Genomic DNA, 57,671 nt, shown 5'->3' with positions numbered 1-57,671 from the left:
CGATTGGTACGATTGTTCAGCGCATTTCGTCTGGATTGGTGAAAGAACAAGGCAGCTAGACCACGCACATATCGAGTTTTTCAGAGGTATTAAGAATCCGATTGGTGTCAAGGTAGGCCCAGGTATGAAACCAGACGAGCTTATCCAACTTATCGACGCGCTCAACCCTGAGAATATCCCAGGTCGATTGACCTTAATAACTCGAATGGGTGCAGACATCTTGCCCGAAAAACTACCTGCACTAGTCAGAAAAGTTCAGGAAGAAGGCCGTAAAGTCGTCTGGAGTTCAGATCCGATGCATGGCAATACAGAAAAAGCCAGTACTGGATACAAAACTCGCAGCTTCAATAATATACTACGCGAAATCAGTCAGTTCTTCGCTGTACACAAAGCAGAGGGCTCTTATCCAGGTGGTGTACACCTTGAGATGACAGGTCAACACGTTACCGAGTGTATTGGTGGTGCTTACGGTCTTTCAGACGAAGACTTAGCCCAACGCTACCGTACTCAGTGTGACCCGCGCTTAAATGCAGATCAAGTTCTGGAGCTAGGCTTCCTGGTTGCAGACTTACTTAAAGACGCTAGAAATCGAGTCTAAAACACTAAAAAGGCCCTGCGGGGCCTTTTGTCTTAGTATTTACGTCTCTCCAGGTTTGTTTCTGACATGATCTTTGCAGAAATTTCTTCAACAGAGAATTTTGTTGAATTTAGGTAGGGGATCCTGTTTTTCTTAAACAGCATTTCAACTTCCCGCACTTCAATTCTGCATTGTCTAATGGATGCATACCGTGAATTGGCCATGCGCTCTTGTCTAATCGCTGACAGTCGCTCTGGGTCGATAGTTAAACCAAAAATCTTGTGCTTAAAGGCTGTCAGACATTTAGGCAGGGTACCTTTTTCCAAATCGTCTTCTGTCATAGGGTAATTAGCCGCTTTGATACCGTACTGTAAAGCAAGATAAAGGCTGGTTGGAGTCTTTCCGCTGCGGCTCACACCGACCAAAATGATATCCGCCTTTTCATAATCCTTAACATTTGCACCGTCATCATTGGCCAGAGCATAATTGACTGCATCAATCCTGAAGTCATAGGTAGCCTCATGAATGCTGTGTGTGCGATGTACTTTTGGAACAGGTGCAACTTTCAGTTCTCTTTTTACAATTTCACTAGAATAAGATAGGAAGTCATAGCACACGCCATCGGATGCCAAAATGATATCTGACAAAACGGGATTTACAAAAGTGAAAAATACCAGCGGTTTTTCGCCACTCGTTACCGCAGTCTCATTGATTAAATCTTTGATTTTTTCTGCTTTATCGACCGTTTCAACAAATGGAATGGTTTTATGATTAAAGTCCACAGGAAACATGGATAGGGTAGCATGGCCGAACACTTCTGATGTAATCGCCGTCCCGTCTGATATATAAAATGCAGTTCTCATTTTAACCTTTAAATTACTTTTTTAGTATTTTTTCGCGTCGCGGTTTACGTCGCTATGCTTTAAGTTGTAGAATGCCTTCGACCTATAGGAAGGTCAATTTTTCTCTCACATTTAATACAATTTGTTTTGGAGACAGTTCCGTGCAAGACTACGTTCTCTGGTATCAAGAATTAGGTATGCAAGACGTACCTAGAGTTGGTGGTAAAAATGCTTCTCTGGGTGAAATGATATCTAACCTTGCCAATGCAGGTGTACAAGTACCCGGTGGATTCGCGACAACGGCAGATGCCTTTAATGAATTCCTTGAGCAATCAGGCCTCAACGAAAAGATCCACACCATTCTAGATACTCTCGATGTTGACGACGTCAACGAACTTGCCAAAGTCGGCGCCCAAATCCGACAATGGGTAATCGACACACCATTCCAGCCAGAATTAGACCAAGCTATTCGTGAAGCTTACGCGTCGCTCCACGGTGATGAAAACAACGATGTCTCCTTCGCAGTGCGTTCATCAGCCACCGCAGAAGATATGCCAGACGCATCTTTTGCCGGACAGCAAGAAACTTTCCTGAACGTGAAAGGCATAGACGCAGTGATGGTTGCCATCAAACACGTATTTGCATCACTGTTTAACGATCGCGCTATTTCTTATCGAGTTCACCAAGGATACGACCACCGCGGCGTTGCGCTTTCTGCCGGTATCCAACGCATGGTCCGTTCTGACAAGGCATCATCAGGTGTTATGTTCACCATTGATACAGAATCAGGTTTTGAAGATGTGGTATTTGTCACTTCCAGCTATGGCCTTGGTGAAATGGTCGTACAAGGTGCTGTGAACCCAGATGAATTTTATGTCCATAAGCCAACCTTGGCTAAAGGCCTACCAGCGGTTGTCAGACGTAATATTGGTTCCAAAGCAATTCAAATGGTGTATTCAAACGATGAATCTCACGGTAAGCAAGTTGAGATCGTTGATATGGAACCAGAACTATCTAACAGATTCTCCATCACAGATAGCGAAGTAGAAGAACTTGCCAAGCAAGCTGTGATCATCGAAAAGCACTACGGCCGTCCAATGGACATTGAATGGGCTAAAGATGGCAACGATGGCAAACTTTATATTGTACAGGCTCGTCCAGAAACAGTGCGTTCTAATGAAGACGCCAACGTTATGGAACGCTATCAGCTTAAAGAAAAGTCAAACGTAGTTTGCGAAGGTCGCGCAATTGGCCATAAAATTGGTAGCGGTGTAGTACGTGTACTTAACTCTATCGATGAAATGGATAAAGTTGAGCAAGGCGACATCCTTGTGACAGATATGACAGACCCTGATTGGGAACCTATCATGAAGCGCGCTGCTGCGATCGTTACGAATCGTGGTGGACGTACTTGTCATGCTGCAATTATAGCTCGTGAGTTGGGTATTCCCGCTGTAGTTGGTTGTGGTAACGCAACGGATACCATCAAACATGGCGACGAAGTAACCGTTTCCTGTGCAGAGGGTGATACAGGTTACATCTACCAGGGTAAACTAGACTTTGAAGTTATTTCATCACGTATTGACTCCATGCCTGAAATTCCGATGAAGATAATGATGAACGTGGGCAACCCAGACCGCGCATTCGACTTCGCTAAACTGCCGCATGCAGGTATTGGTCTTGCTCGTCTAGAATTCATTATTAACCGTATGATTGGTGTGCACCCCAAAGCACTTATTAACTTTGATGCGCAGCCGGCAGATCTTCAAGCCGAGATTAAAGATATCATTGCAGGCTATGAGTCTCCAGTCGAGTTCTATATCGCAAAACTAGTTGAAGGTATTTCAACGCTTGGAGCTGCGTTTGCGCCAGAACGAGTTATTGTTCGTATGTCTGACTTCAAGTCAAACGAGTACGCAAACTTAGTTGGCGGTCAACAATACGAGCCGGAAGAAGAGAACCCAATGATTGGCTTCCGCGGTGCATCACGCTACATTTCGGAAGATTTCCGTGAATGTTTCGCGCTTGAATGTGAAGCAATCAAGCGCGTTCGCAACGGAATGGGTCTGGACAACGTCGAGATTATGATTCCTTTCGTTCGTACACTTGAAGAAGCGGCTCAGGTTATTCAGCTTCTTGAAGAGCACGGCCTTAAGCGTGGCGAAAATGGCCTGAAAGTAATCATGATGTGTGAATTACCTTCAAATGCACTTTTGGCTGAAGAATTTCTTGAATATTTTGATGGATTCTCAATCGGTTCAAATGACCTTACTCAGCTAACTTTGGGCCTAGACCGAGATTCAGGTCTGATTGCACACTTGTTCGACGAGCGTAACCCGGCTATCAAAAAGCTGCTTTCTATGGCTATTCAGACTGCCAAAGCAAAAGGCAAATACGTTGGTATTTGTGGCCAGGGTCCGTCGGATCATGAAGACTTTGCAGCTTGGTTGGTCGACCAGGGTATTGACTCTGTATCACTTAACCCTGACACAGTGCTTGAAACCTGGCTATATCTTGCAGAGCAAAATAAAGCTTAATAGAATTAGCTAGTTAAGAGGCCTGTTTTTGCAGGCCTTTTTTATTTTCAGATTATCTCAATCTTTTATCAAGTTGCATGCAAATTCTCTTAAATCCAGTCTGCGTTTTTTTCAAGTAACCCCTGGCCCATGAATAATTAAAGGACAAACAAAGTAGGCCGGCTAACAAAAAAACAATGGAAGGGCCTGGTACAACGATAAAAAGTAAAGCTAATAAGGCACAAACTGCAGCTAACACATTCAAAAGTAACTTTTTCATACCAACCTCGTGGGTTTTATAGTTACCTATAAGCGTACTTCATATCCCAAATACAATCTTTTTCTAAATGTAACAAAACGAAAAATTCCGGATTTGTAATGGCACTCAACATGATACAATGCTACTAAAGCAATAATTTATTACCGTCATGATTGCCGAAATTACCCAGCAGGATTCTGCCAATACATTACTAACTGACTACATCAAAAAGATCACAGGCCAGGGCTTTAGCGGAGATACCGATACAAGTTACGCAACCAGGATCGTAACCGCCACTGATAACAGCATTTATCAGGAAATTCCCCAGGCTGTTATCTATCCTCGTAACTCAAAAGATGTACAGGTCGCGATGCAAGTTGCATCACTGGACCCATTTCTTTCGTTAAGTTTCGGCCCTCGAGGTGGTGGTACCGGTACCAATGGCCAGTCACTTACACCTGGTATCGTTGTTGATTTATCTCGTTACATGCGCGAGATTCTTGAGATCAACGAAGAAGAAGGCTGGGTAAAAGTTCAAACCGGCGTAATCAAAGATCAGCTCAATGATTTTCTAAGACCATATGGCTTCTTTTTTGCACCCGATCTATCCACCAGTAACCGCGCCACTATAGGTGGAATGATAAATACAGATGCCTCTGGACAGGGTTCGCTTGTTTACGGAAAAACGAGTGATCACGTGCTTGAACTGAAGACAATCCTTGTCGACGGTACGGAGCTAAACACCAGCAAGCTTGAACTTGAAAAAGCACAGATACTCGCTAAACAAACCAATCGGGTTGGTGAAATCTATAATACTGTTCTAAATAGCTGTAAGGAAAATCGAGACCTCGTACTAGAGAAATTTCCCAGACTCAATCGCTTTTTAACCGGCTACGATCTGGAAAACGTTTTCGACGAACAAATGACAACCTTCGATCTGAGTCGAGTGATCACAGGTTCAGAGGGATCACTTGGTATTGTCACTGAAGCCAAGTTAAATGTAACTCGTATTCAGCCGTTTAAAACACTTATCAATATTAAATACGATTCGTTCGAGTCCGCACTCAGAAATTCACCATTTTTGGTCGCTGCGAATGCCACTTCAGTTGAAACTGTTGACAGTAAGGTCCTTAATCTTGCGAAGCAGGATATCATCTGGCATTCAGTATCGGACTTAATATCCGATGTACCTGGTGTTGACGTTCAGGGACTCAACATGGTTGAGTTCAACGGAGAAACACCCGAAGAAATCGAACATAAAGTATCTTCACTGTGTAAACAACTAGACCTCCTCATTAATAATAAAGAAGCAGGGGTTGTCGGTTATCAGCTCACCAATGATAAGTCCGATATTCTTAAAATTTACGCGATGCGCAAAAAGGCGGTTGGTTTACTTGGTAATACTAAAGGTAAACAAAAGCCGCTGGCGTTTGCGGAAGATACTGCCGTACCACCAGAAAACCTCGCTGATTTTATATTGGAATTTCGAGCGCTATTGGATAGCAAGGGTTTACACTATGGTATGTTTGGCCACGTTGATGCTGGTGTACTCCATGTTCGTCCGGCTCTGGATATGTGTGATCCGGAACAAGAGAAATTACTTCGAGAAATTTCAGATCAAGTAGTTGCCCTGACCGCCAAATATCGCGGGCTTATGTGGGGTGAACATGGTAAAGGATATAGAAGTGAATACGGCCCGGAGTTTTTTGGCGATACACTGTTTAATGAGCTGAGAAAAATTAAAACAGCATTCGACAAAAATAACCGCCTGAACCCCGGCAAGATCTGTACGCCTATTGATAGTAGCGAACGCCTAGTTAGTGTAGACGATCAAAAACGTGCATGGTTTGATAAATCTATCAATATCGAAGTCAGAGAAAGTTTTGAAAATGCGATGAACTGTAATGGTAACGGGCTCTGCTTCAACTATGACGAAACGTCGCCAATGTGTCCATCATATAAAGTAACTAAAGATCGTCGTCATTCACCTAAAGGTCGAGCGTCTCTGATCCGTGAATGGTTCCGACTGCAAGAAGAGCAGGGGGTTGATCTACTAGCTGTCGAGAATACCTTAATTACAAAGGAAAATGATACAACCTGGTGGGAACGTTTTCGTAATAATCAGAAAAAACAAAAAGGCTTTTATGATTTCTCGCATGAAGTAAAAGAGTCAATGGATGAGTGCTTAGCTTGTAAAGCATGCACAACTGCCTGCCCAATAAAAGTAGACGTGCCTAGTTTTCGTGCAAGGTTTCTGAACCTTTACCACAGCAAATACAATCGACCGTTCAAAGATCACTTGGTTGCTAACGTTGAAAAAACCACACCTTTGATGGCAAAATTACCAAGAACGACAAACCTTTTTGTCAATTTCCCTCCAGTAAAGTTGGCTTTGAAAAAGATCATTGGTTATGTCGATACGCCTAAGCTAAGTGTTCCTACCTTAGCTTCGAGAGTAAAAAGCGCACAGTTATACGATGAAAATAAATTGGCCGCTTTATCAAAAGATGCAATGTCCGATATTGTGTTTATCGTGCAAGACCCTTTTACCAGCTATTACGAAGCAGAACTGGTAGAAGCACTCATTAAGTTAGTTGGTAAACTTGGCAAACAAGCGATCCTCTTGCCTTTCGTACCAAACGGTAAAGCGCAACACGTAAAAGGATTTCTAAAAGAATTCAAGTCAACCGCATCTTCCGCAAACGAGTTTCTTTCTCGCGTCGCGGAATTTGGAAGACCAATGATTGGGTTAGATGCTTCGTTAGTTCTTTGCTATCGGGATGAGTATCTTAAGATCCTTGAGAAGGATAAACTAGCATTTCAAGTGCAGCTGGCGCACGAATGGCTCGCAACTCAGAACTGGGGTGCACTAGGCCAACAAGCAAAAACTAACTCGAGCAAAGTGAAGTTGTTAAGTCATTGTACTGAAACCAGCGCGATGCCAGACAGTAAGAATGTTTGGAAAACGATATTCAGCCACCTGGGTATTGACCTGGATACTCCAGCAACAGGTTGCTGTGGTATGGCTGGTACCTATGGACATGAAACAGATCATCAGGAAAACTCAAGAAACCTGTATGAAATGTCCTGGCAGCATCATACGAAAGAGATAAATTCAGAAACGATTTTGGCAACCGGGTTCTCTTGCCGCTGCCAGGTTAAACGGTTCGAAAATCAAAAGCCCATGCATCCGATTGAGTTTATCGCTAATAACCTCTAACTTTATCAGCATAGTAACAGTCTCACTTCTGTTGCTATGCTGTTTTCTTTCAATCTATTCCCTTTGCTTACCCGGCAACACCTTTATTTAACATAATATAAAAACCGCATGATGTTTGCTTTTTGATTACCATTTTCTCGAAATTTATAAGTTGCTGAGTTAAATTCGAATCAATATACAGTATGATGTGTTCTTTATTCCGCTTTTCTACTTCCGTTCAAATTGCCAAGTGAGTTAGGGGCTAGGTAATCGAAAGAAAATTAAACACGAAAGTGGCGTGATTATTGTAGCGACCTTCAAGACAAAAACCATCTAAAAGTAGGACCCAAATCATACGAGGGAGGTAGGGTAACATGCTGGAAAAACCTTTCTGGTATTTTTTAAATATTTATACCGGGCATATTATTTGAAACTCTAATTTGAGGAAAACCGAGGTTTAATCCAGTTTTAGTGAAGTAAATCTCATATTGTAATGAGATACTTTTATTAAAAATCACTGAAAAACCATATGTTTTAAATGGAAGAAATAAAAAAATTTTTTAGCATTAAATAAGAATAATGTTCACATAGGCTGATGGAAAATATTTAATAAAACTATCAATCCTGACATGTGCCCGCCGTTATCATAGCAAAATATGAAAATTAACATCCCTCAATTATAAAGCAAGCTTAAAAATGAGAATAATTAGATACCTATTTAAAATACATTTTACTTAAAGAATTGCCGTTAAACATCGATAGATTCAGTTATAGTTTGCGCTTTACACCCGACTTAGCTCGCTCTTTGATATTGGTTTGGATATAAATCTGGTCAGTTGTAGCGATTTTAGAGTGGCCCAAGTCTTCAGACAAGTGTTTCAAAGGTCTGTGCTGCGCATCATGAGTTGCACCTGTATGCCTTAACCAATGGGAGGTCGCAGCTTGTAGATTTTCTGACTCTTCCTGAAAGCCATCTTCATTTAGTTTTTTTATCGCAAGATCAAAGCTCTCCTGAACGATGCGACGAATTTGTCTGACATTCATCCCCCCGCTTCCTCTCAGCTTATGAATAATGGGATGTGGCTCATCGACACGGGGGAGAGAGCTCAAACCACGGCTCAGACGATAACGTTTAAGGTAATCAATAAAGTCCTCGCTCAAAGTAACATCCCTGAGTTTGTTGCCTTTTCCCATAATACGTAAAAACCAAAACCCGTCCTGATCTTGCCAAAAATGACTCATTACCGGTGCCCATTGCGGTCGATCAGACAGCTCGGATATACGCAGGTATAATCCCTTTAAACAGGCGAGGGTAAACAGGTTACGTTCAAGTTTGGGATCCTTTTCGCAACGATCTTTTGTAACGCCGAACACATATTCCCATTGTAAATCACTAAGCGTATCAGGCAGCTTAATCTGCGACTGAACCACCAGATAAGGACAGTTCTTTTTAACGACAGGAACGAAATTTGTAAAAGTTCTCTCTTCCAAAATTGCAAATTTATAAAACACATTGAGCGCTGTGAACATAGATGCAAGTGTTTGCTGACTAACCCCATTAGCCTTGTAAACAAAGGGACGCCAGTTTGGATTAACTCGTCTAAAGCCTTCAATATCCTTAAATCGCCATTGTACTGAATCCGCTACCCACTCATCTTTTGTTTCAACAACAAATTCTACATAGCCCTCAATGTGCTCTCGCTTTAAATCGAATACCGAAGTCTGTTGAATACACCAGGACCACAGATAAAAGCGCTCAATCTCATTGCGAAAACGATTAAAAGTGGCTTCTGATTTACGACCATATACGTACAAAAACTGATAAAGGAATGCTAGATCACCTTTACACCGCTCGGGATCGAACACGTCATTTTTCAAAAAGTGGTCAATATCAGGGTACTCAGTTGCCAGTGTATTATCTTCAAGATGCGCAACTAAATATCTAAGCTGTCTGAGTGTGTCAACGAGAGGCGTCATAAGGTGTGCATAACACTGATTATTTAAACAGTAGTTTATTCTGACCTAAGCATTTGGAGATTGCAACGGTCTTATCCCACTAAAATGAAAATTACACACCCATTGACAGGTCTGCGCGGGCAGTTACACCGCGACCTTTCTATCCGACTGCTTAACGTACTCGAGAATGATGAAAAGATTACAGATGAACCATAAATCTTTGATAATGAACAAGCCCAGCCCATCAATCACTGTTGCATCGGAAAATCCACCGTCAGCAGTAAACAAGAATGTCTGAGTCATAACGAATACCGCACCGGTCCCGGCCAGACCAGCGAGTATCACAACGCGCTTGTTAAACCATACCCCTAAACCGAGAACAATGGCAAAAACCAGGTCATAAATACCTATTAAATCAGATGCCTGCTGTACACTAAACAGAGTATATAACCAGCCCATGAAAGGCGAAGTTTCGACCAGGGGCACGATTGCTTTTGCTTCAAGCTCTAAGAACTTCATACCTCCAATCCAGAATAAAACAATCGCAACAGGAATATAGTTCATTAATGCATGGGCACGGATATCTATACGTGTGCTAAAACACAAATAGAAAGCCAAAGGCAAAAGCGCAAAATACTTAATAATACCCTGACCCGATCCGATTACAGGAAAACCACCGTGTTCAGCTATCCAGCGGCTTGAATCGAATAAGGTTAATAGCATAATAACACTTACGATAATGAGTAAGAAAAATTGAGGTCTGCGAAGAGAAGGCAATATTGTCGATGAAGCCAGGGCGATCCCCGTGACTAAAAACAAACCGCCTAAAAATAGCCCAAGATTTGACGAAGAATAAATATCAGTGAGCGAATAGAAACCTAACGCCTTTTCTACATATCCAGAATGACCGCCGAGCATAAAAGAACTGCCTATCACAACCAGACTGGACGCAATGACAAAAGCGATTAGCTTGAAATTAATTGAGTGAGACATAGTGTTCCTGAAATATTGATTGTCCTTAGGAGACCGGTAAAGACAATATTTATTTCACGAGCTCTCGAATTTGTCTTTTAGACTACTGAGATGACTAAAATACAAGTCGAAATTCTTTTGGCTCTCTGAGTTCACATAAACACAAAGCGGGCAACCGTCTGAGTACCAACAGCTCACCCACACTTACCTTAACAAGAAAGCAGGGCAACTTATTGCCCTGCTTAAAAGCAAACCGCTGTAAGGTATCTGTTAGTTTGTTTGTGCTTCCAGGCTAACACCATTGTATGATGAATAGCCGCGCAGCATGATATGATAGGTACCTGCAGAAGGGTTATTCACAGTACACACTTCATTATTACCATTTTTGTAAGGGCGACAATCATAGGTCGTGCGAGTAGGTTGCGCGTTTGCACGTACATACAAATCAGCGTCACCTGAACCACCGCTCATGGTAAAGGTTACTTTGCTCACGCCATTACCTACGTTAAACGTATAGAAAGTTTCACTGCCAGATCCACCACTCAGGCTGGTTTTCGCAACGCCATCTTGTAGTTCATTGCCACCGCTACCATTGAGCGCTGCATCTACGGCTGCAGAAGCATCAATGATACCCGTACCACAACTGCTACATGTAGATGGGAAACTGCGTGTCGTACTCTTCAGAATACTTTCAACTTCGTCCGGCGTTGCTGACGGTTTGGCTTGCTTGATAAGCGCGGCGACACCAGCAACATGCGGTGCGGCCATGGATGTACCCTGGGAGTATGCATAGCTGTCACTGGAAGGTGTATTGCTGCCGGTGTTATAAGTTGACAGAATACCTTCTGGATCATTAGCAAAACTCTGCGCGCCACCTGGTGCTGCTACATCGATATTTGACCCATAGTTAGAGTAATAAGCACGACCGCCATTACGACCTACAGAAGCCACATTGATAATGCCTGAACAGTTACCCGGGTTGAAGTTAGCAGAATTTGCATTGCTGTTACCCGCTGCGATAACGATAGTTGCACCATTCGCACGCGCAGTATTAATCGCACTCTGTGTGGTTGAGCTACAAGAACCCTGACCACCCAAACTCATGTTTATGACATCCGCCGGGTTTGCATTTGTCGGTACGCCAGATACTGAGCCACCTGATGCCCAGATGATACCATCAGCAATATCTGAGGTCAGACCGCCACATTTACCAAGTACTCGAACGGGTACTACTTTTGCATCGTATGCTACGCCGGCAACACCTTCACCGTTATTTGACACAGCCGCAACGGTGCCTGCTACGTGTGTGCCATGCCAGCTTGAGCTGCGCGCGCTGTGAGTATAACCACACTCATTTGCAGAAACGGCATCACCAGGATCGCGTGCATCACTATCACGACCGCCGCCATCATTTGCCACAGACAAATTAGAGATCATGTCGTAGCCTTGCAGAATATTTGGATTCAGGTCAGAGTGAGGACGATAGCCCGTATCCAGCACCGCGACTACCACGCCATTACCAGTTGATTTGTCCCAAGCAGCTGGTGCATTAATGCCACCAGCAGATTCGAAGTAGTGCCATTGATCTGAATAGCGCGGATCGTTCGGCGTTGCGAACGGCTGAAGCATTTGATCGATTTCAATATATTCGATATTCCCTGTTGATGCCATTTCCTGCATCAGGCTTTGTGCTTCTGCCGCTGTCAATGTCTTATCGACGCGCATAACGTGGTGGTTGCTTAAAGCCATCTTACGAACATACTTGGTTTGCAGTGAAGCTTTCTTTTTACTTTTAAAATTCTTCACAAAACTCTGAGCTCTCGCGTTCATCATTGCTGGCGACATATCCGCACCAGAAATAGACATGAGTTGGTTGCTGTTATCTTTATACTTGATGATAAATTGCGTACCAACTGTATTCTGACCTTCAATTTTCTGGCTCAGTTGCGTCATACTTGCAACGGAGTGGAGTGTTTCAACGTCGTTTGCGAACGCATGGGTTGTAGCGAACATACCTGAAACAGCCAGCGCGATGGCTCCAATTTTTAAATTATTAGTTGTCATAATAGTTTTTCCCTAGATTAGTTGTTGTTCCTTCTGTCCAGGATTAAGTACAGAAGATTCACAACTGTAAACACAGGGTTACCACATCTTTAAATTCCTTTTGGCTATATAAAGTACAATTCGAGTTATAAGACATGACTTTATTTCACTTATTTCATTGTTTTGTAATATTTTATCAGCCAAGAGACGATTGGTTATGATATATTCTTCATGTAAATGAATGTAAACAAATAGTAATATATTATTAGCATTTCAAACGTTTTAATGTCGATAGTTTCAGCGCGATACAGGTGAGATTGCCTTTTTAAGCAGCGATCCAAATTTCACAGTCAAGCGGATTTCACTCTTGTCATAAACCAAGATCTTGAGTCGCACGCGCTTCCCACTGATGCGAGTTATCGCCTGTAACAAGCAGAGATCCGAGCATAAAATGACCAGGAGTTTGTAAAAATGCGCACCCCTAAAATAGTTACAGAGTTATATTAAATACATAGATATACGTATATTTTTGCTCTGTTTAAAGAAGCCAGGGTAAAGATTAACTGATACTTATCAGGGGAGGGGAAGTTTCACTGCGCTTGGGTAAGGCTCACTTTCACTAAGCCCCATTACTTAATGGTTTTTAAAACAAGGCAGCATCAAGCTTCGATGCCGCCTCAAAATCAAAAAAGATTAAGATCTCTTTATAATCCGCGGCACTGCTGAGCATCAAAGTCGACTATGATGCTGGTATTAGCAGTGTCACCGGTGATCTTAAGATAAGACCAGTACTCACTGCCTGCTGCAATTTGAATACACTCAGTTGTGGTACCTGAGTTCGACTCTGCATCTTTATCATTATCACTTGGCCAGCCGCCATTTTTATACAGTATATGTAAGTTACTCGTGCCATGCGCCGTTGTGATTGCCACATTTTGTGCAGATGACACATCGCCTATCGATAACCACACGGTGCCATCTCCGCCCAGGCATTCAGCTTTACCAGCTTCCAGACGACCTCCACTTATCGGTTGCTGCGTCGAACATGCATCAGGTACCATGCCACTCGTATCTTTAGGCATTATCTCAACGGTATAATCCTCTACTTCCCCGTCGCCAATAGTGCCGCAAGCACTTTGAGCCGCGCCATTATACTTCATGGCAATACGTAACCTCGCTTTTGTGCCTACCATGTTTGCGGGAACATTAATGGTTCCTGTTACTTCACCTTTGCCAGAAACATCAGTTAATACTTGTTCAGATTGTTCGAACTGACCGTTATTGTTGAAATCTATCCAGGCCACCCAGTGTTCAGTGTAGTTACCACCCGGTGTGAAGGTAAACTGGTTGTCTCCCTCTGTCAGTTTGATGGTCTGTGCTGAAAAATCGCTATATCCGTTCGCCTGTGAAGGGTTACTAAATGTGCCACTTTGAACATTTGCAATCCACTCATAGCGGGTATTACCACTGGCAGAGCAATATTCGATACCTGCAATGTCGACTACAGCTTGTGAACTATGGCTTAGTCCATCGTTATCTGTCACTTTTAACGTCGCAGTATAATTTCCTGCCTGAGCATAGGTATGCGTTGGATTGGCATCACTGCTTGAATTACCATCTCCAAACTGCCACAGGTAGCTAACAATATTACCGTCTGTATCTTCTGAACCTGCACTACTGAATGTAACAGGTTGACCATTCATAGCAGAGTAGGGACCATTGGCCTGAGCAGTAGGTGCAACGCGCTCTGATTTAACTTCAGCCGTGGTGGTGTCCGTTGAGGTATTTCCGTCATTATCTGTGACGGTTAACTTAACTGTATACACGTCTGTGTTTTGATAAGTGTGTAACGGACTCGGCGAAGTCGATGTATTACCGTCACCAAATTCCCATAAATAACTAACTATGCTGCCATTCGCATCATTTGAGCCTGAGGCGCTAAATTGAATAGCTTCGCCAATGATGGCACTGTAGGGTCCATTTGCTTCGGCGATTGGTAACTCGGAGTTTGCTGCTCGCTCATAATAAACAACCAATGATGCATCGCTATATTCGAGAAACGGGTCAATCATAATATTCAGCTGACCGCCACCTGCCTCAAATTCACAGTACTCACTGTGCCTGGGTGCACTAAAAGGACCGCAGTCATGATTATCCGCAGTCGGCACAGAATTTAAACTAACGTATGCATCCGGATCTCCCTGGTAGCCACCCGGCATGACCGCAACAGTGCGCACAGCGTCTGAAGGAATATCAAATTGATACGTTTTTGGTTCCGCGCCTTTAGCAGAGCTTAGACCTGTTACTTCAGCCAAAAACACACGCTCACACCCATTACACAGTGTGTCGTCCGTACCAGAAATTACGCTAAGCGTCGCATTGGAGTATGCGCTAAATGCATCGATCGCCGTATGGTAAGAGTCTGTACTTGAAGGGGCAGAGATTGTAACCAGCTCAGGTGAGCCAGCACTTCTGAATGAAATAAAATCAGCGTCCCAGTTATCTCCATTTTTTACCGGTGCTTTACCTTTGGAGACATACATATCCGGATCTTCATCGTAACCGTCCAGGTAAAAAGCGACAGCCTGAGTGCCTGCCGGAACCGTGATCTCGTAATTATCTACATCGCCTTTTTGACCGGACAGATTAGAAAATGACTGGATAACATCGCCCTTTGGCGGTAACACTGCGCCAGAAGTACCATCCCATGGGTGGTCTGCATTACTGGTATATTCTTCAAGGCCTGTTGCAATCAGGTTTGCATTAGACCACAACGTTGCCCTTGCCGGGCCATGAAGTGCAGCGGTCATTCTGTCCACTTGATCCTGTGTGAACATGGCATAGTTATCCGAATAATGCATAAAGTTTTCGGTATTTGTTGGCTGATTCAGGCAGTTCTTTGCATTATTTTGTAATATGCTGCTGCTCATCTGTGGTGTATCACATGATCCGTCACCGGTCGCGTTACAAAATGCCTCAGAATGGATAGTACATACATTGCCATCAAAAGTATGGGGCAAGTTAAGCCAGTGGCCAAACTCGTGAGTTAGCACAGAGCGGAAGTTTTCATTGGTATTTGCGCCAACATAGTCGCCATTATAAACAACACGAGAAAGCCCATTTTGCGACATGCTTAACTGAGGGTACCAGGCAACACCTGAGTTGTTGGTTGAACCATCATCATATAAGTCTTGCTGAATATAAATATTCATGTACTTAAAGTTATCCCAGGCATCGGCGGCAATCTGGTCGTCAACACCGCTACCTTTACCGTAGCCTGCTTTTTGCGGATGGCGCACGATACCATTGGTAGGCTGACCATTTGGATCTTTTTTAGCGAGCACAAATTCAATATTCAGATTTTCGCGTATCGCCTGAAATTCTGGCGCGATAGGACCGTCATCTGTGATCAGACCCAGGAAATCCTGATTGGATTTATTCAGTCCATCAATCACTTTTTGCTCAGTTAAACAATAAGTACCTGACTCACAGTTATACCTGTCACCATAGATATGCACGACCACGGGAATGTAATAGCGCCCGGGAATACCATTGCCGTTTTCTGCCGCCAAGTCTTCCTGATTAGCCAAAGATGACATAATTTGCGTCGCGAAACTGGAGCTAATCGACTGCTGTCTGACATTTTCTTTTTGGATAGATGACCAATCCTGTGAATTGTGGTCCGTACCGCAAATCTGGCCTTCATGTGTATGACCTTTGGTCGAGGTTGTACTTAAAAGCAGCGAGTTGTTAGATGCAGCCAAGCCTGGCTCTAAAGATTGACCTGCCAGAGCCGATCCACACGTCAGCGTCGACAGCGCTATTAACATAGCATGACTAAGTTTATTTCTGGCCGGTGTCTTTGCCAATACCTGTTTAGCAAAAGGCATAGTATTCTCCTGTTGTTGATGTATTTGTTAACAAGGTGATGCTCAATGCGTGTTCTCTTAGTCACCATGCAACTTGTAGTGTTATTATTTTTACCGTATTCAGTACTCTGTTTTTTTCTTAAACTACCTAAAAGTGCATTCATATCAGTCACCTGGCTATCACATTTCAACAGCTGGTGGATTTCTGTACGTCATGAAAGCTTTTTTAACTTACATGAATGAAATTATATTGTATACAGTATAATTTAACATTTTGCATAATTGTTATTTTGGTGAGGCAGGGTAGGTATGCACTAAAGGGGGCTAATGGGTTGTTTTTAGTGCTTATGTTGGTGAGTCGTATGATTGGTTCGCTTTACATTCAAGGTGTTCAACATTTCAAGCTTTTCTAGACAACCTAGCGATAGAGTGAAACAAGAAACACATCGAGACCTTATTTTACGAACTCACCATAATGTAAGCTGACTAAAGCTCAATTTCTTTTTTCTCCAAGCTGTCAAACACTTTCAATAGGATCTCCATACCTTGACGATCATGAAAGCTAAAACTGAATTTGAACTCTGTTTCTAATAGTTGTGCAAGTGCTTTGTCTTCTATATTTTTTTCTTCACTCAAACGCTTAATTCTGTTCACAAAATCATTTTCGAAACTGATAGCATTCTGTGGGTTATGAATTGTCAGGGCTTGTAGCATTGATATTGCTAACATTTGACATAAGTAGCTTTTAAGCATGTTAAAAGCTTCTTCATCCGTATATGACTCGCGAGCAAAAGTAGATGCGATGAACCGGCGTTCTGTTAAACCTATGAACTCTCTATATGTGAGTCTCTCGAACAGTACAGAAGTCACTATGTGGCTAACGATGGTCTTGATATGCTTCTCCTCTATGGTAAGTATCCCATTGAGAGCATTTTCACTTAAGAGTTTTTTAACAACGTCAAGGCTTTTATTTGCAGTTAAAAGCCGATAGAGAACAGAGTTTGCCTCTGCATCTTTCTTAAGGAGAGATGCTAGTGCGACTCTAAAATGAAATTCAAGATTTAGCGACACTTTGCTATTCATGTCATTTTTTACTGATTGCATATGAGACGCAAATTGCTTTAAAGAAGCTTCTCGATTTTGGTATTTAGATAGCTCACCAAACTCCCTTTTACTATCGAACCAAGTTAAGAATATGAGTATTGAAGTTATAGCAAGGAGAGGTGGTGTTAGCAAATTATTGAAATATGTCACTGTACCAACCCAGTTATCGTGACTAGCACCGAGTTTAAAACCAAAACGATTAAAATAAAATCCAGCAAAGATACCGAAAATCATTATCATTGAGAATACATAGAGCGATAGATACTTGTATTCTTTCCAAACTTTTCTAACCCACTGATTTACTCGACTCAAACTGAACCGAGTTATGCTGAGGATAACTCTCAAACCGAACCAAACACTGCTGGAGACAACTAATCCCAAAGGGGATAACAGAGTGTAGAGAAGTATATGTGTATACAAATCACCCATAAAATATTCTTATTCCTTGGTTTTACCAAAATATATCATACCCTTAACCGTGATTTATTGCATATAGTAGTGATTGAGGCAGAGCAACGATAAATTCACTGTATATAAAAACAGTCATCCACTACAAACACAACTATGGTCATTCGGAGGTTAGCAAGTGGGCTGCGGGCTTATAGAAAGTATTGGCCGTGCTAAAAAAAAGACGGCGTAGCATTTGCTCGGATTTATCTTTTTTCAAGTACTTATTTTGGCTGGTTTACTTCACAAAACAATAAAGACCGATACTGGTTAGTATCGGTCTTTATTTTACTAAGAGTCACCATTACCATAGCGACAACCGACAACCGACAACCGACAACCGACAACCGACAGCATTGTTGATAATTGACGGCAGAAAGGTATTACGAAAGGTTATTCGAGCGCCGGTAAAAAGTTTAATAACTATAATCATCAGAGATGGCGAATCACGGATAAACGTCGTGAGCAAAATTGAACGAAAATCTATACCTTTGAGTAAGAGGCTAGCCATTGTCGATATAGGCTAAAAAACACAGATGCTCGTAGGGGATAAAACTTGGAAATAACTCATTTAACATAATATAAATTATAGGATGTTAAATTTAGGCGTTAGAGTGTGTGCGAATGCATGGTTAAGAGGCTTTTAAGGTTCTTGTACTGTTATGCCCCCAATGAATGGCGTTATCTGATTTAGTCTTAAGTTAATCAGTTCCGATAAATTGGATTGCTTGTATAAGCCGAGAAATGCTAAGAGTTTAAATATCAGATACAGATACTGGCTTGATGACTTCAACACGTACTTTTCAGATCACTCAATACATTGATACCAGACAAAATCACTCGTATGCGATTTTATCTGGTGTCTTTGAAGTTCTAGTATGCTTTATTGCTCAACAATAATTCTAAGCATACGCCGTAATGGCTCTGCGGCACCCCATAACAACTGGTCACCCACAGTGAATGCACTGATATATTGCGGACCCATGGTTAGTTTACGAATTCTTCCGACCGGAATGCTCAACGTACCGGTCACTTTTACAGGGGTAAGTTCCTGCTCCGTAATCTTGCGATCATTCGGGATCACCTTTACCCATTCGTTATGTGATGCCAGAATTTCTTCGATTCTTTCGACGGGGATATCTTCGCGAAGTTTAATCGTCATCGCCTGAGCATGGCAGCGCATTGCGCCAATTCGCACACAGATCCCATCAACAGGGATCGGTTGTTTACTCGATCCTAAAATCTTATTCGCTTCGACCTGAGCTTTCCATTCTTCTTTACTTTGCCCACTTTCCATTGGTACATCAATCCAGGGAATTAAGCTGCCGGCAAGCGGGACACCAAACTGATCAGTTGGCAGGCTGTCAGATTTTAACTTTTCGGCGACCAATTTATCTATTTCCAGTATTGCCGCACCTGGGTTTTCTAATTGTGTCTTAACTGAATCATGTATGTCACCCATCTGGGCAATCAGCTCTTTCATGTTACGCGCGCCGGCACCCGATGCCGCCTGATAGGTCATCGGGCTCACCCATTCTATCAAGTCTTGCTCGAACAAGCCGCCCAGTGCCAGCAACATCAAAGAAACGGTACAGTTTCCGCCAACAAAGGTCTTAACGCCCTGCTCCAGGCCTTGCTTAATAACGTCTTTGTTAACCGGATCCAGCACTATAATACTGTCGGATGACATTCTTAATGCGGATGCTGCATCTATCCAGTAGCCATTCCAGTCTTTGCCTTTTAAGTCACTGTATACCGACTTGGTATAATCACCGCCTTGGCAGGACAAAATAATGTCCATTTGGGAAAGGCTGTCGAGATCATAGGCATCTAAGAGCGCTTTAGCCTCGCCGTTAACCTCCGGTCCAGGCTGGCCGGCTTGAGATGTGGTGAAGAAATAAGGTTCGATATCAGAAAAGTCATTTTCTTCGTGCATACGTTGCATCAATACAGAGCCGACCATTCCACGCCAACCAATTAGTCCTACTTTTTTCATGGTATTACCTTTTTTTGAATCATTGAGTACTTTGCGTGAGAGGTATGTCTAGACGTCTAAAAATAGCAAACATTATCCGAAGAAACTATACTTTTAACGTTAAACTTGTACATAAATTATAAAAAACCCCGCATAAGCGGGGTTTGGATACAACATGTAAAGGTTGTGTCCCATACTGCCGCCTAAGCAACAGTTTAGAACTAGGTTGTTAGCAATCAGAAACTCATTCTAATTGCCAAAATTCTGATTTTGTATGTGAGAACAAAGTATGGCTTAATTCTAACAAGGGTTCAAGAAATTTTGATTACAACGATCTGAAAAGTAAGAAAATATTTTCCCACTTTAGCAAAACCACAAATGTCACATAAGTTTAACCTTATCACCATCTTAACCTATAGAAATTGACTTAGAGCGAATTTGCGAACACCACGAAAGAATCAAACAGGCATCATTTTCATTTGTACCCACCTTTTGGTGAGCATACTCTTCTGATATTCAGTTTTATGCAAAAGTACTGGCGAGTTTCCTAGGGGGAAATTGAATAAAAAAAGCCTTCGGGACTCAACAGACCGAAGGCTTTTGGATTTCTAAAAAACTAACTTAGAATTCGTACTTGTAGCTCAGACTTACACTAGTGCCCACCTCTTTTTGGCGCACTATAAAGTCAGACTGAGTCACTTCCTGTTCTTCATCAAGTAAGTTCTGAACCTTGAACTTAACCTGTGAATTGAAGTCCGGGTACCAAGTGTAAACTAGGTCTAGAGAATGGAATGGCTGCTCAAACGCGTCTTCACGACCACCGATACCAGATGCCAGAATACGTTCACCGAACACATTATACACAAGTGAACTACTGTGCTGACCATCTGCAGAATCATAGTTAAGCTGCAAGTTTACTACATACTTAGAATGTCCCGTCATACGCTTGGTTGGATTCGTCAGGTTACCTGCTCTTGCCGGATCAATTTCAACTTCGGAGTCACTCAATGTTACGTTACCCGATGTAAAGAACCCACTGACTACGCCTGATAAATCGTAAAGCCACTCGGCTTCAACACCGTACACTTCACCAGTGTCGCCGTTTACAAATGTGGCTGTATAATCTTCATCGCCAACTTGCAATATCGACTCTATCGGCGCTGTAATATCTTTATAGAACGCGCCTACCGAGAAGTTGTCGCCATTATCCATATAGTATTCAAATCGTGCATCATAATTATTCAGTTCGCTGCTCTTGAGTCCCGAAACACCGATTGTCCGAATATCGGTTAATGGATCAAAATATGCGACCGGAACTAATTCACGTAAATCAGGGCGAACAACTGTTTCACCATAACCAAATCGTATCTGATACTTCTCACCGCCGAGATAAGTCATCGACAGGGCGTTAAAGAAATCATCTTCGTTAACCGTACCAGCAAGGATCCGCTCTTCCGAATAGATAGTGCTGTGCGTGACACGATCAAAAACCAAGCTTGAGGTACCAATCGACACCTGTTTGAAGTCTTCATAGCGAATACCGCCACTTAAACGCCAGGTGTTATTGAAAATTGCGTCAAACTCAAAGTAGCCAGCATCTATTTTCTGTGCTGCGATGTAGTCATCAGCGCTTGGAGCCGTAGGTTCATTGAACGCGATCAAAAAATCGTTATTAGAAACAAAGTCATCACTCAAGTAAGAAGTAATACCATTGATTCCCTCTAAATCGGAATTTACCGGAATTGCAATGTTTGTCTCATTGTGGATCGCAAAGCCTGAAGTCGAGTAAACACGTGCACGGTCTACGAAATCATAACCAGCTTTAAAAGTCAGTTCGATGTTCTCGAGATACAAGGGTAACGTCAGGTTTCCGCCGTACGACTTAACGTTATCTTCCATTTCAGTATATGAATAGAGGATACGGTTATCGTCGCCCGTTACTATTGAGTCTTGATAAGTTTCAGCTTCATCAAAATTGTCAATGAAGTTATAACCAATATTGGTAGGGATCTTTGTTTCAGCCTTTGACTCTGTATACTGCCAATCGACTCCGATACCCATGTAGTCCATGAATGTGTGTTGGCCAACAACCTGATCGATATCCAAAATACGCTCTTCATAGTTAAAGTCGTAATTGCGATACGCCTGGCCCGTTGCAGCTTTCGTTCTTACTGTACTACCATTAGGACTCTCTGATGTGGAGAGTTCTGACTCCTCCTCAGTATCCTCCAGGTAAATTTTTGAATAAGAAATATTGTGCTGCTCATATTTATAGCCCAGATTGAATACACCACTGATGCGCTCTGTTTGCGTCGTCTCTTTTGAGTCCTTTACCGTCACATAACAAGAATTAGTTGCGTCTTCTGCTGTCTCTAATGTTGTTTTACATCCTTCCTGAAATGACTGATCTAGGACTGCTGTCATTCGTTCCGAATATTTCCAGTCGTTGTCATAAGATGCCGCAGCCAGAAAACCGATCGTTCCGCCAAGCCAACTTTCATCAAAGCTGTTACCAATGCTCGCTTTTATATCATAGTTAGGATCCAGAGACTCTTCCTTGACACGAATATCTCGAGGTAATTCGAGTACCAAAGACTTATTAACTGCGAGTGCCTGGTCTGCGGGAGTCAGATCTCCATCACCGGTAAACCCTTCACGCTCAACGATGCCTCGCAGGGAAAGATCACCACGATACCTAACTATTGCTGTCTGAACCGCGACGGGAATACCACTATCATTTCTGTTAAACGTGTATCCATCCTGAGAGTTAAGATTCTGACCAACTCCTACCTCAATATTGGCTACAAACTCGCTCGGAACTGACTTAGTTCGAATGTCTATGTTACCCCCGCCAAATGCAGCTGGCATAGAAGGAGAATAGGCTTTTTGAACAGCCAGGCTCTCTATAATACTCGATGGGAATATGTCCAGAGGAATAACGTTGCGGGTCAGATCCGGGCTGGGTACCGCTGCACCATTTAATCGAGCACTTGAGTAACGCTCACCCAGGCCACGTACGTAGATGAATTTACCATCAACGAGCGTAAGACCCGTTACACGTCGTAGCGCAGATGCTACGTCGCTATCACCGGTACGAGAGAGTTGCTCTGCACCAAGGATATCGGCTACGAAAGCCTGATTTTTACGCTCTTCAATAACAGCCGCAGCACTACCTTGTAGACGTGAGCCGACTGCAACAACTTCTTCAATTTCCTGCGCTTCTTCAGCAAATACAGGCGCAGTCATACCGACGGACAAAGAAGCACCTACTGCCAAAGCGACTTTTCTTAATTTTATCTGCGTATTCATTTGCAATCCTGATAAAACTCGTAAAAAAGGCGCAATCAATGCGCCTAGTTCGAAATACTTATTGAGCTAAAAACAAAGTAATCTTAGAGATTAGTCTTTGTCAGCTAGCTCAAGAGCTTCTTTAACCCACTTGTACCAAGGGCTTGACGTATCTGCGTTAGAAACTGCGCCTACATAGTCAACTTCTTCGAAGAAATCGTCATTTAGAGATTTCAGGTCATTTGCTTCAACGGTGATATCATCAGAATCTGGGTTAGTTGAGAAGCCATCCTCTGCTAGTACGTCACCCTTTTTATCAAGAATGATGCTCTTACCGTCATTATCCCACCAAGTTGTGTATTCCTGACCTTCAGGAAGTGGCTTGCCAGAATCTGTAAAGTTAGCAACACAAGCAAGTACAGAGCTGTGGAAGTTCAGGTTATTGTCAACTGCGTTTTTAGCTGCATCACTGTCTTTAAAGTGAAGACACGCTGTACCATTCGTAGCGTTATCTTCTTTAATGAACATTGTGTTGTAATACTGACCACGGATTGCGTCGTCAAATGTTGCAGCCTGAGAAGGATCATTGTCACGGATTGACCTGCCGTCTGTGGTAACAACTGTTACATTTGCAATGGTAGGGTTAGATGGAGATACATCATCGTACTCTGGGCCGGTCTCTTTTTCTCCATCGGTTTCAAAACCGTTGTTACCCATGAAACCATTAGTGCCGGCGTTAATAGTCTGGACGATCTTGTTTCCTTCGTCATCTTTGACAGTGTAGTTCACATCTTTTTTGGTTTTGATAGTACCGTGCTTAATATAAATGAACTGAGCCTTACCCTGCCAGCCAGCATCAATATCAATGGAATCGTCTTGGGTATCAGTCACGACAATATTTTTGATGTTTGCAGCGCCACCGAAGAACTCAATACCATCATCAAAACCCTGGTGAATGTGAAGGAATTCAAAGCTAGAGCCAGAGCCTACTGCATTCAATGTCAGTGAGTTAAGGTCGTTACCGATGCCGCCTTCACGTGGACCAGAGCCAGCATAGAATATTTTAGCGTACTTGATGTTACCACTGTCGTCTGCATTGTTATCTCCGCCGAAATGGCTCACGATACCTTCTGCCGGAACATTACATAAATCGTCAGCACGAGCAGCATTAGTACACTGGTTGGTTAATCCCTTACCGTTGATCATGATACCGCCCCAGTCAGCAAACTGAGGACCAGTACCAGTGATGTCAAATTCTTCGATGTCGTTTGCTGATGTAAACGTAATAGGCGCCTCAGCAGTACCTTCAGCCATGATTTTAGCGCTACGAGAGATACGAATAATCGCTTCACCTGAAGCAAATGCCATAGTTGCACCAGGCTTAATTGTAAGAGTAGGACCAGCGTCTGGTACTGCACAACCTGTACTAGTATCACAGTTTTCACCAATTAGCAGTGCGCCAGCGAATACGTGTGCGCCACCATCTGGTAATGCATCAAATGTAATGTTTTCTGTGATTTCTAATGCTTTACTTGCGAATGAAGTATCATAGTAACAATGTTTGTCGTTACGGAAGTCACCCTGAACTTCTACGCCAGCAACGGTACGAGTTACACATGGGTTAGTAACACCAGGCTCTTTATCGCCACCAGTGTTTCCACCATTATCACCACCGGAATTATCGCCGCCTGTGTTAGTATTATTATTTGTTGTTGTGTTATTTGAATCTGTAACGCTTGTATCATTTACAGTCGGTGTTACTTCGATGTCACCGCCACAACCAGCTAGTACAAGTGCAGATGTAACAAGGCTTACTTTGAATAACCCAGTAAGTTTCATTTTATTCTCCGTTGAGTGTTTATTTGAGCTGGCGTTATCATATAAACCATATATTTCATTTGTGTGTCTGTTTATTTTCAAAAAAATGAAAGTATCCATTTAGGGTAAGAACTTCTATTTTTCAGGCATAAAAAAACCGCCCGAAGGCGGCTTTGGTGTTGCGATTATAAAATCATAACAGAGCTTGCTTTAACGTTTCGGCGTGAATTTTTTCTCGCTTAACGTATTTTATCCATTGCTTCGCAAGGTTAGCCGACTTTTTGTGCTTCTCTGCCTGCTCAAATGCCAGTATAGATGCATCAAAGTTTTTCAAATTATACTGCGCCATTCCCAGTGCAACATAGGCGTTCGATTCAAAGGTCAAGTCGCCTTTGTCAAGTGCGCTACGGGCTGCATCTGCTGCTTCGTCAAACTTTTCCAGGTTGATGTACACTTCTGCTATACGCTGCAGATAGTTGCCATGGCTAACATCTTTGTCTGCCTTAACAAAATAGTCTATCGATTTGCTCTCGTCTTTAGACTGTACGTAAGCCTCAGCAATAAATGCATAGTTTTTAGCATTGCCTTCAACTACGCCTTTTTTAATGCCGTCGTCCAAAGCTAGCGCGGCTTTGTATGGTAAACCGTTAAACAGATAAACCTGAGCAAGCTGAATAATGTCACTGCGTTTTTGAATAAAGCCTCTCTGCTTAGCTGTTTCCAGCAAAGCCAATTGCTTTTTCTCCTCGCCTAATTCGCCATACATACCAGCTAACTGAACCCAGTATTCAGGCTTATCAAACAGCTTTATCATTTTCTCGAGTACTTCAGCTACCTTTTCTGGCTGGCTTAATGAGTAATATAGTGCCCTTTGTAAAACTAACCAGTTTTCCTTAGGTACATTTCCCTCACTCTCTGTTAACGATACAGCTATATTAATATTCTCTACTGCTGATTGATAATCTTTATCCTGGTATAAAGCCTGTGCTTTTAATACATAATAATTACTTTTAATTGGTTGAGTATTTATTTTCTTCCATCTGTCTAAATAATCAACCGTTGCCTTGTAATCACCATTTGCCATCGCCAGCTGCGCCAGACTGAAGGTTGTCGATAATCTCAATGATTCCGGGATCGCTTCCTCGGCGACAACCAGCTCAAATGAACCGATAGCTTTATCAAGCTGGTTTTCGTTGTAGTAGATGAACCCATAGAAATTGTGCATCATGGCAATTTCGTAAGAGTTCATACTTCCTGAACGTTCCTTGATGGAGTCGAGTACCTCAAGGCCAGCTTTGACATCACCGTCATCAGCCAATTTTTGTGCACGTGCAAGCTGGCTGTATACCTTCTCGCGCAGTGCCGGAACTCGCTTAGTTTTAGTTTCAGCATGAGCTACAGCCAGGTCTACGCCGGGTAACACCGAGACAAGGCTTGGCGCCATCAGACCAGCACAACTTAGTGCACTTACCAACAAGGCTTTTTTAAATAGTTTCATAATCGCACCTTTGTCTGTTAGCCGTTGATCTGGAATGAGATCTTGTTCTGAACTCCGGCCACTTCCACCGCTTCACCGTTCACAACACGAGGCTTGTACTTAAACTTCAACGCTGCATCCATTGCCGCACGTTCAAAAATGTTCTCGGGCTCGGCTTTGACGACAACCGGATCTCTCACTGTGCCTTGTTTAGTTACAATGAACTCAACAATGACATAGCCTTCAATTCCGCGAGACAGTGCACGCCTTGGATAAACAGGTGCCACTTTAACGATAGGCAAATATTCACCATCGCTGGATTCAAGTGCTAAACCCCCTGCGAGATCAACATCGGCCGCCACATCTGCGCTGAAATTGAAGTCAGCACCAGCTGCATCGAGATTATTACTTTGCATCTGCGGTGCATCCATTGGCGGAGGCGGCTCTTTTGGTGTTGGCGGCTTTTGTGGTTTGCGTTCTTTTTTCTGAACTGTTTCTTCTTTTTTCAGGCGTACAAAGTCAAGAACGTTGCCTTTAACCGGCTCGTCCATCTTGCCTTCGCCGCCTGTGATCAGTGCTTGCATACCGAGAAACAAGAAAAAAGTCACAATACCTGCAATAACGAGTGCTAGTAAGTAACGCATTTTCTAATCCTATGATTCCTGTGCAGCAATCGAGACATCAAACGCGCCCGCGGCACGAGATGCATCCATTACCTTGATTAAGGTGTCGGTCGTTGCTTTTTTATCAGCCTGAATAACAACGCTGCCCTGTGGATTTTCAGCTTTCAGACGTTCGATATTTGCCTGAACAGCACGAATATCAACCTGACGTTTGTTAATCCAAATCTCACCTTTGTCAGAAATCGCAACCAGGATATTGGCACGCTGCTTTTTAACCGCTGTTGCAGCTTCCGGGCGGTTCACATCGATACCCGCTTCTTTAACGAATGACGCCGTTACGATGAAGAAGATAAGCATGATAAATACAACGTCCAGCATGGGTGTCATGTTAATTTCTTCGGCTTCTTCTTCCTGAAAAACCTTAGCTAATGGAGCTCTCATTATGTTTCCTCAAAATCTTTTCTAGTGGTCAAGCAACAGCTTGTCTTCCAACAGTTCTACTTCGCGCTTGGCCTTACGTTGTAAGAAAGTCGAGGCAAACACCCCGGAAAGCGCGCCAACCATTCCCGCCATTGTTGGGATAGTGGCTTTAGACACACCGGCTGCCATCGAACGTGCACTGCCGGAACCTGTGATTGCCATCACATTAAATACTTCAATCATACCTGTGACCGTACCTAGCAGGCCCAGTAGCGGACACAAGGCAACCATCACGTTGATGTAAGGCAGATTACTGTTAAGCTGAATACCGGCTCGTGAGATCATGGCCTGGCGTATCTGCTCTGCATTCCAGCTGTTTCTCTCCTCTCGGCTGCTCCAGCTATTCAGCAGATCTTTGCGATAAGTTCTGAATTTGCCGAAAACAAACATAAAACGTTCGAGGATTAACAGCCACATCAGAAAAGTGACCAGTCCGATGACCAGGAGAACCTGGCCACCTGTATCTAGGAACTCACGTAGCGCATTAATTGCATCTACTAAAAGAACCACAATTACGCTCCTTTCTCGCTACGTTCAGCGATGATACCAGCGCTTTGCTCTTGCAAGATAAGCAGCAGATTACGAGAGCGAGTGTTAAGCAGGGTGTAAAGGAATACCGTTGGGATAGCCACTACCAGACCCAGTACCGTTGTTACTAGCGCCGTAGAGATACCACCCGCCATCAGTTTCGGGTCACCTGTACCGAACAGTGTGATTGCCTGGAAGGTGTTAATCATACCGGTTACGGTACCTAACAGACCCAACAGTGGCGCAACGACTGAAATGATTTTGATCAGTGTCAGGTTGCGGGTAATTTTTGGCATTTCTCGCAAAATTGCTTCGCTTAATTTCAGCTCAAGCGTGTCGTATGCAACATCAGGATACTGCTCTTTAACTTTCATCACACGACCTAGCGGGTTGTCTTCACGTGCAACAGAGTCTTTCAGCTGGCGATTGATCTTAGCACCCATAATCATCAGTGAAATGAAACGCTCTAGCGCAATCAATAATGCCAACAGACCAACACCCAGGATGACATAACCTACTGCACCACCTTGCTCAACCTGCTCTTTGGTGTTTGGTGCCTGAACTAACAGACCCAGGATTGAACCACCAGTCGGGTCAAGGGCAAAATCAACAATGCCAGATTGCGCACTCTGAAGCTCAGCAGCGCTTTGTGTGAAACGAGCCGTTGGCTGACGCGTTAGTTCTGACAATGTGTTAGTTTCAGGGTTGTAAGACAGGTATTTACCGTCTGCAATCAGGTTAAATGCACCAACACGAAGTACTTCTTTTTGCGTTTTAGTACCACCAGCAACAATAACGTCAGAGGTGTAACGAGATACTTTACCCTGCTCTGTCATTTCACGCTGCAGTTCTACCCACACCTTCTCGATATCTTCGATTGAAGCGAGCTTTGTGCTCGAGCCCATACGTTTTGCCATATCGTCCATAAAGGCGCTACGGTTAGGAATTTCTGCAGATACAACTGAAGTACGGAACTTGTTGCTTGAGTCGCCAGCAACCTGCTGTAGAACACCAAACAACTCTTTTAGTGAACCCATGCGCTTTGAAAGCGTATCGCTCAGGTTACCAAGTTTAATTTCGTTTTCTTCAAACTGAGTTTCGAGACGCTCTGAACGATTTAGCTCACCATCGCGGTTAGACGTTAACTCGCGAAGCATTCTTACCTGCTCACTCTGCTGTGCTTTAAACTGAGCTTCACGTTGGGCGTTTTGTGCATTTTGTGCGCTCTGGCCTTGCTCAAGTTGCTTCAACAGTGTATCCAGATCCATTGCCTGCTCGGCTGCAAATGCGGAGCTCGACAACGCCAGTGTTGCTGCCATAACGGTTTTTAGGCTGAAAGATTTAAAAAAGTTCATCATATACCTCTTATTCTGCAGCCTGAATTGGCAGAGTTAACATATCCGGGGCAAGTTGCTTACGTGCAATGCGGATACCTTTGTTGATTTGACTGATATTGGTGTCTGGCAGTGCTGTGAATGACTTACTGTCTTTGTTCCAGCTACCAGCTTTGCTGCCGTCTTTCGTGACATAAAGAAGTTCAAGACGTCCGATGCGCAGCATATCAACTTCGCGTTCCTGACCATCAACAGTTAACAGAGCTGAATACGCTTCAATCGTACGACCGTATTCAACTTCTACCTGGTAGGCTTCTAAAACACGACGGAACTTTTCACTGGAAGACACGTCCGCGCGGTCCATCATTGCCTGTAGCTTAGCAATACGCTCTGCACGCTCTTCTTTCAAAAACGGCACATCCAGAGAAACAAATTGATCAAGACCGGTGATCATACGCATCATCAGGGGGGTGATTTGACGCTCGATCACGGATACCTGATCCATTGACTCATTGATAGCAGCCATTTCTTCTAATTGATTTTTTATCTGCTTATCGAGTTGGCCGTTATACACTACCAGGCCATCGATCTCTTTATTCAGCGTTCTGAATTTTTGTAATCTTGACTGCATATCGTCTGCAATCGAGTTGATTTTATTTTGAGACTTTAGAGCGGACTGATTGATTGCCGAACTTGAGTCAATGACTTTGTTCAGATCATTTGCCTGAGCATTGGCCGCAACAGCGACCATACCTGCTAATAGCAAGTGGTTAACGCACTTCATCGCATACACCTTTTAATATTTGCTTGTTGCTATATTGGAATTGCGTGCAGTCTAATGTGCCTAAATGACATCCATGTTGCGCTAACAATACAGTTAGGTTACAGATGTCATATATAGTTCATGGAGGGAATTGTTTATTTTGATGCAACAAATAAAAAAGGCTGCAATCATGCAGCCTTTGAAAGGATTATACTTTAAATTTGGCGAGCATATTTTCGAGTTCATCAAATTGCAATTTTAGCGTCTGGCATTCTTGCAATGTTTTTGTCAGGCTGTCGCTGCCCTCAACACATAAATCACTGATCCCGTGAATGTCACTGTCAAGGGACTGGATCACCGCATTCTGCTCTTGTGTTGCGCTCGCAACGGCATGGTTCACGCCATCAATAGAGTCAATAGCGTGAGTGACTTCCTGCATCTTAGTCCCTGCAGACTGGGCCTGTTCGGCACTGTTACTGGAATCATCAATACTTGATTTCATCACGGCAACGGCCGATGCTGAACCCTGTTGCAGCTCGCCAATGGTATTTTCAATTTCCTGTGTTGACTCCTGAGTACGCTGTGCAAGCTGTCTGACTTCGTCTGCAACCACGGCAAAGCCTCGGCCGGCCTCTCCCGCACGTGCCGCTTCTATTGCTGCATTGAGTGCCAGCAGATTAGTTTGCTCACTGACCCCTTTGATGACTTCTAAGACCTGACCTATGCTTGCAGTCAACTTATCCAGGCCATCGATTGTTGATTGTGCCTTTTGCATTTTAGCGCTGAGTGAACCAATTTCTTCAATATTGGCATTGAGCGCAACCTGCCCCTGACTCGACAAGCTGTTTGCTTCAGTGGCAAGTTCAGACGCATGCTTGGCATTATTAGAAATCTCAACCGCACTGGATGACAGTTGGTTAATTGCAGTAGCGACACTGTCGGTACGCTTGGTTTGCTCAGTATAAATGTCCAGGGCACCCTGAGTTTGGGATTGTAACCCAGCCATAACCTGTTCCAGTGCCAGTGTGGTTTCTTTGACCTTAGAGATACTCTCGTGAATTTTGTCTACAAACAGATTGAAATAATTCGATAGCTCACCAAATTCATCGTTGTTTTCTACATCCAGCCGACGCGTCAGATCACCCTCACCCTGCGCAATGTCTTTAATAGCTTCATTCAGGTGAACCATAGGTCGCATCAGGTATTTGAGCAGCAGTTGTAACATCACCACTATCACCACTACGCCCACCAGCATATAGATTAATGCCATATTGCGAAATGACGCGACTGAGCTGTAGGCAATCTCTTTGTCTATCACTACGCCTAAATACCAATCGACATTTTTGATGCCGCGCATTGCCACAAAGGAAACGAGCTTTTCTTTTCCATCGATTTCTAACTCTGCGAACGCTTCAGTGAGGGGTAATTTAGTGCCGAATAAGTCCACCATTGGTTTATCATTCAGCTGCGTGTCCGGGTGGCTCAGGATACGCCCTTCGGCGTCCAGCAAAAAGCCATATCCATAACCAAGAAAATCTATTTCATTGACGATATCAGTGATGGTGGCCATATCTATGTCGCCACCAGCAACACCAGAGAAGCGACCATTGTTCATAATAGGCACCACTGCCGTAATGGTTAGCTCATTACTGGTTACATCTATATAAGGGGTCGTAAATGCGGTATCCCTTTTACGTTCTGCCAATTTATACCAGGGCCTTTGTGTGGCATCAAAGTCGCTTGGTAAAACCACCGTCGTATCGTTCAGGACGAACTGGCCGTCTGGCGTACCAATAAAGGTATTTTTAAAGTGTCCGGCTTCGTGCGCAGTTTGTACCCGGCGCAATATATCTGCGGTTGCATCATCACGACGATGACCGCTGGCTACTGAACTGACAATATCCAGCCTGTCATTCAGCCAGTTTGCAATGTTTTGCGACACGGACTCGGAGATTTCCTGCAATACCAGAGTCAGCTGAGCCTGAGTTTGCGAGCGCATCAGAATAAAGTTGTTCACGGTAAAAAGGGAGAGCACGATCACCAGCACCAATGAAGCGGCCAGTGTTATTTTAGTTGTAAATTTAAGCGCACTAAACATGGGGATCCTGTCTTAATTCTGCTAATACAAATTTGTTTTACCAAATCTTAACGAGTTTGTCTTACCTTATCGGCGAAACTTTTGCTGCCTTAAGTCAATTATACACTTGTTTTCACGATTTATTTTTCAATTGACTGGTTATTAGACAAGTGTCAACGTCAGGAACGAAAAAAGGTGAGATATTTCTCACCTTTGTATGACACACAATAATTAGCAATAAGTGCTAAAGCTGTGACTGATAAGCCTTCCAGCTAAGCGATAAATCAATCCCTGAATGCTCAGAGAAAGTCTGCCAGCTCCACTGTTTGTCATCATTTGGGTCTAGCTGTCCATTCAAATCAACCAGCAGATGCGGATAGCCGGTTGTTTCTAGCCAGTGAATAAAAAACGCGGTGGTTTTGTATCCTGAATCATAGTTGCCGCCTGCTTTACGAAAGCCCGGATCAACGTATCCTGCCTTCATACGGACCACATCCGCAATCCCCTCTATCACGGGACCTATTTCTTTGTAGTTGTTATCATCAAATTGATAAGCATGGGCTATTTCATGGTACAACTCATCATACAGTGCTTGTTGCGACTTACCTTCAGCAAATTTCGCAAGGTATTGAGCGCTGATGTGTATTTTCGCACCATTAAAATCCCCCTCTTTGTATGCAACCCCTTTCATGTCTTCTAGAATGATTTCAATTTTAGGCAGCTGAGGTGCCACAGACATATCCTTGTAGAGCAGCCTTGCAACATTATATGAAATCTGCCTTACCAGCCTGATATCAACATACTGCCAAACCGCGGGGCTTGATTCGCTGAAATTTCTGATTGTCACATTTGGCAGCGCAAACTGCTGCCATGCAATATCAGCATCAAAAGCAAGCGGCTTTAGCTGAGTGTTTATCTCAGCAGCAGAGAGTGACGCCGACATGAATAGTACACAGGCTACCTGACATATCCTAAACGCTTTCATTATTTATACTCTGATAAAGAAGGTGGTCTGGCAGTAACAGTCTTGCCCCATTGTTTATTTGGTTTGTCGCTCATCACATATTTCAGCTCTCCGCCAGCCATGATGTCTTCATGAGTCAGGTAACTGCGTTGCAGCGCTTTACCATTGAGGGTGACTGACTGAATGTACTTATTGGTATCGCTCAAACCCACGGCCGTGGTTGTGAATCGTTTACCGTTTGCCAGCTTCAGGGTGACCTTAGGCGTCTGAGGCGCACCAATCGCGTAAGCCAGATCGCCCGGTGCTACAGGATAGAAGCCCATTGCAGAGAAGATATACCAGGCAGACATTTGGCCAACGTCATCATTACCAGCAAGTCCGTCAGGCTTGTCTGAACTCAATGTATCCATAATCTGGCGAATACGTTCCTGTGTTTTCCATGGCTTGCCCGCATAGTTATATAAATAAGCGATGTGATGGCTAGGTTCATTGCCGTGCGCATAATTACCGATGAGGCCCGCAATGTCCTCGTGCTCTTTAATCATGTCATGTGACAGCGGCGTATCGAACAATTCATCCAGTCGCTGCGTGAATGCCTCATCCCCGCCCATTAACTCAATAAGACCAGCAACGTCCTGGGGCACATAAAAGCTGTACTGCATTGCGTTACCTTCTGTAAATGGTCCCATGTACTTTGCTTTAAATGCATTAAACTCGGGATCCCAACGGCCCTGGCTATCACGACCACGCATAAAGCCACTTTGTGGGTCAAACACATTCTTATAGCTCATCGCCCTGGCATAGTAGTGTTTAGCCTGCTCGCTTTTACCCATTGCCTCGAACATTCTGGCAATAGCAAAATCGTCATAGGCGTATTCCAGCGTAATCGAAACGGATTCAGGCAAAACATCCATAGGCACATAGCCATACTTTTTATATTCCGGGATCGCATCGTAAACCGGGTTGTTTGCCGTGTTAATGATGGCCTCTACAGCCAAATCAACATCGTAATCGCGGATCCCCTTAAGATAAGCATCAGCAATAACAGAGACTGCGTGATAACCAATCATGGTCCAGGTTTCGTGTGCATGGAAAGACCAGATAGGTAACATTTTTTCGTAGCTTTGCTGATAGTGCACCAGCATAGACTGGATCATACCCGAGACTCTGTCTGGATCTATGTAGGTCAGCAGCGGATGTAACGCGCGATAGGTATCCCACAGCGAGTAAAGCGTGTAATGTTCAAAATCCTTACCATCATGTATTTCGCCATCTACACCGCGATATTGCCCGTTCACGTCCTGATAGAGACTGGGTGCCTGTAATGCATGGTAAAGTGCGGTGTAAAATTGACGCTTTTCAGAGCGAGTGCCTTCAACATCGACTTTATCTAAATACGATGCCCATTGCGCACTGGCGGCTTTGCGAACTTTGTTGAAGTCCCAGTGCGGGATTTCCGCCGTCAGGTTTTCGAGTGCATTACTACGACTGACAGCAGATAGCGCCACTTTTATTTGTAGCGGTTTGCTCTCTACATTGTCAAAACTGGCTACGAATTTAACCGCTTTGCCCGCTGTCATTTTGACTGCTTTGTTTTCTATCGTTGAGTGCTTTTCCTTACCAAGGCAACCCATACAACGATAGCGCATGTTGTCTTCATTGATGAAACGGTAACTATCTATTGGCTGAGAAAACTCAATGGCAAAGTACATCTGGCGATTACGCGCCCACCCGTTAGTTGCCCGATAAGCAACCAAAGTGGTGTCATTGATCTTGCGAATATCACTCCAAATCACTTTGTTTTCAAAATTATAAATTGCACTGGTCAGGTCGAACAGAACATGACCCTCGCCGCCATTTTTAAACGTGTACTGGTGCATCCCTACACGGGGACTGGCCGTTAACTCTGCCTTGATATTATAATCTTGCAGTTCTACCCCATAATAACCGGCCTCAGCCCATTCCTGATCATGCGAAAATCGCGAGCGATAGCCCGCATCTGGGTTTTCTGCGGTGCCGGGGTCGGTTTTAACCTCCCCGCTAATAGGCATAACCAGCAAATCACCAAGATCCGAGTGGCCCGTGCCAGAAAAGTGCGTATGAGAAAAACCAACTATGGTGGTGTCATCATAATGGTAACCTGCGCACCGCTTGTAAATTTCAGGCTGCGGTGATACCCCACGCATTGGGTTATCCGTATCCGGGCTGAGCTGAACCATACCAAAAGGGACAACCGCACCAGGAAACGTATGACCGTCTCCTCCGGTGCCTATAAATGGATCTACCCACTGGGTGTTAGACTCTTTTGCCATCCCCTGTGATGAGACAGATATCAAAGTAGCCAAAGTCGCTACTGATACGATGCGATACATGCACCTCTCCTTAATACCTAATTGTTATTATTTGGACCGTTCCAATTATCACTATCTTACACCGCAAATGAATACGTATTCAATAGAAACAGGATAAGAAATAAATGCAAAGATAAAAAGTGGGAAGTTAAAAATGATGTACTGAGAAGGTGAAAAGCCGGCACAGAGGCCGGCTTAACAATGTGACGGTTAGCTATCGACTTTTTGCTGCCACTGTTTGTACAGAGACACCACGTTCAGGCCATACCATGCGATAAATACGTAGCAAACCATAGGGACAACAAAGCTGATCTGTATACCAGCGCTGTCTGCAACCAGACCCTGAGCCAGAGGAACCAGCGCTCCACCTACAATCGCCAGACACAACCAACCTGAACCTTTGCTGGTTAATGACCCGAGTCCCTCGATGGCAATTGAGAAAATTGTCGGGAACATGATTGAGTTGAACAAACCCACCGCAAGTACTGCAAACATAGCCAGTTTACCATCCGTTGACATAGTGAGCAGCAACAGCGCAATGATTGCAATGGCATTAAACATCAGCGCTTTAGAAGGAGAGATTTTTTGCAAAGCGGCAGAGCCAATAAAGCGGCCGACCATAGCACCACCCCAGTAATAAGATATATATTTTGCAGCGGTATGCTCTTCCATGCCGGCAATCGAAGGCTCTGCAAAATAGTTAACCAGGAAACTACCAATCGCGACTTCTGCGCCAACATAACAAAATATGGCAGCCACACCCATAACCAGATGTGGGGCTTCTGTTAACTTGTGACCACGTGCCTTACAATCTCCCTCTTCTGTGTGCGCTTCGATTGTTGGCAGTTTAAGAAATGCAAATACAGCTGCTATCAGCAACAAGGCACCTGCAAGTATCAGATAAGGGACTTTAACAGAATCAGCACTCGCATCTGTCGCCATGCTTGCGCCAGCACCAAACAACAGCATGCCACCAACAGCCGGACCGACCGTAGTACCCAGAGAGTTCAGCGCTTGCGCCAGATTTAATCGACTGGACGCGGTTTTTTCCGGGCCTAATGCTGCAACATAGGGGTTAGCAGACACCTGCAACACTGTAATACCTGAAGCCAATACAAATAATGCAGTCAGGAATAACCAGTATTCATGTACGACAACCGCTGGATAAAACAAAAGACAGCCAGCCGCTGCAACAACAAGGCCGGTTAATACACCATTTTTGTAGCCATACCGTTTTAGAAAAGCACCAGCTGGTAAAGAGACAATAAAATAGGCGCTAAAGAAGCAAAACTGAACCAGCATGGCTTCGGTGTAACTCAGGTCAAACACCGCTTTGAGACGCGGGATCAGTACATCATTAAGTACGGTTATGAATCCCCATAGAAAAAACAGGGTGGTCATTGCGGTCAGTGGCAACAAATAGTTGTTGTTCTTTGCATCTCCACTGGCAACATAACTTTGGTTAGTGTTGATTTCGCTCACTTGGAATACTCCGTGTTATAGGATTCAGTGATTCTACACACTGTTACAGAAAAATCACAAATGTTTTATTGGACCGTTCCAATTTATTTTTGATGGTGCTACAGTACGACTAAAAGAGAGTACCGCCTGGTCACAAGACTCAGGCCGAATAACCACAGACTGGAAAGGTTATGTCTATAAACTTCAAAAACGACGACTTCTTACTTAAGCATATTAATCGAACAATGGGCTTTTACCACCCAAGATGTATCGACCCCAATGGTGGCTTCTTCCACTATTTTCTGGACGATGGTACCGTTTACAACCAGCATGTACGTCACCTGGTTTCCAGTACCCGGTTTGTCTTCAATTATGCGATGGCCTATTTGCATACCCAAGAACCTGAATATTTAGAACAAGTACAACACGGTCTGGACTTTCTGGAGACGGTGCATAAGCAAAATAATGGTGGATATGCGTGGGTAATCAATAAAAATCAGGCAGAAGACACCACCAATCATTGTTACGGCCTTGCCTTTGTTCTTCTCGCTAATGCCGTTGCACTTAAGGCGGGAATTGAGTCAGCCGCAGACACCATTGAGTCCGTCTGGTGTTTGTTAGAAGAGAAATACTTTCAAAGCGATTACCAGCTATACCTTGACGAGTATAATGGCGACTTCAGTATCGCAGACCCTTATCGTGGTCAAAATGCCAATATGCACATGTGCGAAGCGCTATTAATGTGTTTTGAAGCCACTAATGACAACAAGTTTCTCGAACGCGCTCACACCCTGGCATCCACAATGACAGTAAAACAGGCAGAGCTGGCTGATGGCCTTATTTGGGAACACTACTCTGAGAACTGGCAGATCGACTGGGAATATAACCTGGATAATCCCAAACACCTTTTCCGCCCCTGGGGGTTTCAACCTGGCCACCAGACCGAGTGGAGCAAGTTACTCCTAATCCTGCATAGGCACATGCCACAAGACTGGATGATAGAGCGTGCACGCTACCTGTTTGACACCGCACTGGAAACAGCCTGGGACAAAGAGCATGGCGGAATATTCTATGGATTTGCGCCAGACAACAGTATTTGCGACGCTGACAAGTATTTTTGGGTTCAGGCAGAAAGCTTTGCTGCCGCCGCTCTGCTTGCTCAGGCTACGGGCGAAGACCGCTACTGGCAGTGGTACGACAAAATATGGCAGTATTGCTGGGACAATATGATAGACCATGAACATGGTGCCTGGTACAGGATACTGGACAGTCGTAACGAGAAGTACAGCAACGAGAAAAGTCCTGCTGGTAAAACCGACTATCACACTATGGGGGCCTGTTACGAAGTACTGAGAGCTAAGCAACTTGGGCAGGAGAAATAATGAGTTTAGTCTGTTTTGGTGAAGCCCTGATAGATTTTCTGTCTGATGGTAAAGAGCCTGAATCTTTTACTAAATATGCAGGCGGCGCGCCTGCAAATGTTGCAGTGGCCGTAGCCCGTCAGGGGGTTGCAGCGAGCTTTTGTGGTATGGTTGGTGATGATATGTTTGGCCAGTTTATCAAACGTGAATTGCAACATCATCAGGTAAATTGTGATTACCTAGTCAGCACAGACAAAGCAAAAACCGCGCTTGCGTTTGTTTCTTTGGATAATTCCGGAGAAAGGAGCTTCAGCTTCTATCGCCCGCCAGCGGCTGATCTGCTATTTCGCGCGGATGACTTTGACAGCAAGATGTTTGACATCCATTCTGTGTTACATGTCTGTAGTAATAGCCTGACTGAAAGCAACATCTACAAAACAACCCTATCTGCATTGACTCAGGCACACGCAAAGGGAATGACCACCAGCTTTGACATGAACCTGAGAGAAAACCTGTGGGCTTCCCTGACACATTGCTCAAAGCGTGTTTGGCATGTTATTTCCAACGCAGATATTGTGAAACTGTCACTCGAAGAGCTCGAGTTTTTAAATACCCAAAGTCATCCGAGCCTGCCACAGTCACATACCATCGACGCGATTATGGCTGCGAACGTAAAACTGCTCATCATTACAGATGGCGGCAATCCGGTTCGATTTTATGGACGCTCATTTGAAGGAAGTGTCAATGTCCCTGATGTCGCAGCGGTCGACACCACGGCAGCTGGAGATGCATTCGTAGGAGGGTTACTGGCAACGCTCATTCGCCAGCAAGAAAACCAGGCCATCGATTCATTGCTGGGCGATCCGGATATCGTAAACTCAGCGGTGGAATATGCCAGCCGCTGCGGTGCTTATGCAGTGACCCGTTACGGGGCGTTCGATTCTTTACCCGGGCATAAAGATGTTACATAAAGATTTGTGAGAGTAGGTGCATGGAAGCACCTTTATTTATATGTACTAGCCGGATCGCTGAGGCTTCAAATATGGATCAGATATTCGATATAAACATAATAGAAAAGTGGTGAGCAAATTATAAGGCCAACCAGATAAAGTCTGAAAAATCCATCGCGCTGTGCACTTAGCTGAGCAACCACAGACACAGAATTTTGATCCTGCATTGATGGTGTTTTTGGGCGGTATCGGCGATATACCTTCATAACACCCCAGCCGATAATAAAAGGTCCCAAAATAAGCGAAAAAAATAACACTACCGCATACCAGGTTTCTGGCGCAACTCTGTCCATTCTCTACTCTCGTCGACAAAAAAACACAAGTACATTCATACCTGCTTACATCTAAGCGTTTGATTTAGTGCTGATCAATTATGCTATGCTAGGCGCAAGCGTATCACAGTAAAAAAATAAGAAAAGAACCGATTCATGAACAAAACCTATGTAGTGCTTCCTTTGACTATCTGCCTGAGCGCCTGTATCGCAAATCAAGTTGAGATCACGCAATCAGAACACACTGTGGTCAAATTTAAAACCACGGAAGGGTATACAGACTGATTTGCCAATCTCTATAAACAGCCAGAAAACTACCCCTATACTTGTGAAGAATCCTGTTACCCGGACACCCCATTCATTGAATGCCAGGACAATATGGAGCAATGTGCCTACGTAGGGGAGCAACCTAATGTCGAAAGTAAGTACGGCTTTCAGGTAAAATGGCTGGGACATGCGAGTTTTTTGCTAACTATGCCTGATGGACAGCAAATGCTCGTAGACCCGGTTAGTGAACAGTTCGATTGGCCAATTGACCTGGGGTTTAAGTTAACCGGGGGATTTTATCGCACTGAGCCAGAGTGGCCCGTGAGCTCTGAGTTAGACAATCTAACAGGTGTGGTATATTCCCACATACATTACGATCACTTCAATAAAGCAGATATAGCAGCCTTAGGAACTCAGCCAACCTACTATACCCCACTCGGATTTGCCGATTACTTTGCTGATGGCGGATACAAGATTAACGAGATGGCATGGTATGCAAGTGCTCAGCAAAATGCGCTCACCGTGCACTTTGTGCCTGCACACCATTTTAGCAGCCGGGTGATTGTCCCCTACCTAACCGAAGACAACGACGCAACATTGTGGGGTGGCTGGATATTCGAGTATCAGGGAAAAACATTGTTCTACGCAGGAGATACTGGCTACTCTGCTCACTTCAAAGACATACAAAAGAAATACGGGGATATTGATGTTTGTCTGCTGCCAATCGCGTCGTATCACCATGAGGAATATGGTAATTGGTATAGAAATGTTCACCTTACGCCAGAAGATATGTTAGCAGCCGCCGATGATCTTAACTGTGAGCAGGTGGTGCCCTGGGGATATGGCAATATGAGCTGGAAAATGGGAGATTTAACCTCCCACTCTGCGCTGTTTCGGCTACTTCACGTAAAACAAACGCTGGCACCGACGCGCCCTATCTACATACTCAATGAAGGAGAGAGTGTGACTTTCTAGCCAAAGTCACAAACAGGCATTAATCTGTATCCTGTTCAGGCCAGGTAACGATGTGATCTTCGAAGTCATTTTCAAGATCTACGTCATTCTCACTAATGGCTTTGCCCAGGATACTAATCCCGGCGTCATGCATTGCCTGTTTTGAGCCATTGTGAAGCAACGGATGCCAGCTTGCGAGACCACGTCCTTCGTGCAACCTACGGTAGCTACAGGATTGTGGCATAAAAAAGATGTCTTTGAGGTTATCTTTGGTTAACTGCACGCAAGATGGTACCAGTGTCTGACGCTCAGTATATCGCGTACAGGCGCACGTATTTGCATCACTGTATTGACACACCACATCGGTGTAAAGTAGCTCTTCCCCTTCCCTAAGTACGTCAGTGCTACTAAATTGTTCTTCCTCTTCTTCGTCTGAATCTATAAATGAATGCAAACAGCACTTACCACAACCATCACAAATGGCTTCCCACTCCTGCTGGTTCATTTCTTCAAGTGATTTTTCTATCCAAAAAGGAGTTGTATTCATAACGCTGAACTTGCCACATATTTAAGGGCCGCAAATTGTACTAGAAGAAACAGGCCAGCGCAAAACTGCCCTGCTTCTGCCCGGAAGGACTACTTCTGGGATTCAACCCAGCGCTGAATTTTGACCTCTAAAACAGGCATAGGGACAGCGCCATCAATCAGAACCTGATTATGAAAGGCACGAATATCAAACCGTTCACCTAACTCTTGCTCAGCGTACTCTCTGAGCTGCCTGATCTTAAACTGGCCTACTTTATAAGACACAGCCTGCCCGGGCCAGGCGATATAACGCTCTACCTCTGCTTCTACATCACTTTTCGCCATCGAAGAGTTATCAAGCATGAAATCAATGGCCTGAGCACGTGTCCAGCCTTTGGCATGCAAACCTGTATCCACCACCAGCCTCATCGCTCTTAACTGTTCGTCAGACAATCGTCCATACCACTGGTACGGGTCGGTAAACAACCCCAACTCTTTACCCAGACTTTCAGCATACAATGCCCAGCCTTCGACAAACACCGTTGAGCCTCCGAATTTACGAAACTCTGGCAAATCATCAATTTCCTGCTGCAACGCCAATTGAAAATGGTGACCCGGTGCCGCTTCGTGGATGGATAACGTCTCAACTATAAACTTAGGCTGTGCCTTAAGGTTATGGCTATTTATATAGAACACACCCGGTCTTGAGCCATCCGGTGCGGGACTCTCATACGATGCCCCTGGGGCGGACGCTGCACGGAAGGCTTCAACAGGCTTAACGACATAATCAGCCTTTGGTTTAATATCGAACAATAAAGGAACGCGCGCATCTATTTTCTTTTTCACGTCTTCATAGGCCTTTATTAACTCGGCCTCAGACTGAAAATAGAACTCGTCGCTGTTCCGCAGATGCTCAAAAAATGCCTGAAGGTCTCCCTCGAAACCCACTTGCTCTTTAACACTGCTCATCTCGTCGCGAATACGCTTCACTTCGCTCAGACCCAGCTGGTGGATTTCGGTTGCGGTCATGTCAAGCGTGGTGTTTTCTTTAATATAGTGCTGATACCAGGCCTGCCCATTGGGTAACGCACTATAACCCACCGACGCTCTGGATGCGGGCAAATAAGTTGTTTCTAAAAAGCTGACCATGTCGCGATATGCTGGTACCAGAGTACGCTCGATGTAATGTTTGTAAGACTGCGTAATTTGGCGTTTTTCTTCGTCAGAAAATGAATCAGGTAAATTCTGGATTGGCCCCCAGAAAACCGAGTCTTCCGCTCTATCAACAACATGTGTGCTAAACTGGGGGATCACTTTGGCCGTGATGGCACGTGGTAATACGACCTTACGCTCAATACCCTGAGTCATCATAGCCTGCACAGACTGCAACCAGATAACAAAGCCGTCTGCGCGTTTAAGGAAGTTACTGTAATCATCAACCGTTTTAAAAGGCTGCGCACTTTCACCAGATCCCATGGCTGCAAATACATGATGTGGACCGTACATTTGGTCAATAGGCATGAACTGATCATCAAACTGTTCAGCTGCTTTGTTTTGCACCAGCTCATAATAGAGAATATCGTAGGATAGTTTTGCCTGGCCGCTGAGTTCACTTCGGTCAAGCGACTCCAGACGAGCGAGATATCGAGCCGTGAATGCGCGTGACTGCGCTAGACTATCAGGCCCAAGTGGTAGCTCAAACTTATCGTTGTACTCAGACATACCAAAAAAAGTGGCTGATAACGGGCTGTGCGTAATGCTTTCATCGAAGTAGGTCTGTGCAAGCGTCATCATCTGCGTATTCGCATCCGCTTGCTCAACACTGTGTTGTTGAGACTGCACATTGATGGATGTTGCTTCACATCCAGTCAGTGCAAAACCAACGATGAGCGCTACCAGGGTTTTTCTTATCATGTCTGTAACCTTACTCTTAGTCTATATCGCAGCGCAGTCTGCCAGACATCAAGCAGATTACAACTATTTTCTATGCCAAAGCCATGTCTGTCTCTGCGGTAGGCAGGATAATTTCAATACACAATCCGCCCAGCAGGCTATTGTGCGAATCAATTTTACCACCATGACATTCGACAATTTTTTTGCACACCGCCAGGCCCATGCCTTTACCCCCACTCAGCGAGCTTCGCGACGCCTCTTCCCGGAACAAAGGCTGAAACAACTGCCTGTGTGCATCATAGGACAAGGGCATACCCGAATCTTCAATTCTCAGTACCAGATTTTGCTCTGTGACCAGCGCGCTCATTTTAATGTCTACGCCTTCACCGCCATACTTCAGCGCATTTTTCACGACTTCCAAAATCGCGTTGCCAATAGAACGTTTATCAAACTGCATCGTAAAGTGTGGGTCGAGCCGATTGATCACTTCAAGTCGCGCTTTTTTGGGATCCACATAGGTCATACAGGTTTGGAAGGTTTCATTGATAAAGTGCGCCACTTTTACTTGTTCTTTATTGAGAATACTCGCAACGTCTTTATCGCCCGTCACCAGCATCAACTGATCGATAAACTTGTGAAGCTCGTCTATTTTTGTCATTAATTTGGCATAAGAGTCTTCGACATTTTCGACAATATTGTATTGCAAAGACTCGACCTGGATTTTCATCACTGTTAGTGGTGTACGTAATTCATGCGACAAGTCGGTGAAAAGTTGTTCTTCTTTGGCTTTGAGCTGATTCACCTGCTCATTCACAACCTGCCTTTCACTATCAACGGTACGATTGAGGGCATTAACCTGTTGCTCCAGATGTTTGACTAACTGTCCCTGAAGTGATTTATGTTGCAATGCCAGAGCGACAGTAAATAACAGCACTTCTATTAGATAGCCGACTTTAATGAAGGACGTGATCTCAAACACGTCAATCAGGTTTCCGTAACTCGCCCCAACTATGGTAAGCACATTTAGAAATAGCAGATGATTTATAAGACTATATGTAAAGGTGCGCATTCCGGGCCCTTTCTGTCTGAAACTCCATATGCAGGTATACACAAACAGTGGGATAACAAAGGTACTGGCGAGTAAGTTGTAGTACACGCTTTCAAGATACAACGCGGTGGGTACTAGAATAATATAAAGCCAGGTTCCAAAGACGTAAACAGTATTAAGCGTCGGGTGATAGTGTTTTAGCTGTAAAAAGCCACGTACGAACAACAGGTGAAATATGGGAACTATTGCCATCAGTGCTATTGAAAACTGGCCACTGAAAAAACCATGATTGGGCCAAAAATACTGAAATGAGAAGCCCGCCATATCAATCACAATAAGCAAAAATAACAAGGTCCACATGGCATAGAAGACATTGGTGGTATTGCGGTTGAAGGCCAGGTTAACAATGACGATGAGCAAAATGGCAGCAACGACTCCGGCCAGGCTGGCATTGGTAAGTATGCTGAGTTGTGACGTGGATAAATAGTTAGCTTTGGAGTGTAAACGCAAATTAGCTGGTGCATTTGCAAACGTTTGGTACTCAATCAGGAATTCGCTATGACCCGGTTTCAGGTCTAATGGTAAGTACATTTGCGGGTCCTGAACTGGCCGTTCATCAAACCTCACGTCTTCATGCTGCGATAGCACCTCCTTAAACTCCCCCCCGTCCAGCTGATAAACCACCAGTTTGGGCAATCTGGCAAAACCAAATGAGAGTACCCAATCCGCTGAACTTGATTGATTGTCGAGTTTCAGCGAGACCCATTTAGAATAGAGTTTATGTTGAGGCCGCTTATCAATCTCGTTCAGGGGGATAAATTGCGGAAGAAACTCGGATATATCGCCAGGCGCTTTAATTTGCCTGTCATAATCATAAAAAAAGGTGGCGTTATTCAAAGTGAGCTGTGTGGTAGTGTCGTCAATGACAAATCTTTGCTGCTGTTCTGCGCTAGTGGCATGACCTGCAAACAAAAAGCTCGCTATTAAAAGCATTAAGATAAAGCGCATGAACAAGACTCGGTAACCATTTGTAACTATCATAGGTCTAAATCGTGTATGAAATGTGGAGTCAGGACGAATTTGCGTATCGCCCTGCGATTAATGTAAACCAATGTAACACTATTGCGAAATCCAAAATAGCACCAATTATTAGAAACTTAAAAAAAAATCTATAAATTCTTCATAGACAAAGTGTCAAACTGTCGCCTTTAACTTTGAGTACCTGGTTAAATGACAGTCACATTGAAATATTTCTGTCATATAACTTTGTTTTAATCCGCCCTGAAATAAAAACGTCATCAAAGTGCCACATAGTTTGGCCAGACATAACTGAGTAAAATCATGAGTGAACAAAATCAAACCTCTCTTTTTGCAAAGATCTTAAATTGGACCGCAATTGCATTACTGGTCTATCTTGTTTTAGTTGCTGTTGGCACCGTAAGTGGTGGTTTTAAATTAGCTTCAGGCGGCACAGAAGGTGCTAAAGAAATCTTCGCATTCGCAACAAACCCATTTGTCGCGCTAATGCTGGGTGCATTTGCCACCGCGCTCGTTCAGTCTTCGTCTACTGTTACTTCAGTTATTGTTGGTCTGGTTGCAGGTGGTCTGCCATTAGGCATCGCTATTCCTATGATCATGGGTGCTAATATTGGTACCACTATCACTAACACACTGGTCTCAATTGGTCATATTCGTGATAAAGAAGAGTTCCAACGTGCATTTGCCGCATCGACAGTGCATGACTTCTTTAACTTGTTTGCAGTTGCGATTTTCCTGCCACTGGAAATTATGTTTGGTCTACTGGAAAAATTCTCAGCAGCACTGTCACACCTGTTCGTTGGTGACGCAGACTTATCTCTGAAAAGCTATAACTTCATTAAACCGCTTGTTAAGCCTGCAGTTGGCCTGGTTAAAGACGCAGTAAGCTTCCTTGACGGCAAAGCAGTAGGTATTGCGATGGTTGTAGTTGGTATTGCTATGATCTTATTCGCAGTAACCACCCTGGGTAAACTACTTAAGAAAGCACTTGTTGGCCGTGCAAAAGAGCTTCTGCACAGTGCAATCGGTCGTGGTCCAATCGCAGGCATCAGTTCAGGTGCAGCCGTAACCGTGATGGTTCAGTCTTCATCAACCACCACCAGCCTGATGATCCCTCTGGCAGGCAGCGGTGTATTCAACACGCGTCAAATCTATCCATTCACGCTGGGTGCGAACATTGGTACTACTATCACAGCATTACTTGCTGCTACGTCTATCACAGGTCCGAATGCAGAAGTTGCACTGACGATTGCATTAGTTCACGTTATGTTTAACGTATTTGCTGTTGGTCTGATATACGGCTTGCCACTGCTTCGTGAAATCCCGCTGCAATTGGCTGAGAAACTGGCCCGTATTGGAACACGCAACAAATCTGCGGCATTTGGTTATGTACTAGGTTCCTTCTTTGTCTTGCCTGGCCTGTTGATGCTCGCAATCAAATAATCTGGCAGACAAAAAGCGAGTAATTCGTTACTCGTAAAAAGGGCTCACATATGAGCCCTTTTTTAATAATTTTGACATATTACCCCGGCATAATAACGTCGGTTTAATCTTTCGGCAGAATCATGAATACACGTAAACGGTCTTTGACTTTTGATATACAGGACCAGGCCCAGCAGCTGTTTTTCCTTGAGCAAGGCTCACCATTCGATCAACTTGAGTTTTACATCGAACAGGACCTGTTGGTCGTGTCGTGCCAGCTACCTCAAGATGCAGTGTCGGGCAATCAGATCCGCATTACGGCAAATCACCAGGACAACCGTGACGTAGACTTTGTAGGCATGGTAAAGCTTAAAGAAAAAGATATTATGACTGGTACCATTGAAATACGCCTGAGCGGGGCTGGAAAAAGTGGCTCGTATAATCTGCAATTGAGTTTACTGGGCTACAAACAACGCGTAAAAAACAGCATGGATTACATGGCGTACCTACCGCGTGAAATACACCCGAATGAAAATCAAGCTCTGGTTACGGCCAACAACGCAAGGCATGCAGGTGGACTGTTTCAGACTGTCACCCAATATCTGCGTACAGAATTTAATAACCTGCTAGGCTCAACCAGGCAGGCTTATCTTACCGAACGAAAATGATCCACCACCAGCCACGCATTCATTAGCCAGGACCGCAAATAATGCCGCTTCTTTGGAGTCGACACACACTCCGTCTTGCGACAGCTCAGACACCTCATAATCACCCAATAGTCCAGACCTAACCTTACTGATCAGAAGTGTATTGTGTGCACCACCACCACTGACTATCAGTTGCACGGGACCATCCAACTTAAGACGCTGTATATGTTCCAGCACACACCAGACAGTTAACTCATTGAGTGTAGCGAGCACGTCATAAGAAGACGGTCGCTCAGGGCATTTGGCCCGTATGTCTTCCAGCATGGTAAGATTAAACACCTCAGGCCCGGTTGTCTTTGGGGTGTCCAAATGAAAAAAAGGGATGGTTTTTAGCAAATCGAGCAAACTTACGCAAACTTCTCCCTTTGCGGCTAACTGTCCGTCTTCATCGAAAGGCACATCAAAATAACGCTGGCAAAATGCATCCATGAGCGTATTGCCCGGCCCGATGTCTGAACATTGCACATCGTCAACCTGGCCACCTCTTGGCAGTACGGTGAAGTTTGCTATGCCACCAAGGTTTAACAAAATCCGGTGCACTTCCGCACTTTGATATAACAAGTAGTCGCCATATTGTGCCAGTGGCGCCCCCTCGCCCCCTTTTGCAATATGCTTTTGCCTGAAATCTGATACTGTGATGATCTGCGTATGCGTTGCAACCTGATCTCCGTCCCCTAACTGCAAAGTGCCGTCCGAAAAATCGACATGCGCATGCTGGTGATGTGGGCAATGAAATATGGTCTGGCCATGGCTGGCTATTAAATCTATGTCCGACCTGTCGACTTGCCACTGTGACAAAGTTTGGTTAATTAACTTTGCGTGATATTGCCCTATCCAGGGGTTAAGTAAGGTGAGGTATTCAAGGTTAATGGTTTCTTTGGCAAAAACTGCCCGAACCTTATTTTTAAATTCGCTGTCGTAGGCGTAGGTTTTAAATTTTAGCAGCTTGCATTGTGTTTCTGTGCCTGAGCCAGTCACCTCACACAAGGCCAGATCCAGGCCATCGAGGGACGTGCCGCTCATCAACCCCAGAATTCTGCGTACAGGTTTGGTCGAGATTGTATGGAGCTGACTAATTTGTTTAAGTCCCATTACATTAATATCCTTCGTTATTGGTGGCCACCACTGCCACTACAGGATAATCATTGACGCCCAATTCCAGTGTGAAATTGCGTTTTTCATAGCCCTCGAGCAGAATTTTTTCCGGTAATGCGTTAACCCGCAATGCCGTACCATCAGCATAAATCACCATAAGCTGTTCAGGTTCGAGAATACGTCTGCCCGATGAAAGGTTTTCAAGGCTCAGTATCACAGCACGGTGTCCATCGTCGTTCGACATTGCCACACTGCGGTTGACCTTAAAGTCGCTTTTTGCCGGTTTCATGCGATCTGCCCGGTCAAAAAATAAAGCGCCAAGGTTCATTTGCATGCTGTCAAAACGATAAGGTTTGAGATCATTGGCATTGGCAGAGACCGAAACCATCATCATTAAACTCATTATCAAGCCAGCTTTGTGCATACATCACACTCCATAAAATGACTCAAGGCTCGCACTTTTTGGTCGAGCCTCTGTATTGATGCCGTATTGACCAATTAAATCCGCTATCTCGTCTTTCAGGGCGTCGATAGCAGCATTAATTTCATCTATTTGCTGCTTATTAAATGATTTTCGGCTTAACATAAAATGAATCGCGTTGTCGTTTACCACATAAGGATGTATTCGCATCTGCTCAAAACCGAGCTTCTCTATGTAGTAAAAACCCGAGAACTCATCTTCTATCAAAAAGTCGACACGTCTGCGATTGACCAGTTGCATGCGTTGGTTAATGCTTGGTACCTCAAGCAAGCGCTCTCTGTACCAGGCAATTTTTAAAATTTGCTCTAGCTCTTTGCCGTAGTAGGCGCCGGGATTAGACACAAAGGTGTGCTCAGAAGCGAATAGTTCAGTCAAGCTTCTCACTTCCTTGACCTTTTCCTTGCGGGTGAACAAGCGCATTCTCTCACGACGATAGGCCTGGCTAAAAAATGCCAGTTCAGCCCTTTGCGTGTTAAAACTGGCAGACGGCAAGATATCAATGAACCCCTTGGATAACTCAGTGATCCCCCGGGCAGATGACGGTAACTGGACAAAATCGATACATAGTTTGGCTTTGCTGAACACCCTCCGGGTGATGTCTACATCCAGACCATAAGGCACTGTGTCACGATACATCACATAGGGTGGCCAACTGGTACCAACACCAACCTTGTAACGTGTATCGCATTGCTCACTGGCAAAAGCAATGATGGGCAGGAAAAACAAGAAAAAAATTAAATGCACAATGTCTAACTATCATTAATATTAGCTAGATTATGAAGGATATCTGGAATAAAACAAAGGCGCCGAAGCGCCTTTATTGGTTATTGTTGGCCAATCCCTTGGTCAATCAGAGCCAAACCCCGGCCTCTGATATCAACATACTTATAGCGCTTTCCACACCATCGCTTTGCCAGGCTCTTCGCCACGTGTCCACCATTTAGCTTCGTACAAGTTACCCTGGTAGCTAACGCGGTCGCCTCCGACATAGACTTTGTTTCTATCCCAAGGATCGGCACCTACTGAAGAATCAGTCACGGTCACATCAAATGATGCCGTAGTCGTCGCAGTACCGTCAGATACAGCAACAGTAACTTGGTAAGTTGCATCCTGCGTTACTTCAGGAGCTGTAATTGTGGCGTTCGCGCCCTGACCGCTGACTGTCAGGCCATTACTTGCAGACCAAGTGTAAGTGAGTGCATCACCATTTGGATCCGTTGCACTTACCTGCACTGATGTGCTGGTGTTTTCCGCAAGTGATACTGCTGCGATTGGTGATACTACAGGCGCATCGTTGCCTGTTGAAGGCGCTTTAACCAACACAGTAACATTGCGCGTTGTAGTCGCTTCGCCATCAGATACAGCAATCGTTAACGTATACTCAGTATCTTGCGTAACCACTGGTGCCGCCACACCGACTGAAGTAGTCGTTGCGTTAGTCAGGGTTAGAGCACTTGGCGCACTCCATGCGTAAGTCAGAGGCTGGTTATCTGGGTCAGACGCAGTTGCAGTCACTGTGATTGAGCCACCTGATTGCACAACAACATTGCTATCTACAGACACAACTGGCGGCTTATTAACTGGCACGCCACCAGTCAGACCATCGTACATTGCATTTAGAATATCACCATTATCTGCGTCAATTTCCCAAGCAAACAAACCACCCAGATCATACAAATTAACGTAACGGCCTTTCGCTTCGACAGAGCGCGCGCTATCGAACGTCAGCAATTTACCATTGCTGCGATTCCACACGTAAGCTGCTTCGGCTTGGTCGTCATAGCCCACTTCAAACCCATTCAGGCCTGTACCATTTGGACCAACCAAGTTAGCAGCAATGGCTTTATAATCCATGATGCCTGGCTCCCAAACCCCCTCAGAGGTTGAACCTGCATATTTACCATTGCCAGGTGCAGTCATTGGGTTACCCGGGATAGTAGTGTTCTGGTCTAGCACACCTTCCCAGCCACGGCCATACATTGCAGCACCCATAACAATTTTCTTGGAATTAACACCCTGTTGAAGCAACAGTTGTACTGCATTGTGCGCTGTATAAGCTGGGCCCTTACGCGGCTCACCATTATCATCTAAACCAGTGCCATTACATTCGTCCTGGCTCAGGTGCGAACCACAATATAGTCCAGTCTGGTGACCTGTAACATTGTTCCAGCCGCCGTAAAAGTCATACGTCATTGCAAAGATGTAATCCATGTACTGCTGAGCAGCCTGATAATCGACATCTTCGATTTTGTCGTAGCCTGAACCAATTGCAGATGTAAGTTCATAGGTACGGCCAGTTTCGGCTTCCAGCTCGTCAAGCATGGCACGTAACTCAGCCATCAAGGCAATATATGCAGGACCATCATTGACCGGGTCGCCCAAATCAGGGTTTGGACCGTCACCACCAGGGAATTCCCAGTCAATGTCTACACCGTCATAGAATTTCCAGGTTTTCAGGAATTTCTTCATCGAAGCAACGAACACGTCACGGTTTGCTTTAGTTGTAAAGCCGTGGAACGGGTCCGAAAGCGTCCAACCACCAACGGAAGGCAGAATCTTAAGATCGGGGTAACGCTGTTTAAGTGCCATCAGCTGAGCATATGTACCACGGATCGGGTCGTTTTGATTCACGCCTGGCAGTGTTTTCTGCACAGCGGCCCAAGGATCGTGAATGACGACTTCATAATCTGCTGTCCCCGCACAAGCCTTCTGCAATGCGCGCCAGCTATTACCATTTTCAATTTCTTTCAGCGACTCGTTCGCACCACAGATTGGAATAAATCCATACAACAGGTGACTCAGGTTTTGGGCAGGAATGTTGGTAACGTCAAAGTCGCGCCCGTAGATTCCCCACTCTACAAAGTAAGCACCTGTCACTTTGCCCGGGATTGTGCCGTTGTTACGGTTATTCGGGTTAACATCCATAGGCAGTGGCTCAAGGTGACCACCATCTGTATCGGCAATCACTATCTCTTTACCAGCACTTCTCGCACAGCCCGTGCTATCACACAGTTCAACATACAGAGTATGGCGACCAGATTGCATATAAGGGAAAGTGATAGTACCGCTCTTAGTGCCTGCAGTTAAGGTACCTTCATTGACAAGCTGATTGTCAAAGTAGACTTTATAGCTATCACCACCTGTGCCACTCCAGGCATTCCATTTAATCTGAATATCGACTTTATCTTTAGCAGTTACCAAGTCTTTGTATGACCCGTTTCCATCGAGTACAACATCTACAAATGAATACACTTGTGGCTCCCAGCTCAAGCTAGGTGTTGAAGGTGCAGCCAACACTGAACCGCTCATGAGTGCTAAGCCTATCGCTGTACTTATCTGTTTAATTTTCATTACTTTCTCAACCTTATTTACATGTTATATCCAAACCCCGAGGGGTGAGTTATTGGTACTGCTTAAATCTTTATTGTCTGACTACAGTGCTTTCCAGACTTGTGCTTTTCCTGGTTCTTCTCCACGCGTCCACCATTTGGCTTCGTAGTTTTTATTCCCATGAGAGACTTTATCGCCACCTACATAAGTTTTAGAGGCCTTCCACTGAGGAAAAGTTGATACAGGTACATCCTTAACCGTGACAGTGAAGTCTCTGGAAGTAACTAATTCACCATCTGATACAGCAACCGACACGGTGTATTGTGTGTCTGCTGACACTTCGCCACTTTGTATCGAGATAGTGGCGCCGCTGCCTGTCATCGAGAGCCCAGCTGGCAGTGTCCAGTTGTAGGCTAGCTCGGTCTGCTCATCATCAAAGGCATGCACATGTACCTGTACTTGGGCATTCTCATCCATCACAACCGGGTCTGGTTGATGAACCGTAGGAGGCGTGTTTGGCGCCTTAGGTACGATAGTGAGGTTATAGGTGTACGCCGCATCCGTTACGAACACTTGATTACTGAGCAAATTCGCTTCATCAAATACCACGTCGCCATTAGCCTGTTTGACACCCACCTGAACATCATTGGCATAGGTTGCATTCAGCTGCCCTGCCAACACGCTCTCCCAGTTAGCCTGGTTTTGCGCCGTAACCGCTAAGGAATGTTTGACAATTTCCTGGCCGTTTTGGTCAAAAACGCGCGCCCAGACAAGGTCACCAGCGTTAGCCGTCTGACCCCGGCTGACAAAATAGCCAGCTGCGTACCAGTCGGTAGGCTGCGAATCAGAAACTATGTTGATGTCGCTACAGTTGTAAAAGCCTTCTCCAACGACATCATTGCGCTGCCAGCGCGTATACAAAATCGCGTCGCCACTGCGGCCTTGAGGTATCTGAATGGTCATTTCGTAAATACGTTTACCATCCGGATCTTTTACGAAATCCACGTTGCCGATCTCTGTGATCAGATCGATATTGCCCCAGGTCATGACATCTGTCGCCGGGTTAAACCCAGGCTTGGTCAGATAAAACTTCCAGAAGCTGGGGTTGTGCGGTGTCGTCGCATGAAAGCGAATTGCCAGCTCACCATTTGCATTAGGACGAACATCTGTCTTTTGCCAATCGGCTGACGGTAAGTTCATACCGCGCTTTTCATGTGAGCCTGCCGCACAGAGTGTGCCATCTGGTATGTTCTTCTCTACAGCCTGTTGGTTGTTGTAATCAGGTGTATTGACGGCAAATTCGTGTTCCTGAATAAACTGTACATAGCCCGACTCCAGATAAGCAGCCCGACAGGCAGCATTGGGAATATTGGAACCATCTTCTGGCCACCAGTACCCTCCCTGATCTTCACAAATAGCCTGCCTTGCAAGCGGAAAGTCCATATAACCATGGCTTGTAGCCAGGTCGCTGTAGCACAGAGCTGACAATACCAATGCGCTGATTGCGCTCTGCTGTGATAGTAATTTAAACGTTTTCATAGTTTGCCTCTATCATAGGGGCCGAAGCCCCTGTCCTTTGAAGTTGGGTCGGTTACAAACTACAAACTTTGGTGTAATCCGAACTTACTGATGGCTGTTTATTGCTCCACCACTTCGCTTTGTAAACACCATTTCCATCGATGATTAAGTCACCCTGAGCAGCATGAGTTCCCTTTGGAAACTCCGGGTATACTTTAATCTGAGAAATAGGCACACCTTCACAGCTTGTGATTGGACCGCCGTTACCATCACCTGGTTTTGCATCTGGCAATTTCGGATACTCGAACTTAAATGCGTAACGTTTACCATCTTTCTCGGCAACAAAGTTAACCGGACCTGTGATAGGCATGTAATACATTACCTGTGCGTTGACCGTTTCACCCGGTGCGAACGATTTCGGAATGTTGCCCCACTCGTCTACCAGGGTGATTGAGAAGCGGTGGAACTCATTCTCAAATCCACCAATATTGTTGCCAGCAGCATTAGAGGCATTAGCTTCAACCGCCATACCCAGTTTCTCTTGCGCGTTCCAGTTCGACTTAAAGATTGCCGATGTTGCAACTGGAACATCAAAGGTGATCTTCGCACCTGACAAGTCAATGGCAGAGTTGTTGGTAAACGCAAATGTTGGTGCAATTGGATAGTTATCATCACCTAGTGGGAAATCTTTGGCAGTAAAGGTGACATCAACGGATTCCGTAGGAACCTGGAAGTTCACATTTCCTGGATGAATATCGTAAGGCGCACCAGACTGGTTAAACTTGTTGTATGCAAGCGTTGTCAGGCTCGACCCCATGAAGTACTCACCTTTCGCGGCATCGTAGTCAAAGTCACCAGCAAGTTCCCAGAACATAATGCCGCCCAGGCCGTTGTTGATAACATAGTCAACTTTGGTACCCATCGACTCCTCGTCCTCAATAGACAAGAACACTTTTTTCTCTGCGTTCCACAACCAAGGCGCCACAGCAACAGAGTCATAATGACGCGCATATGTGCCAGTCAATGCGTCTTCAGGGTCTGTAACTGGGTTCAGACCATAGTCAGCAAGGTAGCTTCCCAATACACCAGACTGCAGGTTCTTAACATGCCACAGCGGGTTAGAGCCGGCAGGTACTTCCAGGCCTACGTCATTCTTGTCATGCCAAAGGTTATCGATACCCACAGCGCCATTACCGCACTTATTCTTCTCACCTTTGCCGGTGCCCGGAGGACAGTTTGCCTGATCAGGGAATGCAGCCTGACCCCACAGTCCATTAGTACCACCCTGAACATCCTTGAAACCACGCGTATAGTAAGGAATACCGATGTTAATACGACCGCCCGATAGCGCACCTCGGAAGTACTTAACAGCCCAGTCAGTATTCAGGTAACCGATGCCTTCAAACTGAGCAGTGCCGTAAACGTTCCATGCTTTAAGTTCTGAATCTTCACCAGTATCGAACAAGGAAGCATTGTGGCCTACGTGTTGGTTCCAAGCACCATGCAAGTCATAAGACATAATGTTGACGTAATCCAGATACTTAGTAACCTGGAAGGTCTCCATACCACGCAGCAAATAACCAGAAGAAGGTGACGCAATGGTTAGCATATAGTGTTTGCCATCCTGCTGACCGGCTTTGTCTAACTCTTCACGTAAACGCTTCATCAATACCTGATAAGAGGCATTTAGCCCTGCACGTAGTGCATTAGAAATAGGGAAGTCATCTGGGTGACCTGCGTCGTTCATTGAAGTCGGGTATTCATAGTCAATGTCGACACCATCGAAGCCATAGGTACGAATGAACTCGACCGCACTTGCCGCGAACGCATCGATACCAGCCTGATTAACACTGCCATCAGCATTGGTAGTCATAGTGTAGAAGCCACCACTGTTAACGCGCTTGCCATCGGTACCAAAGTAGCCACCGGTTTCGGCCCAACCACCTACAGAGATGAGTGTTTTAACATCCGGATGTTGTTTCTTATATTTGTTAAGTAAGTTGAAGTGACCTTTATAAGGTAAGGCCGGATCCATCTCAGCACCCGCTTCGCCTGGCCATTCCATATTTGTAGCAGGGTTGCCTGGTGCGGCTGGGTCGCCAATTGAAACCTTGTTGTTCGCGTCAACATGAGCAAAAGCGTAATTAATATGGGTTATTTTGTCCCATGGAATATCATTCACCAGGTAAGAAGGCTGGCCATTGGCACCGTTTCTCCAGCTCGTGAAGTAACCGATAACCCGACGAGGGTGATCTGTACCCATTTTTTCACGGCCATCGACATCATAGATAGTACAGTAAGGTGTATTCACACCAGGTGTTTGGAACAAGCCTTCAGGTTTACAGTCGTCGCGTCCCCCCTGGCCCTGCTCAACAACGGTCAGAGATTGAGAAACACTTGCCGTAGCTCCTTTATCATCTGTCACTGTCAGAGTAAATGAAACCGGACCCAGTTGCTGCGCTGTCCATGTGTGGTCCGTTGCACTGCCGTTGGTAGTTACAACATCAACACCATCTACCGTAAACGTCAACTTGGTCACCTGACCGTCCATATCGCTTCCAGACAAGCCAAATACCACCTGAGAACCCACGGTCAATTCCGCTGGCTGACTCTTAATAACAAGCTGTGCTTCTGGTGCTTTGTTACCAGTATCTGCTGGTTTTACAACCACCTGGCTGGTCAATACGTTTGATGCTGCACCTTTATCATCATAAGCTGTTGCGCTGATATCATGCGTACCTACACTGGCGTTCCATTGCGCATCAAACATATCTGCGGTGCCGCTTACGTCAGTGGCAATCAGGCTGCCGTCAACGAAAAACTCAACCTTACTCACAGTACCATCAGAATCTACCGCTTTTACACTGATGGCAACGCTGTCATTAGCAACGAATTCAGTGCCGGAAACTGGCTGTAAGTTACTGGCTACTGGTGGTTTATTTTCGACAGCGCTGTCACACAAACCCAGCCAAGTCCACTCCTGCCAGTCACCAGAGTTCGTTGCCGGCTCAGAACGCGTCCACCAGTTAGCTTCATAGGCATTATTATTTTGCTCGACCTGCTGACCACCGGTATAGGCATTACCAGATTGCCATGGATTTAGACCGGTACAGTCATACGCATTTGCATGTGTTGAGCCTATAGCAATAGCGATTGCGCTGAGCTGCAGTGCCATCTTGAATTTGTTTCTCGTTTTCATACTTTCTTCAACCTTTACTGTTTTAGTGATTAACATTTTTAAAGTAAAGCTAACATAGAAATGAAGTACGTCAACGTAAGCGTGACTACTTTTTAATCAACAGAACCTCGTAAACCATCCTTTTTACCTAGCAATTATTCAAATGAATGGACTTTTTCTCATTTTGACCGGACCTCCATTAAATGAGTTAAATTCATATATTACAGTCCGTATATTCAGTGCTATTGCATAAAGAACAATCAGTTAGAAATAAATTAGAAACATTGAAAAGAAAAACTTATGTGTTCGGATAAGTTTTTCTTATCTTTTCGATGCAAATCTAAAGATCACGTTTAAACATAACTTATAACCAATGGTTATATAAGAAACTCCCCAGGTCGGACCAATAACATCACGTTAACGTTAACGTTAACGCAGTAACAAAGGCATGATTTAGCCCTCAATGGGGTACAAAGAAGTGTTCAGAACACATTTGAAGGGATAGAAACCGTATGATAAGACTATGCGCGTGATTAACTGGCGATGATGACTGGCAGTGTCAGTATGACTTTAGCGCCTTCATTACGCTTACTTTCAATATTAATAGTGCCTTTGTGCTCTGTGATAATCCCATACACAACAGCCAGAC

The 57,671-nt window shown here is 44.5% G+C and carries 38 protein-coding genes (1 of these 38 only partly in view); 9 read left to right on the top strand and 29 right to left on the bottom strand.

The window, feature by feature from the left end:
* Positions 1–598 carry the 3' end of a class II 3-deoxy-7-phosphoheptulonate synthase gene (locus QNM19_RS01945; RefSeq protein WP_010381338.1) on the top strand. 758 nt of this gene lie to the left of the window's left edge, so 598 of the gene's 1,356 nt are visible here — the last part of the coding sequence; its start codon lies off the left edge, out of view; its stop codon occupies positions 596–598.
* A gap of 32 nt (positions 599–630) precedes the next feature.
* On the opposite strand, the gene ppsR is transcribed toward QNM19_RS01945, so the two are convergent.
* On the bottom strand, positions 631–1,440 hold the full coding sequence (ppsR, locus tag QNM19_RS01940) for a posphoenolpyruvate synthetase regulatory kinase/phosphorylase PpsR (protein WP_049863276.1): 810 nt from the start codon (positions 1,438–1,440) through the stop codon (positions 631–633).
* Positions 1,441–1,580: 140 nt separating this feature from the next.
* Between ppsR and ppsA the strand changes: the two genes are divergently transcribed.
* Entirely contained in the window at positions 1,581–3,956 is a 2,376-nt protein-coding gene (gene ppsA / locus QNM19_RS01935) for a phosphoenolpyruvate synthase (RefSeq protein ID WP_049863277.1), read from the top strand.
* Positions 3,957–4,008: 52 nt separating this feature from the next.
* Here the strand turns inward: ppsA and QNM19_RS01930 are convergent, their stop codons facing one another.
* Positions 4,009–4,215, bottom strand: coding sequence for a PGPGW domain-containing protein (locus QNM19_RS01930; protein WP_082225323.1), 207 nt, complete (start codon positions 4,213–4,215; stop codon positions 4,009–4,011).
* Between the two features lie 148 nt (positions 4,216–4,363).
* Between QNM19_RS01930 and ydiJ the strand changes: the two genes are divergently transcribed.
* Positions 4,364–7,414, top strand: coding sequence for a D-2-hydroxyglutarate dehydrogenase YdiJ (gene ydiJ / locus QNM19_RS01925; RefSeq protein ID WP_284026243.1), 3,051 nt, complete (start codon positions 4,364–4,366; stop codon positions 7,412–7,414).
* Positions 7,415–8,161: 747 nt separating this feature from the next.
* Here the strand turns inward: ydiJ and QNM19_RS01920 are convergent.
* From QNM19_RS01920 to QNM19_RS01835, 18 genes are all read right to left on the bottom strand, one after another.
* The gene (locus tag QNM19_RS01920) at positions 8,162–9,370 is read right to left on the bottom strand and encodes a tyrosine-type recombinase/integrase (RefSeq protein ID WP_049863278.1); all 1,209 of its coding nucleotides are present in this window, start codon (positions 9,368–9,370) and stop codon (positions 8,162–8,164) included.
* Positions 9,371–9,493: 123 nt separating this feature from the next.
* Positions 9,494–10,342: a DUF417 family protein gene (locus QNM19_RS01915; RefSeq protein ID WP_049863279.1), complete on the bottom strand. Its 849-nt coding sequence runs from the start codon at positions 10,340–10,342 to the stop codon at positions 9,494–9,496.
* 249 nt (positions 10,343–10,591) lie between these two features.
* A complete protein-coding gene (locus QNM19_RS01910) occupies positions 10,592–12,385 on the bottom strand; it encodes a S8 family peptidase (protein ID WP_049863280.1) in 1,794 nt (597 codons plus the stop codon).
* Positions 12,386–13,068: 683 nt separating this feature from the next.
* Entirely contained in the window at positions 13,069–16,254 is a 3,186-nt protein-coding gene (locus tag QNM19_RS01905) for a M43 family zinc metalloprotease (protein WP_284026242.1), read from the bottom strand.
* A 465-nt stretch (positions 16,255–16,719) separates the two neighbouring features.
* Positions 16,720–17,766: a hypothetical protein gene (locus tag QNM19_RS01900; protein WP_284026241.1), complete on the bottom strand. Its 1,047-nt coding sequence runs from the start codon at positions 17,764–17,766 to the stop codon at positions 16,720–16,722.
* Between the two features lie 901 nt (positions 17,767–18,667).
* The gene (gene asd / locus QNM19_RS01895) at positions 18,668–19,780 is read right to left on the bottom strand and encodes an aspartate-semialdehyde dehydrogenase (protein ID WP_049865487.1); all 1,113 of its coding nucleotides are present in this window, start codon (positions 19,778–19,780) and stop codon (positions 18,668–18,670) included.
* A gap of 600 nt (positions 19,781–20,380) precedes the next feature.
* Positions 20,381–23,068 (bottom strand): TonB-dependent receptor plug domain-containing protein, encoded by a 2,688-nt coding sequence (locus QNM19_RS01890; protein ID WP_049865488.1) that lies wholly within the window; start codon positions 23,066–23,068, stop codon positions 20,381–20,383.
* 90 nt (positions 23,069–23,158) lie between these two features.
* Complete coding sequence (locus QNM19_RS01885) at positions 23,159–24,886, bottom strand: hypothetical protein (protein ID WP_049865489.1); 1,728 nt, start codon at positions 24,884–24,886, stop codon at positions 23,159–23,161.
* A gap of 172 nt (positions 24,887–25,058) precedes the next feature.
* Entirely contained in the window at positions 25,059–26,363 is a 1,305-nt protein-coding gene (locus tag QNM19_RS01880) for a tetratricopeptide repeat protein (protein ID WP_049865490.1), read from the bottom strand.
* 17 nt (positions 26,364–26,380) lie between these two features.
* On the bottom strand, positions 26,381–26,986 hold the full coding sequence (locus QNM19_RS01875) for an energy transducer TonB (protein ID WP_010381305.1): 606 nt from the start codon (positions 26,984–26,986) through the stop codon (positions 26,381–26,383).
* Between the two features lie 9 nt (positions 26,987–26,995).
* Positions 26,996–27,406 (bottom strand): ExbD/TolR family protein, encoded by a 411-nt coding sequence (locus QNM19_RS01870; protein WP_010381303.1) that lies wholly within the window; start codon positions 27,404–27,406, stop codon positions 26,996–26,998.
* Between the two features lie 21 nt (positions 27,407–27,427).
* Positions 27,428–27,955 (bottom strand): MotA/TolQ/ExbB proton channel family protein, encoded by a 528-nt coding sequence (locus QNM19_RS01865; protein ID WP_010381299.1) that lies wholly within the window; start codon positions 27,953–27,955, stop codon positions 27,428–27,430.
* A gap of 2 nt (positions 27,956–27,957) precedes the next feature.
* A complete protein-coding gene (locus QNM19_RS01860; RefSeq protein WP_417711774.1) occupies positions 27,958–29,292 on the bottom strand; it encodes a MotA/TolQ/ExbB proton channel family protein in 1,335 nt (444 codons plus the stop codon).
* 46 nt (positions 29,293–29,338) lie between these two features.
* Positions 29,339–30,091 carry a DUF3450 domain-containing protein gene (locus QNM19_RS01855; protein WP_049864777.1) on the bottom strand — a complete coding sequence of 251 codons (753 nt, stop codon included), beginning with the start codon at positions 30,089–30,091 and terminating at the stop codon, positions 29,339–29,341.
* 187 nt (positions 30,092–30,278) lie between these two features.
* The gene (locus QNM19_RS01850) at positions 30,279–32,168 is read right to left on the bottom strand and encodes a methyl-accepting chemotaxis protein (protein WP_125556911.1); all 1,890 of its coding nucleotides are present in this window, start codon (positions 32,166–32,168) and stop codon (positions 30,279–30,281) included.
* Positions 32,169–32,391: 223 nt separating this feature from the next.
* A complete protein-coding gene (locus QNM19_RS01845; RefSeq protein ID WP_284026240.1) occupies positions 32,392–33,090 on the bottom strand; it encodes a basic secretory protein-like protein in 699 nt (232 codons plus the stop codon).
* Positions 33,091–33,131: 41 nt separating this feature from the next.
* Entirely contained in the window at positions 33,132–35,483 is a 2,352-nt protein-coding gene (locus QNM19_RS01840; protein WP_284026239.1) for a GH92 family glycosyl hydrolase, read from the bottom strand.
* Between the two features lie 189 nt (positions 35,484–35,672).
* Entirely contained in the window at positions 35,673–36,944 is a 1,272-nt protein-coding gene (locus tag QNM19_RS01835) for a sugar MFS transporter (protein WP_049864774.1), read from the bottom strand.
* A gap of 170 nt (positions 36,945–37,114) precedes the next feature.
* On the opposite strand from QNM19_RS01835, the gene QNM19_RS01830 reads away from it, so the two are divergent.
* The 4 genes from QNM19_RS01830 to QNM19_RS01815 all read left to right on the top strand — a co-directional run bounded on the left by QNM19_RS01830 (position 37,115) and on the right by QNM19_RS01815 (position 40,808).
* Positions 37,115–38,305, top strand: a complete 1,191-nt coding sequence (locus tag QNM19_RS01830; protein WP_049864773.1) for an AGE family epimerase/isomerase — start codon at positions 37,115–37,117, stop codon at positions 38,303–38,305.
* On the top strand, positions 38,305–39,255 hold the full coding sequence (locus tag QNM19_RS01825; RefSeq protein WP_049864772.1) for a carbohydrate kinase family protein: 951 nt from the start codon (positions 38,305–38,307) through the stop codon (positions 39,253–39,255). Before QNM19_RS01830 ends, QNM19_RS01825 begins: the two co-directional genes overlap by 1 nt.
* Before the next feature lie 467 nt (positions 39,256–39,722).
* Positions 39,723–39,851, top strand: coding sequence for a hypothetical protein (locus tag QNM19_RS01820; protein WP_284026238.1), 129 nt, complete (start codon positions 39,723–39,725; stop codon positions 39,849–39,851).
* A 93-nt stretch (positions 39,852–39,944) separates the two neighbouring features.
* Positions 39,945–40,808: an MBL fold metallo-hydrolase gene (locus QNM19_RS01815; RefSeq protein ID WP_284026237.1), complete on the top strand. Its 864-nt coding sequence runs from the start codon at positions 39,945–39,947 to the stop codon at positions 40,806–40,808.
* 19 nt (positions 40,809–40,827) lie between these two features.
* On the opposite strand, the gene QNM19_RS01810 is transcribed toward QNM19_RS01815, so the two are convergent.
* The 3 genes from QNM19_RS01810 to QNM19_RS01800 all read right to left on the bottom strand — a co-directional run bounded on the left by QNM19_RS01810 (position 40,828) and on the right by QNM19_RS01800 (position 45,294).
* Entirely contained in the window at positions 40,828–41,334 is a 507-nt protein-coding gene (locus QNM19_RS01810) for a YcgN family cysteine cluster protein (protein ID WP_049864771.1), read from the bottom strand.
* Between the two features lie 89 nt (positions 41,335–41,423).
* Positions 41,424–43,226: a DUF885 domain-containing protein gene (locus QNM19_RS01805; protein ID WP_049864770.1), complete on the bottom strand. Its 1,803-nt coding sequence runs from the start codon at positions 43,224–43,226 to the stop codon at positions 41,424–41,426.
* A gap of 70 nt (positions 43,227–43,296) precedes the next feature.
* Positions 43,297–45,294, bottom strand: coding sequence for a sensor histidine kinase (locus QNM19_RS01800; protein ID WP_284026236.1), 1,998 nt, complete (start codon positions 45,292–45,294; stop codon positions 43,297–43,299).
* A 300-nt stretch (positions 45,295–45,594) separates the two neighbouring features.
* Here QNM19_RS01800 and QNM19_RS01795 point away from each other — a divergent pair, with 300 nt between their 5' ends.
* Complete coding sequence (locus tag QNM19_RS01795) at positions 45,595–46,734, top strand: Na/Pi symporter (protein ID WP_010381270.1); 1,140 nt, start codon at positions 45,595–45,597, stop codon at positions 46,732–46,734.
* 122 nt (positions 46,735–46,856) lie between these two features.
* Positions 46,857–47,381 carry a hypothetical protein gene (locus QNM19_RS01790; RefSeq protein ID WP_284026235.1) on the top strand — a complete coding sequence of 175 codons (525 nt, stop codon included), beginning with the start codon at positions 46,857–46,859 and terminating at the stop codon, positions 47,379–47,381.
* On the opposite strand, the gene QNM19_RS01785 is transcribed toward QNM19_RS01790, so the two are convergent.
* The 6 genes from QNM19_RS01785 to QNM19_RS01760 all read right to left on the bottom strand — a co-directional run bounded on the left by QNM19_RS01785 (position 47,346) and on the right by QNM19_RS01760 (position 57,043).
* A complete protein-coding gene (locus tag QNM19_RS01785) occupies positions 47,346–48,512 on the bottom strand; it encodes an anhydro-N-acetylmuramic acid kinase (protein WP_284026234.1) in 1,167 nt (388 codons plus the stop codon). The genes QNM19_RS01790 and QNM19_RS01785 overlap by 36 nt on opposite strands.
* A gap of 4 nt (positions 48,513–48,516) precedes the next feature.
* Positions 48,517–48,909 carry a hypothetical protein gene (locus QNM19_RS01780; protein WP_284026233.1) on the bottom strand — a complete coding sequence of 131 codons (393 nt, stop codon included), beginning with the start codon at positions 48,907–48,909 and terminating at the stop codon, positions 48,517–48,519.
* Between the two features lie 33 nt (positions 48,910–48,942).
* On the bottom strand, positions 48,943–49,740 hold the full coding sequence (locus tag QNM19_RS01775; RefSeq protein WP_284026232.1) for a substrate-binding periplasmic protein: 798 nt from the start codon (positions 49,738–49,740) through the stop codon (positions 48,943–48,945).
* 141 nt (positions 49,741–49,881) lie between these two features.
* Positions 49,882–52,347, bottom strand: a complete 2,466-nt coding sequence (locus QNM19_RS01770) for a glycosyl hydrolase family 18 protein (RefSeq protein WP_284026231.1) — start codon at positions 52,345–52,347, stop codon at positions 49,882–49,884.
* An 81-nt stretch (positions 52,348–52,428) separates the two neighbouring features.
* A complete protein-coding gene (locus tag QNM19_RS01765; RefSeq protein WP_049866252.1) occupies positions 52,429–53,865 on the bottom strand; it encodes a lytic polysaccharide monooxygenase in 1,437 nt (478 codons plus the stop codon).
* A 52-nt stretch (positions 53,866–53,917) separates the two neighbouring features.
* On the bottom strand, positions 53,918–57,043 hold the full coding sequence (locus tag QNM19_RS01760) for a glycosyl hydrolase family 18 protein (RefSeq protein WP_284026230.1): 3,126 nt from the start codon (positions 57,041–57,043) through the stop codon (positions 53,918–53,920).
* Between the last annotated feature and the right edge of the window lie 628 nt (positions 57,044–57,671).

The sequence above is a fragment of the Pseudoalteromonas ardens genome (assembly GCF_030125445.1).
GTDB lineage: Bacteria > Pseudomonadota > Gammaproteobacteria > Enterobacterales > Alteromonadaceae > Pseudoalteromonas > Pseudoalteromonas ardens.
Note: the sequence above shows the minus strand (reverse complement) of the source record. Positions and strands in the feature narration are given on the sequence as shown.

Bases quoted from the DNA above. Each gene is read 5' to 3' on its own strand.
- ppsR (WP_049863276.1), bottom strand. From the start codon at position 1,440: ATGAGAACTGCATTTTATATATCAGACGGGACGGCGATTACATCAGAA.
- QNM19_RS01930 (WP_082225323.1), bottom strand. From the start codon at position 4,215: ATGAAAAAGTTACTTTTGAATGTGTTAGCTGCAGTTTGTGCCTTATTA.
- ydiJ (WP_284026243.1), top strand. From the start codon at position 4,364: ATGATTGCCGAAATTACCCAGCAGGATTCTGCCAATACATTACTAACT.
- QNM19_RS01920 (WP_049863278.1), bottom strand. From the start codon at position 9,370: ATGACGCCTCTCGTTGACACACTCAGACAGCTTAGATATTTAGTTGCG.
- QNM19_RS01915 (WP_049863279.1), bottom strand. From the start codon at position 10,342: ATGTCTCACTCAATTAATTTCAAGCTAATCGCTTTTGTCATTGCGTCC.
- QNM19_RS01910 (WP_049863280.1), bottom strand. From the start codon at position 12,385: ATGACAACTAATAATTTAAAAATTGGAGCCATCGCGCTGGCTGTTTCA.
- QNM19_RS01905 (WP_284026242.1), bottom strand. From the start codon at position 16,254: ATGCCTTTTGCTAAACAGGTATTGGCAAAGACACCGGCCAGAAATAAA.
- QNM19_RS01900 (WP_284026241.1), bottom strand. From the start codon at position 17,766: ATGGGTGATTTGTATACACATATACTTCTCTACACTCTGTTATCCCCT.
- asd (WP_049865487.1), bottom strand. From the start codon at position 19,780: ATGAAAAAAGTAGGACTAATTGGTTGGCGTGGAATGGTCGGCTCTGTA.
- QNM19_RS01890 (WP_049865488.1), bottom strand. From the start codon at position 23,068: ATGAATACGCAGATAAAATTAAGAAAAGTCGCTTTGGCAGTAGGTGCT.
- QNM19_RS01885 (WP_049865489.1), bottom strand. From the start codon at position 24,886: ATGAAACTTACTGGGTTATTCAAAGTAAGCCTTGTTACATCTGCACTT.
- QNM19_RS01880 (WP_049865490.1), bottom strand. From the start codon at position 26,363: ATGAAACTATTTAAAAAAGCCTTGTTGGTAAGTGCACTAAGTTGTGCT.
- QNM19_RS01875 (WP_010381305.1), bottom strand. From the start codon at position 26,986: ATGCGTTACTTACTAGCACTCGTTATTGCAGGTATTGTGACTTTTTTC.
- QNM19_RS01870 (WP_010381303.1), bottom strand. From the start codon at position 27,406: ATGAGAGCTCCATTAGCTAAGGTTTTTCAGGAAGAAGAAGCCGAAGAA.
- QNM19_RS01860 (WP_417711774.1), bottom strand. From the start codon at position 29,292: ATGGCAGCAACACTGGCGTTGTCGAGCTCCGCATTTGCAGCCGAGCAG.
- QNM19_RS01855 (WP_049864777.1), bottom strand. From the start codon at position 30,091: ATGAAGTGCGTTAACCACTTGCTATTAGCAGGTATGGTCGCTGTTGCG.
- QNM19_RS01850 (WP_125556911.1), bottom strand. From the start codon at position 32,168: ATGTTTAGTGCGCTTAAATTTACAACTAAAATAACACTGGCCGCTTCA.
- QNM19_RS01845 (WP_284026240.1), bottom strand. From the start codon at position 33,090: ATGTCGGCGTCACTCTCTGCTGCTGAGATAAACACTCAGCTAAAGCCG.
- QNM19_RS01840 (WP_284026239.1), bottom strand. From the start codon at position 35,483: ATGTATCGCATCGTATCAGTAGCGACTTTGGCTACTTTGATATCTGTC.
- QNM19_RS01830 (WP_049864773.1), top strand. From the start codon at position 37,115: ATGTCTATAAACTTCAAAAACGACGACTTCTTACTTAAGCATATTAAT.
- QNM19_RS01825 (WP_049864772.1), top strand. From the start codon at position 38,305: ATGAGTTTAGTCTGTTTTGGTGAAGCCCTGATAGATTTTCTGTCTGAT.
- QNM19_RS01820 (WP_284026238.1), top strand. From the start codon at position 39,723: ATGAACAAAACCTATGTAGTGCTTCCTTTGACTATCTGCCTGAGCGCC.
- QNM19_RS01815 (WP_284026237.1), top strand. From the start codon at position 39,945: ATGGAGCAATGTGCCTACGTAGGGGAGCAACCTAATGTCGAAAGTAAG.
- QNM19_RS01810 (WP_049864771.1), bottom strand. From the start codon at position 41,334: ATGAATACAACTCCTTTTTGGATAGAAAAATCACTTGAAGAAATGAAC.
- QNM19_RS01805 (WP_049864770.1), bottom strand. From the start codon at position 43,226: ATGATAAGAAAAACCCTGGTAGCGCTCATCGTTGGTTTTGCACTGACT.
- QNM19_RS01800 (WP_284026236.1), bottom strand. From the start codon at position 45,294: ATGATAGTTACAAATGGTTACCGAGTCTTGTTCATGCGCTTTATCTTA.
- QNM19_RS01795 (WP_010381270.1), top strand. From the start codon at position 45,595: ATGAGTGAACAAAATCAAACCTCTCTTTTTGCAAAGATCTTAAATTGG.
- QNM19_RS01790 (WP_284026235.1), top strand. From the start codon at position 46,857: ATGAATACACGTAAACGGTCTTTGACTTTTGATATACAGGACCAGGCC.
- QNM19_RS01785 (WP_284026234.1), bottom strand. From the start codon at position 48,512: ATGGGACTTAAACAAATTAGTCAGCTCCATACAATCTCGACCAAACCT.
- QNM19_RS01780 (WP_284026233.1), bottom strand. From the start codon at position 48,909: ATGATGATGGTTTCGGTCTCTGCCAATGCCAATGATCTCAAACCTTAT.
- QNM19_RS01770 (WP_284026231.1), bottom strand. From the start codon at position 52,347: ATGAAAATTAAACAGATAAGTACAGCGATAGGCTTAGCACTCATGAGC.
- QNM19_RS01765 (WP_049866252.1), bottom strand. From the start codon at position 53,865: ATGAAAACGTTTAAATTACTATCACAGCAGAGCGCAATCAGCGCATTG.
- QNM19_RS01760 (WP_284026230.1), bottom strand. From the start codon at position 57,043: ATGAAAACGAGAAACAAATTCAAGATGGCACTGCAGCTCAGCGCAATC.